47 protein-coding genes, 1 rRNA gene and 2 pseudogenes are annotated in these 55,072 nt (G+C 72.0%); 12 read left to right on the forward strand and 38 right to left on the reverse strand.

The annotated features are described in order from the left end of the window. Positions 1-368: 368 nt before the first annotated feature. Positions 369-1,454 (reverse strand): S1 family peptidase, encoded by a 1,086-nt coding sequence (locus tag ACH5AF_RS34015; protein WP_398907252.1) that lies wholly within the window; start codon positions 1,452-1,454, stop codon positions 369-371. Between the two features lie 336 nt (positions 1,455-1,790). On the opposite strand from ACH5AF_RS34015, the gene ACH5AF_RS34020 reads away from it, so the two are divergent. Next, positions 1,791-2,696, forward strand: a complete 906-nt coding sequence (locus ACH5AF_RS34020; protein ID WP_398907254.1) for an alpha/beta fold hydrolase — start codon at positions 1,791-1,793, stop codon at positions 2,694-2,696. A gap of 125 nt (positions 2,697-2,821) precedes the next feature. On the opposite strand, the gene ACH5AF_RS34025 is transcribed toward ACH5AF_RS34020, so the two are convergent. From ACH5AF_RS34025 to ACH5AF_RS34035, 3 genes are all read right to left on the reverse strand, one after another. Then, positions 2,822-3,730 (reverse strand): S1 family peptidase, encoded by a 909-nt coding sequence (locus tag ACH5AF_RS34025; RefSeq protein ID WP_398907255.1) that lies wholly within the window; start codon positions 3,728-3,730, stop codon positions 2,822-2,824. A gap of 263 nt (positions 3,731-3,993) precedes the next feature. Next, positions 3,994-4,371 (reverse strand): hypothetical protein, encoded by a 378-nt coding sequence (locus ACH5AF_RS34030; protein ID WP_398907257.1) that lies wholly within the window; start codon positions 4,369-4,371, stop codon positions 3,994-3,996. A 604-nt stretch (positions 4,372-4,975) separates the two neighbouring features. Further along, the gene (locus ACH5AF_RS34035; protein ID WP_398907259.1) at positions 4,976-6,193 is read right to left on the reverse strand and encodes a DUF5685 family protein; all 1,218 of its coding nucleotides are present in this window, start codon (positions 6,191-6,193) and stop codon (positions 4,976-4,978) included. A 286-nt stretch (positions 6,194-6,479) separates the two neighbouring features. Between ACH5AF_RS34035 and ACH5AF_RS34040 the strand changes: the two genes are divergently transcribed. Beyond that, entirely contained in the window at positions 6,480-6,914 is a 435-nt protein-coding gene (locus ACH5AF_RS34040; protein WP_398907261.1) for a cell division protein SepF, read from the forward strand. Positions 6,915-6,955: 41 nt separating this feature from the next. Here the strand turns inward: ACH5AF_RS34040 and ACH5AF_RS34045 are convergent, their stop codons facing one another. Both ACH5AF_RS34045 and ACH5AF_RS34050 read right to left on the reverse strand, forming a co-directional pair. Continuing rightward, complete coding sequence (locus ACH5AF_RS34045) at positions 6,956-8,146, reverse strand: acyl-CoA dehydrogenase family protein (RefSeq protein WP_398907263.1); 1,191 nt, start codon at positions 8,144-8,146, stop codon at positions 6,956-6,958. A 371-nt stretch (positions 8,147-8,517) separates the two neighbouring features. Then, positions 8,518-10,314 (reverse strand): MFS transporter, encoded by a 1,797-nt coding sequence (locus tag ACH5AF_RS34050; RefSeq protein WP_398907265.1) that lies wholly within the window; start codon positions 10,312-10,314, stop codon positions 8,518-8,520. Positions 10,315-10,749: 435 nt separating this feature from the next. Here ACH5AF_RS34050 and ACH5AF_RS34055 point away from each other — a divergent pair, with 435 nt between their 5' ends. Next, positions 10,750-11,754: a phosphatase PAP2 family protein gene (locus ACH5AF_RS34055; protein ID WP_398907267.1), complete on the forward strand. Its 1,005-nt coding sequence runs from the start codon at positions 10,750-10,752 to the stop codon at positions 11,752-11,754. Between the two features lie 87 nt (positions 11,755-11,841). On the opposite strand, the gene ACH5AF_RS34060 is transcribed toward ACH5AF_RS34055, so the two are convergent. The 3 genes from ACH5AF_RS34060 to ACH5AF_RS34070 form a co-directional block, all read right to left on the reverse strand. Beyond that, positions 11,842-12,057, reverse strand: coding sequence for an I78 family peptidase inhibitor (locus ACH5AF_RS34060; protein WP_398907268.1), 216 nt, complete (start codon positions 12,055-12,057; stop codon positions 11,842-11,844). A 294-nt stretch (positions 12,058-12,351) separates the two neighbouring features. After that, positions 12,352-13,329: a helix-turn-helix transcriptional regulator gene (locus ACH5AF_RS34065; RefSeq protein ID WP_398907270.1), complete on the reverse strand. Its 978-nt coding sequence runs from the start codon at positions 13,327-13,329 to the stop codon at positions 12,352-12,354. An 881-nt stretch (positions 13,330-14,210) separates the two neighbouring features. Next, on the reverse strand, positions 14,211-15,497 hold the full coding sequence (locus ACH5AF_RS34070) for a glycosyltransferase family 4 protein (protein WP_398907272.1): 1,287 nt from the start codon (positions 15,495-15,497) through the stop codon (positions 14,211-14,213). A gap of 426 nt (positions 15,498-15,923) precedes the next feature. Between ACH5AF_RS34070 and ACH5AF_RS34075 the strand changes: the two genes are divergently transcribed. Further along, on the forward strand, positions 15,924-16,703 hold the full coding sequence (locus ACH5AF_RS34075; protein WP_398907274.1) for a hypothetical protein: 780 nt from the start codon (positions 15,924-15,926) through the stop codon (positions 16,701-16,703). A 263-nt stretch (positions 16,704-16,966) separates the two neighbouring features. Continuing rightward, positions 16,967-17,275, forward strand: a complete 309-nt coding sequence (locus ACH5AF_RS34080; RefSeq protein WP_398907276.1) for a hypothetical protein — start codon at positions 16,967-16,969, stop codon at positions 17,273-17,275. 65 nt (positions 17,276-17,340) lie between these two features. Here ACH5AF_RS34080 and der read toward each other — a convergent pair whose 3' ends face one another. The 4 genes from der to ACH5AF_RS34100 all read right to left on the reverse strand — a co-directional run bounded on the left by der (position 17,341) and on the right by ACH5AF_RS34100 (position 21,523). Further along, positions 17,341-18,789: a ribosome biogenesis GTPase Der gene (gene der / locus ACH5AF_RS34085; protein WP_398907277.1), complete on the reverse strand. Its 1,449-nt coding sequence runs from the start codon at positions 18,787-18,789 to the stop codon at positions 17,341-17,343. A 61-nt stretch (positions 18,790-18,850) separates the two neighbouring features. Further along, complete coding sequence (locus tag ACH5AF_RS34090; protein ID WP_398907327.1) at positions 18,851-19,438, reverse strand: lysophospholipid acyltransferase family protein; 588 nt, start codon at positions 19,436-19,438, stop codon at positions 18,851-18,853. Positions 19,439-19,491: 53 nt separating this feature from the next. Next, the gene (gene cmk / locus ACH5AF_RS34095) at positions 19,492-20,175 is read right to left on the reverse strand and encodes a (d)CMP kinase (protein ID WP_398907279.1); all 684 of its coding nucleotides are present in this window, start codon (positions 20,173-20,175) and stop codon (positions 19,492-19,494) included. A gap of 262 nt (positions 20,176-20,437) precedes the next feature. Then, positions 20,438-21,523 carry a prephenate dehydrogenase gene (locus ACH5AF_RS34100; RefSeq protein WP_398907281.1) on the reverse strand — a complete coding sequence of 362 codons (1,086 nt, stop codon included), beginning with the start codon at positions 21,521-21,523 and terminating at the stop codon, positions 20,438-20,440. A gap of 144 nt (positions 21,524-21,667) precedes the next feature. Between ACH5AF_RS34100 and ACH5AF_RS34105 the strand changes: the two genes are divergently transcribed. The 3 genes from ACH5AF_RS34105 to ACH5AF_RS34115 all read left to right on the forward strand — a co-directional run bounded on the left by ACH5AF_RS34105 (position 21,668) and on the right by ACH5AF_RS34115 (position 23,297). Then, entirely contained in the window at positions 21,668-22,000 is a 333-nt protein-coding gene (locus tag ACH5AF_RS34105) for a DUF952 domain-containing protein (RefSeq protein WP_398907282.1), read from the forward strand. Positions 22,001-22,133: 133 nt separating this feature from the next. Further along, positions 22,134-22,586 carry a Rieske (2Fe-2S) protein gene (locus tag ACH5AF_RS34110; RefSeq protein WP_398907284.1) on the forward strand — a complete coding sequence of 151 codons (453 nt, stop codon included), beginning with the start codon at positions 22,134-22,136 and terminating at the stop codon, positions 22,584-22,586. Between the two features lie 30 nt (positions 22,587-22,616). Continuing rightward, positions 22,617-23,297, forward strand: coding sequence for a DNA polymerase beta superfamily protein (locus ACH5AF_RS34115; protein ID WP_398907286.1), 681 nt, complete (start codon positions 22,617-22,619; stop codon positions 23,295-23,297). 9 nt (positions 23,298-23,306) lie between these two features. On the opposite strand, the gene ACH5AF_RS34120 is transcribed toward ACH5AF_RS34115, so the two are convergent. The 14 genes from ACH5AF_RS34120 to ACH5AF_RS34185 form a co-directional block, all read right to left on the reverse strand. Further along, the gene (locus tag ACH5AF_RS34120; RefSeq protein WP_398907288.1) at positions 23,307-24,164 is read right to left on the reverse strand and encodes a DNA polymerase beta superfamily protein; all 858 of its coding nucleotides are present in this window, start codon (positions 24,162-24,164) and stop codon (positions 23,307-23,309) included. 3 nt (positions 24,165-24,167) lie between these two features. Beyond that, the gene (locus ACH5AF_RS34125; RefSeq protein ID WP_398907290.1) at positions 24,168-25,178 is read right to left on the reverse strand and encodes an ADP-ribosylglycohydrolase family protein; all 1,011 of its coding nucleotides are present in this window, start codon (positions 25,176-25,178) and stop codon (positions 24,168-24,170) included. After that, positions 25,175-25,894 (reverse strand): NUDIX hydrolase, encoded by a 720-nt coding sequence (locus ACH5AF_RS34130; protein ID WP_398907291.1) that lies wholly within the window; start codon positions 25,892-25,894, stop codon positions 25,175-25,177. The genes ACH5AF_RS34125 and ACH5AF_RS34130 overlap by 4 nt, the downstream gene beginning before the upstream one ends. After that, positions 25,894-26,964 carry an AAA family ATPase gene (locus ACH5AF_RS34135; RefSeq protein ID WP_398907293.1) on the reverse strand — a complete coding sequence of 357 codons (1,071 nt, stop codon included), beginning with the start codon at positions 26,962-26,964 and terminating at the stop codon, positions 25,894-25,896. The genes ACH5AF_RS34130 and ACH5AF_RS34135 overlap by 1 nt, the downstream gene beginning before the upstream one ends. Beyond that, positions 26,961-27,623, reverse strand: coding sequence for a nicotinamide riboside transporter PnuC (gene pnuC / locus ACH5AF_RS34140; RefSeq protein WP_398907295.1), 663 nt, complete (start codon positions 27,621-27,623; stop codon positions 26,961-26,963). The genes ACH5AF_RS34135 and pnuC overlap by 4 nt, the downstream gene beginning before the upstream one ends. Positions 27,624-27,734: 111 nt before the next feature. Then, positions 27,735-28,847, reverse strand: a complete 1,113-nt coding sequence (locus ACH5AF_RS34145; RefSeq protein WP_398907297.1) for a pseudouridine synthase — start codon at positions 28,845-28,847, stop codon at positions 27,735-27,737. Then, a complete protein-coding gene (gene scpB, locus ACH5AF_RS34150) occupies positions 28,847-29,416 on the reverse strand; it encodes an SMC-Scp complex subunit ScpB (RefSeq protein ID WP_398907329.1) in 570 nt (189 codons plus the stop codon). Before scpB ends, ACH5AF_RS34145 begins: the two co-directional genes overlap by 1 nt. Before the next feature lie 32 nt (positions 29,417-29,448). Further along, positions 29,449-30,687 carry a segregation/condensation protein A gene (locus tag ACH5AF_RS34155; protein ID WP_398907299.1) on the reverse strand — a complete coding sequence of 413 codons (1,239 nt, stop codon included), beginning with the start codon at positions 30,685-30,687 and terminating at the stop codon, positions 29,449-29,451. 326 nt (positions 30,688-31,013) lie between these two features. Then, the gene (locus ACH5AF_RS34160; RefSeq protein WP_398907331.1) at positions 31,014-31,550 is read right to left on the reverse strand and encodes a hypothetical protein; all 537 of its coding nucleotides are present in this window, start codon (positions 31,548-31,550) and stop codon (positions 31,014-31,016) included. After that, complete coding sequence (locus ACH5AF_RS34165) at positions 31,547-32,572, reverse strand: ParA family protein (protein WP_398907300.1); 1,026 nt, start codon at positions 32,570-32,572, stop codon at positions 31,547-31,549. Before ACH5AF_RS34165 ends, ACH5AF_RS34160 begins: the two co-directional genes overlap by 4 nt. 527 nt (positions 32,573-33,099) lie before the next feature. After that, positions 33,100-34,215 (reverse strand): alanine dehydrogenase, encoded by a 1,116-nt coding sequence (gene ald / locus ACH5AF_RS34170; RefSeq protein WP_398907302.1) that lies wholly within the window; start codon positions 34,213-34,215, stop codon positions 33,100-33,102. A gap of 143 nt (positions 34,216-34,358) precedes the next feature. Continuing rightward, the gene (locus ACH5AF_RS34175; protein WP_398907304.1) at positions 34,359-36,398 is read right to left on the reverse strand and encodes an AAA family ATPase; all 2,040 of its coding nucleotides are present in this window, start codon (positions 36,396-36,398) and stop codon (positions 34,359-34,361) included. A 260-nt stretch (positions 36,399-36,658) separates the two neighbouring features. After that, a complete protein-coding gene (locus ACH5AF_RS34180; protein ID WP_398907306.1) occupies positions 36,659-37,285 on the reverse strand; it encodes an NUDIX domain-containing protein in 627 nt (208 codons plus the stop codon). A gap of 86 nt (positions 37,286-37,371) precedes the next feature. Next, entirely contained in the window at positions 37,372-39,033 is a 1,662-nt protein-coding gene (locus tag ACH5AF_RS34185; protein ID WP_215186843.1) for a CTP synthase, read from the reverse strand. A 481-nt stretch (positions 39,034-39,514) separates the two neighbouring features. On the opposite strand from ACH5AF_RS34185, the gene ACH5AF_RS34190 reads away from it, so the two are divergent. Next, positions 39,515-41,317: a glycoside hydrolase family 15 protein gene (locus tag ACH5AF_RS34190; protein WP_398907332.1), complete on the forward strand. Its 1,803-nt coding sequence runs from the start codon at positions 39,515-39,517 to the stop codon at positions 41,315-41,317. 44 nt (positions 41,318-41,361) lie between these two features. After that, the gene (locus tag ACH5AF_RS34195) at positions 41,362-42,987 is read left to right on the forward strand and encodes a PucR family transcriptional regulator (RefSeq protein ID WP_398907308.1); all 1,626 of its coding nucleotides are present in this window, start codon (positions 41,362-41,364) and stop codon (positions 42,985-42,987) included. Between the two features lie 623 nt (positions 42,988-43,610). Here ACH5AF_RS34195 and ACH5AF_RS34200 read toward each other — a convergent pair. The 5 genes from ACH5AF_RS34200 to ACH5AF_RS34220 form a co-directional block, all read right to left on the reverse strand. Further along, positions 43,611-44,687, reverse strand: coding sequence for a glycosyltransferase family 4 protein (locus tag ACH5AF_RS34200; RefSeq protein WP_398907309.1), 1,077 nt, complete (start codon positions 44,685-44,687; stop codon positions 43,611-43,613). A gap of 200 nt (positions 44,688-44,887) precedes the next feature. After that, complete coding sequence (gene recN / locus ACH5AF_RS34205) at positions 44,888-46,624, reverse strand: DNA repair protein RecN (RefSeq protein ID WP_398907311.1); 1,737 nt, start codon at positions 46,622-46,624, stop codon at positions 44,888-44,890. A gap of 77 nt (positions 46,625-46,701) precedes the next feature. Beyond that, positions 46,702-47,634, reverse strand: a complete 933-nt coding sequence (locus ACH5AF_RS34210; protein WP_398907312.1) for an NAD kinase — start codon at positions 47,632-47,634, stop codon at positions 46,702-46,704. After that, the gene (locus ACH5AF_RS34215; protein WP_398907314.1) at positions 47,631-48,446 is read right to left on the reverse strand and encodes a TlyA family RNA methyltransferase; all 816 of its coding nucleotides are present in this window, start codon (positions 48,444-48,446) and stop codon (positions 47,631-47,633) included. Before ACH5AF_RS34215 ends, ACH5AF_RS34210 begins: the two co-directional genes overlap by 4 nt. Positions 48,447-48,453: 7 nt before the next feature. Further along, on the reverse strand, positions 48,454-48,741 hold the full coding sequence (locus ACH5AF_RS34220; RefSeq protein WP_398907316.1) for a hypothetical protein: 288 nt from the start codon (positions 48,739-48,741) through the stop codon (positions 48,454-48,456). A gap of 42 nt (positions 48,742-48,783) precedes the next feature. On the opposite strand from ACH5AF_RS34220, the gene ACH5AF_RS34225 reads away from it, so the two are divergent. Then, positions 48,784-49,131, forward strand: a complete 348-nt coding sequence (locus tag ACH5AF_RS34225) for an SCP2 sterol-binding domain-containing protein (protein WP_398907318.1) — start codon at positions 48,784-48,786, stop codon at positions 49,129-49,131. Between the two features lie 281 nt (positions 49,132-49,412). Here ACH5AF_RS34225 and ACH5AF_RS34230 read toward each other — a convergent pair. The 3 genes and pseudogenes from ACH5AF_RS34230 to ACH5AF_RS34240 all read right to left on the reverse strand — a co-directional run. Continuing rightward, positions 49,413-49,781: pseudogene (locus ACH5AF_RS34230) on the reverse strand (iron chelate uptake ABC transporter family permease subunit); the annotation flags it as partial. After that, positions 49,778-50,017: pseudogene (locus tag ACH5AF_RS34235) on the reverse strand (iron chelate uptake ABC transporter family permease subunit); the annotation flags it as partial. The pseudogenes ACH5AF_RS34230 and ACH5AF_RS34235, both read right to left, overlap by 4 nt. 158 nt (positions 50,018-50,175) lie before the next feature. Then, positions 50,176-51,204 carry an HAD-IIA family hydrolase gene (locus tag ACH5AF_RS34240; protein ID WP_398907320.1) on the reverse strand — a complete coding sequence of 343 codons (1,029 nt, stop codon included), beginning with the start codon at positions 51,202-51,204 and terminating at the stop codon, positions 50,176-50,178. A gap of 71 nt (positions 51,205-51,275) precedes the next feature. Between ACH5AF_RS34240 and ACH5AF_RS34245 the strand changes: the two genes are divergently transcribed. Then, complete coding sequence (locus ACH5AF_RS34245) at positions 51,276-52,559, forward strand: DUF1015 family protein (RefSeq protein WP_398907322.1); 1,284 nt, start codon at positions 51,276-51,278, stop codon at positions 52,557-52,559. Between the two features lie 81 nt (positions 52,560-52,640). On the opposite strand, the gene ACH5AF_RS34250 is transcribed toward ACH5AF_RS34245, so the two are convergent. The 3 genes from ACH5AF_RS34250 to rrf all read right to left on the reverse strand — a co-directional run. Continuing rightward, positions 52,641-53,450: a hypothetical protein gene (locus ACH5AF_RS34250; RefSeq protein ID WP_398907324.1), complete on the reverse strand. Its 810-nt coding sequence runs from the start codon at positions 53,448-53,450 to the stop codon at positions 52,641-52,643. Next, positions 53,372-54,763, reverse strand: coding sequence for a hypothetical protein (locus tag ACH5AF_RS34255; protein WP_398907325.1), 1,392 nt, complete (start codon positions 54,761-54,763; stop codon positions 53,372-53,374). Before ACH5AF_RS34255 ends, ACH5AF_RS34250 begins: the two co-directional genes overlap by 79 nt. Positions 54,764-54,981: 218 nt before the next feature. Next, positions 54,982-55,072 (reverse strand): 5S ribosomal RNA (gene rrf, locus ACH5AF_RS34260); the annotation flags it as partial.

Genomic DNA, 55,072 nt, shown 5'->3' on the forward strand with positions numbered 1-55,072 from the left:
CCCAAGGACGTCGAGCTCGCCGCATAACCCCAGCGAGCCCGAACCGCCCCAAACCCGACAGGGGCGCCTTGACGCAGGACATAGAGGCACCCCCCCGTGCCGCCCTCAGTCATGCGACCCGTCCCACCTGCGTGAACACCGGGTCCGCCGAGCGCTGAGCCATGGCACGGACACTTGGCTGTGCGGCGGCCGGGGGCGCCGCGGAGTCGAGCGCGCAAGCCACAACCAGCTCCGCCGGAGACTGCGGCGCGGGGCACGGGGCAAAGCCCCGAAACGGACCCGACCACCACCACCCAGCGCGCGCCCCGAAAAGAGCCGGCCCCCGCGCCCGCAAGGGCGTGGGGGCCGGGTCCTCGACGGAGGGGCGGTCAGCCGATCTCCGCACCGAACGTCGACAGCGCCTCCGTCACCGGCTGGAAGAACGTCTCGCCGCCCGACGAGCAGTCCCCGCTGCCGCCCGACGTCAGGCCGATCGCCGTGTCGCCCGAGAAGAGCGAGCCGCCGCTGTCGCCGGGCTCGGCACAGACCGTGGTCTGGATGAGGCCCTCGACGACGTCGCCGTTGCCGTAGTTCACGGTCGCATCGAGCGCGGTGACCTCACCGTCGTGGACCTGGGTCGTGGAGCCGCTGCGCTGCACCTGCATGCCGACGGTGGCGTCACCCGCCTTGGTGATGGCCTGCGCGCTGCCGTTGTAGAGGTTGACCTCGCTCGGGTGCGCGGTGTCTCCGTTGTACTTCACCAGCGCGAAGTCGTTGCCCGGGAACTGCGAGTCGACCATCGTGCCGATGGCCGCCCCGCCCGCCGAGTCCGACCACTCGCTGCCGGACTGGCCGCAGTGCCCGGCGGTGATGAAGTGCGGAGCACCGTCCTTGACGACGTTGAAGCCGAGGGAGCAGCGGCCGCCGCCCGAGTGGATCGCGTCGCCGCCGGCGACGAAGGGCTTGAACTCACCCCCGCTCCGCTTGAGTTCGGCCTTGGCGCCTAGACCCTTCACGACATCCTGCAGCTTGGCCAGTTCGGCGCCCTTGACCGTACGGTCCGCCGTGACCACCAGCTTGTTGGTGACCGGGTCGGTGGCCCAGGAGGTGCCCGGGATGCTCGCCCTGTCGGCCAGCGTCTGCCGGGCGCCGGTCAGTTCGGCCAGGGTGTTCTCGACGATCCGGGCCTTGCCGCCCGCCTCGCGCACGGTCTGCGCCGCGTCCTCGGAGACGACGTTGACCACGAGGGCCTTGGTGTCGGCGTCGTAGTAGGCGCCGGCACCGTCGGCGCCCAGGTCCGCCGTCAGCGAGAGGGCGAGCGTCCCCGCCGCCGGTGCGCTGAGGGACTTCACGGTGAACTGCTCAGTGCTGTCACTGGCGTTCGCACTCTGGAACGTGACGCCCGCGGCGACCAGGGCGACGACCGCGCCGCCCGCCACGGCGATTCTTCTCCTGGGTATGCGCCGGTGCTTCAAGACATGACCTCCTGTGGGGGCCGCGCCCGGACAAGTGGGGTGCCCGGACACGGAGGATGGATCGCCCACTATTCCGAGGCGTCGCACTCGCACACAAGGCCGACTCATGGACGGACACACGACAACTCGCCTGCGTTCACAGCCTCTTCACAGGAACACCGCCACCCTTCGGCTCGGTTCACCGGCCATGAAGATGCGCCTGCCGCCGGACGCCCACCCGCCACGTTCACGTGCCGGCTCGATCCACCGCATTCCGGACACAGCGCCACCCGCGGGACCGACATCGCCGCACCCCGGGCTCCCCGCCGTGGCGGCAGCGGCGGATACTGGGACGCCATGCCCGTCGGCCAGCGGGCATCCGCCGCGAAGGGGACAGTGTGCATCGATGTGAGGACGGACGACGGCCGCACTCTGGTGGCCGAGGAGTGGGGCGCGCCGGACGGCACACCGGTGCTGCTGCACCACGGCACTCCCGGCAGTCGCCTCGGCACCGCGCTGCACGATGTCACCGAGCGCCATCCCCAGGTGCGTCTCTTCGCCTACGACCGCCCGGGGTACGGGGATTCCGACCGCCGCGAGGGCCGCCGGGTGGCGGACGCGGCCCGCGACGCGGCGGCGGTCGCCGACGCACTCGGCATCGGCACGTTCGCGGTCGTCGGCCGCTCGGGGGGCGCGCCGCACGCGCTGGCCTGCGCGGCACTGCTGCCGGAGCGGGTGACGGCGGCGGCGGCACTGGTCAGCCCCGCCCCACGGGACGCGGACGGGCTGAGCTGGTTCGCGGGCATGACGCCGATGAACGTGGACCAGTACACGCTCGCCACCACCGACCCGGCGGCGCTGGAACGGCTGCTGACCGCCCTCGCCGACGAGATCCGCCCCGACCCCGTACGACTGCTCGACCAACTGCGCGGCGCGCTCTCGAAGGCCGACGAGCCGGTGCTCGCCGACGAGCGGGTCCGTGCCGTGCTGCTCGCCAACTACCGTGAGGGCCTGCGGGTCTCGGCGTACGGCTGGTTCGACGACACGGTCGCGCTGGCGACGCCGTGGGGATTCGACCCCGCAGTGATCGAGCGCCGGGTGCTGTTGTGGCATGGCGCGGAGGACGTCTTCTCGCCGGTCGGCCACTTCCACTGGCTCGCCGGACGCATCCCCCGCTGCACGGCCGTGCTGCAGCCGGGTGCCGGGCACTTCACGGCGCAGTACGCACTCGGCCGGGCCCTGGAGTGGCTGCGCGAGGGGTGACGAGCGCCGGGCCGGCGGAAAGGTCGGGCCGAACGTGCAGGTCTCCGTTCCTCCCCGCGGGTGGAAGCCCCCACCCGGTGGGTCCGGGCAGGGGCGCGCGTCCGGCGGGGGCAGGACCACCCGCGTCAGTAGACGCTGACTCCGTAGGCGCTGAGCGCTTCGGTGACCGGCTGGAAGAAGGTCGTGCCGCCCGTGGAGCAGTTGCCGCTGCCGCCGGAGGTCAGGCCGATGGCCCGGCTGCCGGAGTAGAGCGGACCGCCGCTGTCGCCCGGCTCGGCGCAGACGTTGGTGCGGATCATGCCGTAGACGATGTCGCCGCCGCCGTAGTTGACGGTGGCGTTGAGGCCCGTGACGCTGCCGCTGTGGGTGCCCGTGGTGGAACCGCGGCGGGTGACGGACATCCCGACGGTGGCGTTGGCCGCGCTGGTGATGTCGACGCTGCCGACGGTGCCCGGGTGGGACAGCGAGGTGTTGGAGTAGCGGACGATGCCGTAGTCGTTGCCGGGGAAACTGGACCCGGCCGTGGGGCCGATGGTGGTGGTCCGCGAGGAGTTCGTGTACCAGGTGCCCGCGCCGTCGGTGCAGTGGCCGGCGGTCAGCAGGTAGTAGGTGCCGCTGCTGGTGCGGACGTTGAACCCGAGGGAACAGCGCCAGCTGGAGGCGTAGATGGCATCGCCGCCCGAGATGAGTTTGGAGAAAGTGCCGGGGGTGCGCTCGATGCGCAGGGCGCCGGCGTTGCTCCCTGCCTCACGCTTGATCCTGGCGATCTCGGCCTGGGAAACGGTGCTGTCTGCGGTGACGACAAGGGTGTTCGTCGCTTTGTCGATGTGCCAGGCGGTGCCGGCCACATCGGCTTCGAGCACGGCGTCGCTCGCAGCGGAGAGCTGAGTCGCGCTGTAGGTCTGCGCCTGGTCGGCGCTCGCGGTGGCGGTGGGGAGAGCCAGTGCCGCGGCCGCGATCAGGCCGGTGGACACGGCGAGCAGGCGGGTGCGTCTGCCGGTGGGGGTGCGGGGGATGGTGCGCTTGATCCTCACTTGTCGTTCCTCCCGAGGGGAAAGGGGGCCCTTTTCGTGGGGGTGGGGCCCGGTGAGGCGCAGTCATGAAGCACGGCGGCCCGTTCGAAAGTCGGACAAGCCATGCCCCTGACAAGCGCTGATTCGGGAGTATTCGCGGCGTCTACCAACCGCACAAGGGCGACTTTCGGCCGCCGTGCACATGCACGACGGCCGGCCCCGGCGGCTGGGATGCGCCGGGGCCGGTCCTGCTCTGCTGTGCTCGGGTCGCCCCTTGAGACGGGTCAGGCGCCGACGAGGTTCCGTTCCGCCGGCCTCGACCGCGGCGGACAGGGTGCTGCCCGGCGGTGGGGAGGGGCAGATGAAGTGGTCGGCGAGGCACACGGGGGCAGCAGCGCCCGGGTGAAGTCGATGTCGACGGTGACATCCGGCGCGGGGGCGGCGGGCCGCAGGAAGCGGAAGCGGTGTGTCTCTCCCCGCTGGTCGCGTCGGCGAAGAGCGCCACAGCGAACTGTCCGCCTCGATCGCCGCCTTGAGGGCGCACGGGGTGCCGCCGACTTCGAAGACGATCTCGCCGCCGATGCCGAGCGCTCTCGTGTCCGTCCGCGTTCTCGACCCGGACGCGCGTGCTCCTCGTACGGCCGGAAGCGTCCGGGCAGCACCCACCGCGGGTCGTACGCGGTGGCCTCGATCCCCTGGAACGCCTTGCGCGCCGGTGCGTCAGGGGCGAAGTCACATGCGGCTCACAGTCCTTCGCGGCGCATGACGCGTTCGGCGGCCAGCGTGCCCGACCCGGGAGTCGGGGGTGGGCGTGTGGTCGGCGGTGAGCCGGACGCTGCCGGTGAACGGCTGTCCGTCGACGGTGAGACCGTCCTCGGGCCCGGCGGTCAGCACCACCTCGTCCCCGTCCTCCAGCCATGTCCCCGGGACGGCCGGAATTCACCCTCCCGGTGGTCGGCCAGCCTGGGTACACCTCCGCCGAAGGCAGGGGGAGGCTGCCCATGAGGGACAGCGGACCGTAAGGACCGCAGACCATGGCCGCACGGCGTGCGTGCCACGGGTGCCGGTTCCGCTCGTGCTGCTCCTCGTGACGGTTCCGCTCGTCCGTGCTCATGCGGTCAACCCTTCCACCAGGCTCACCGCGACCCGGGTACGAGCTGGATCGGCATACTGCTCGCCGACGGAGCTTCCGGCCGTCGGGGCAGGCCGGGACGCCCTGTCGATGTGGCCCGGGAGCGAGGTGGCGACGCCGGGCCGGACGCCCCGTCAGCAGCCGTCGCAGGGGCAGCAGCAGTCGCAACCGTCGCAGCCGTCGCAGTCCCGGCAGCAGCCCTCGCGCTTCTTGCGGGACCAGGGTCCCTCGTACTCCTTGGCGCAGCAGATCCGGCACGTGCAGAAGAGCCCGACGAAGACGGCACAGCCGGCCCAGAAGCCACGCCGCTTGGGCTCCGGTGACCGGCCGCCGAACTGCGGCGGCAGACCCCCGGGTCCCCCGGGCACGCCGGGTCCGCCCGGCGATCCGCCGCCGTAGGGATGGGCGGGGCCGTACGGCCCCGGGGCGCCGAAGGAGCCGCCGCCGGAGGCGTACGGATTGCCCTGCGACGGCCCCGGCTGCCGGTGCGAACAGGTGGCCGTGCCGAATGTGCGGTTCACCGAGGTGCGCAGTTCGTGCGCGAGCAGCACGTGCACCAGCCGGTCGTCCACGAAGCGGACGTCCTTCAGCGCCAGCCTGATCCCGTGCACCGCGTCGTCGGCGAGGCGGCGCGCCTCGGCGAGGGAGGTGCCGGTCACGGTGAGAGGGTTCCACGCGCCCGACGCCGCGTCAGTCTCCTTGTCCTCCACGGCATCCAGCAGATGCGCGAGCCGCCCGAAGAGCCGCCCGGCCTCGGCGAGCGGCGCCATGTTCTCGGGGCGGCCGGCGAGCACCGCGGTGTGCGCGAACGCGGCGGCGGTCGCGGTCTCGGTCGGCTCGGTGACGGTGAGCAGGGAGGTACCGGGCCCGGTCAGCGCCTCGATCCCGGTCTGCCGGTCGACGGCGTCGACGAGGAGCGCCGTGTCGAACCCGAGGGCGGCACCGGAGCGCGCGCCCGCCCTGTCCCAGCCCGCGGCGACGCGGCGAGCGGCCGCGGCGACCGGCCTGCGGGCCAACACGCCGTCCCTGTCGGCGACGTGGTCGCGCACCTTCGCCGAGGCGAGGACGAGCGAGACGGCCGCGGCCAGCTTCGCGCCCTCGCCCCGGGCAACGGGCGCGGTGCGCATGGCACGCAGCGGGCAGGGTCCCGCGGTGCGCCGCTGCGCAGGGGTGCGTTCGCCCTGAGCCTCCGTCAGAACCGAGACGATCAGGCCGTCGTAGTTCGTCACGATGCGGGCGAACTGCCCGTGGTCGGCGCGAAGCGCCAGGCACAGCCCGCACAGGTGCGCCATCCACTCGGTCCTCAGTGCGTCACCGAGCCGGTGCGAGCACGGCCTGACTATTCCGAACAAGTGGGTCCCCCGTGAGTCGTTCGACAGATCGGGGGCATCGTACCGACGGGTCGTTCACCCGTACGTCCCCAAGGTCACCCGTCTGGTCCGACTTTTGTATTTTGATCCCCTCATGCCGCCTGTGCAGCAAGAACCTTGACGAATCGCCACATCTTCTGCACCAGTACCGTCACGAATCCTCTGCGCGGCGGCTATCCACTTGGCGCGCGATCCGCATGATGGACGACCATAGGGGTGCGGAACGACAGACCGCAGTGAGACCACTGCAGCACGGAAGGAGGCGTCCATGGGTTCGGTACGCAAGGCGAGCGCCTGGCTGGGACTCGTCGAGGACAACGACGGGCGTTACTACGACGACGAGTACGCCGAGGGCGCGGAGACGGGTGACGCATGGGTCACCGACCCCCGGGTGCGTGTGGCCTCCGAATCCGCGCAGCAGGAGGGCCGCCGGATCGCCACGGTCTCCCCGGACGGGTTCCGGGACGCCCGGGGCATCGGTGAGCTGTTCCGCGACGGCGTTCCCGTCATCGTGAACCTCACGGCGATGGAGCCGACCGACGCCAAGCGCGTCGTCGACTTCGCCGCGGGCCTCGCCTTCGGCCTGCGCGGCTCCATCGAGCGTGTGGCGACGCGGGTCTTCCTGCTGACCCCCGCCGACACACAGATCGTCAGCGGCGACCCCGGGGGCCGTTCGCAGGACGGCTTTTTCAACCAGAGCTGAGCAGGGCCCTCGCCGGTCGGCTCCCTGGGCCGGCAGCCGGCCTACCGGAACGCGTCGAGGCCGGTGAGCGCCTTGCCCAGCACGAGCTGGTGCATCTCGACGGTGCCCTCGTAGGTGAGCACCGACTCGAGGTTGGTCGCGTGCCGCATGACGGGGTACTCCAGGGAGATCCCGTTCGCGCCGAGGATGGTGCGTGCGGTGCGGCAGATCTCGATCGCCTCGCGCACGTTGTTGAGCTTTCCGAAACTGACCTGCTCCGGCCGCAGCTTCCCGGCGTCCATCCGCCTGCCGAGGTGGTGGGCGAGCAGAATGCCCTTGTGCAGCTCGACGGCCATGTCGGCGAGTTTGGCCTGGGTGAGCTGGAAGCCGCCGATCGGCCGGCCGAACTGTTCGCGCGTCTTCGCGTACGCCACCGCCGCCTCGAAGCTGGAGCGCGCGGCGCCCATCGCACCCCACACGATCCCGTAGCGGGCGTGGCTCAGACAGCTGAGCGGTCCGCGCAGACCGGTGACATCGGGCAGCACCGCGTCGGCGGGCAGCCGTACGTCGTCCATGACCAGTTCGCTGGTCACGCTCGCGCGCAGCGACCACTTGTGCTTGATCTCGGGCGCGGAGAATCCGGGGCTGTCGGTGGGCACGACGAAGCCGCGGATGCCCTCGTCCGTCTGCGCCCACACGACCGCGACGCCGGCGACGGAGCCGTTGGTGATCCACATCTTGCGGCCGGAGAGCACCCAGTCCGAGCCGTCGCGCTTGGCGTAGGTGCGCATGGCGGCGGGGTCGGAGCCGTGGTCGGGCTCGGTGAGGCCGAAGCAGCCGATGATCTCGCCCGCGGCCATGCCCGGCAGCCAGCGCTCCTTCTGCTCCTGGGAGCCGAAGCGGTGGATCGCGTACATGGCCAGCGACCCCTGCACGGAGACGAGGGAGCGGATGCCGGAGTCGGCGGCCTCCAGCTCCAGGCAGGCCAGCCCGTACTGGACGGCGGTCGCCCCAGCGCAACCGTAGCCGTCGAGGGACATGCCGAGCGCGCCGAGGGAACCGAGTTCGCGGGCCAGCTCGCGGATACCGGGGAGCTCGCCGCGTTCGTACCAGTCGGCGATGTGCGGCATGACGCGGTCGGCGGCCCAGGCACGGACGGTGTCGCGGATGGCGAGGTCCTCGGCGTCGAGCAGGTCGTCGATGCCGAGCGGATCGGCCGGGTCGAAGGGCGGAAGCTTCGAGGATGCGGACATGAGGTGGCCTCCGGCGGCTCTCCGGCAGCTCGGCGCTGCGGAACACTGATGACGGGCTAGCCGAAAACTAGCAGTGCTAGTTACGGCTACGCCCGACGTTACGGCTCAGTGTGCCGCGCGTCCAGACCCGACGGCTGCCTGGCGCCGGCGACCGGCGACCGGTTGCGCGGAGCGCGCTCCCGCGCCCCGGTCGTCGCGCACTGCGGCCGCCGTGGGCGGGGCCGGGTGGTGTCCGGATGGGCTGTCCGCTCAGCCGCGCCCGGCGGTGTCGTCCTGCGGCGGGGGGCTGCGGGGCCCCCTGATCGGGGCTGCCTACTCAGCCATGGCCGGCGACGTCACTGCGGCGGGGGGTGGGCGGGCACCGGGCTACCTCAGAGGTGCCCGGCGACGTCGTCCTGCGGCGCGGACCGGGTGGTCAGCGGTCCTCCCGGCCCGCGACTTCCCGGGATGCCCGCCGTGGAGCGGAGCTCGCCGGTTCCAGCGCGGACAGCTACCGCGGCCGGCAATCGTTCGCCCGAGCTCTCGTGGCGCACCTCGTCGCGTCCGGCGCGGGACGGCTCGCGGGACGGCGGGATCGCCGCGTCGGGGCGCGGGCAAGCGTCGGGGCGAGCGGCCGTGTCGGGGCGGACGGCCGCGCATTCCATCGCCCTCGGCAGTCGCAGCGCGGCGACCGCCCCGAGGAGCAGCAGGCCCGCGCTGACCAGCAGCGCGACGTGCAGGCCGTGGACGAAGGAGTGGCGGGCGGTGGTGCGCAGCAGGTCGCCGACGGGGCCGCCGAGGCGATCGGCCTGCTGGTAGGCCTCGCCCAGCGAGTGCGCGGCGGCGGAGCTCGCGGACGCGGGCACGCCCGCCACGGCGGCGACGGCGGGCCCGTATGCCGCGTTCATCACGCTGCCGAGCAGCGCGATGCCCATGCCCGCGCCGAGCTGGTAGGAGGTCTCACCGATGGCGGCAGCTCCCCCTGCCTGCTCGGGCGGCGCCTCGCTGAGCATCGACTCGTACGCGGCGAACAGCGTGGTCTGCAGGCCGAAGCCGAGCAGGACGAAACCCACGGTGAGCAGCAGCGGCCGGTCGTGCTGGCCCATGAGGACCAGCAGCAGCACGGCCGCGGCGGTCAGGACGAAGCCCCAGCCGACCATCCGGCGCGGCCCTGTGCGGCGCAGGGTGTAGGAGCCGGTGGCGCCGGCGGCCATCGCGGCGAAGGTCAGCGGCAGCAGTCGCAGCCCGGTCTCCAGCGGGCTGAGCCCGAGGACCAGCTGGAGGTACTGGACGGCGATCAGTTCCAGGCCGACCAGCGCCAGCATCGCGAGGACGATGCAGCCGACGGACGTGGAGAACGCCGCCCGGGCGAACATGCGCATGTCGATGAGCGGATGCTCGCGCCGCTTCTGCCGCCGCACGAAGACCACGAGGAGCGCGGTGCCGACGAGCAGCGGTCCGACGGCCCTGATGTCCAGTAGTGCGGCGCCGGCGCCGAGCCGCTTGACTCCGAGGACCACCCCGAGGACACCGGCCGCGGCCATCAGCGCGCCGAGCACGTCCCACGGACCGTCGTGTCCGCCGCGTGACTCCGGCAGGAGCCAGCGGCCGACGGGCAGGATGAACGCCATCAGCGGGATGTTGATGAGGAAGACGGAGCCCCACCAGAAGTTCTCGACGAGGAAGCCGCCTAGCACCGGTCCGGTCGCGGCGCCGACAGCGGCGACCGCGGTCCAGATGCCGATGGCCGTGGCACGCTCGCGCCGGTCGGGGAAGACGGCGCGCAGGATGGAGAGCGTCGCGGGCATGATCATCGCGCCGCCGACGCCGAGCAGGGCACGGGCACAGACCAGCACTTCAGGAGTGGGCGCGAAGGCGGCGACGGCGGAGGCGAGCGCGAAGAGCGCGTAGCCGATGAGCAGCAGCCGTCTGCGTCCGACCCGGTCGCCCAGCGTGCCGAACATGATCAGCAGCGAGGCACAGACGAGGGGATAGGCGTCCACGATCCACAGCAGCTCGACACCGCTCGGCCGCAGGTCCTCCGTGACGGCAGGGACGGCGACATGCAGGACGGTCGCGTCCAGGGCGACGAACAGCAGGCTGACGCACAGGACCACCAGGACGACCCAGCGGTTGGCACCGCCGCCGGCGGCGCGCAGGCGTGCCCCGGCCGTGGTCGTCACGGACATGTACGAACCTCCCAGTGAAGCCTCGCGCTCGGTGGACCGGCCGGGGACGGTGCTGCTGGCAGGTCCCCGCAGGCGGCCCGGCATCGACGGGCGAGTGAGCGCCAGCGTACGCGAGTTCGCGCGGGGTGCGCGTGGCCGATCTCTCACCTGCGCTCACGGCCGGTGTGGCGTACGCCACTCCACCCACCGGAGAGGGCGGATCCCGAGCACTCCTGAACGGTACGGAAATTCCACGGGGTACCCCGGTGAACCATTTCCCGATGCCCTCCATGAATCGCCCCGGGAAGACCGTCCGATAAACAGGGAACAAGGCCAGCGGTTTTTCCTGACGGGCCATGAATAGAAGAGGATCTGAGACAAACTCCACATCACATAGGCATCACGAAAGGAGTGGATCGACCTGACGCGGCACTCACTCGCTGTAACGTCGATTGGGTGCGTACCGACATCTTTGCCCGGCTGGACCGGGAGCCGGAACCGCCGAAGATAGAGATCCCGCGGATGAGCCGCACACGTCTCGCGCTCTTCGGCGGGACGTCCGCGTTCTATGTGGCCATCGTCGTCGCCGTGCTGGCGTCGACCTGGCTCGTGGCCCTGGACTGGAAGCTCATGCTCTTCCGTCCGTACGAGCAATGGCCCGAACAGCACGCGTTTCTCGATTACTTCGTGGTACTCGGCCAGCGCGGCCCGACGGCCGTCATGGTCGCGGCGTGGCTGGGCTGGCGCTCCTGGCGTCAGCACACCCTCAGGCCCCTGCTGGCGCTCGGCGCGGCTCTGCTGCTGCTGAACGCCACCGTGGGTGCGGTCAAGATCGGACTCGGCCGGCTCGGCCCTCACTACGCGACGCAGATCGGCTCGGCCGAACTCTTCGCCGGCGGCGATATATTTCCTTCCGGACATACCGCCAACGCCGTGGTGACATGGGGCATTCTGGCGTATCTGGCCACCACGCCGAGGGCCCGCCGGTATCTGTCGGCCCTGTCCGCCGTGGTCTCCCTCGGTGTCGGACTGACCACCGTCTACCTCGGTACGCACTGGCTGAGCGACGTCCTGCTCGGCTGGGCCGCCGGACTGCTGATCCTGCTGGGACTGCCCTGGTGCGAGCCGGTCATCGCCCGCGCCGAGCGATTCATCCTGGCACTGCGCGACCAGTGGCGGGCGCGCCGGACACTGTCCCCCTCCCGCCCGGTCGCTGCCGGGGGGCCGAGGCCCGCGGTGTTCCCGCCCCGGGTGCACGCGCCCGCGGCGGACGATCCGTCACGGGAGCCGGTCGCCATGGTCGGTGGCGCCCGGCCCGGTCCGCCGGCCGGCACGAGGACGACGGCGTACCCGACGGCGACGCATCCCCAGCGCCCGCACGCGGTGCGCTCCGAGCGTTCGCCCGTCACCCCGTCGGGCAGCAGACGCCCGCCGCACTCGCGGCCCGTCACGGGCGGCTGAACAGGCGGCACGATCCACGGAAGGCCCCGGCACACAACGTGCCGGGGCCTTTCGCCGTACGTGGGTCCCTGCCGCCCGCGTGCCGCTTCAGCCCTTCCAGCAGCGGATGACGGTGCCGTCGCGCACCTCGAAGTTGAGGCGGCCCACCATGTACTCCATCGTGATGATCGAGCCGGGCGGCAGTGCCCTGACCGTCGTCCAGCCACGCTCACGGGCCTGCTGCTCGGCGGCCTGGGCGCCGAGGCCGACATAGGAATCCGGCGTGTCGTCGGGCTGCTCGGGAGGTGTCGGTATGGGTGCCATGCAGTCCACCGTAGATGGCAGCGGACGGTGACGGAAGCCGGGAACTCGATCACCCCAGCAGCCCCGTGTACCTCACCGGTCACGCTTCTGTCACAGGTTCCCGACACCGCTCCGGTGGAGTTCCGCGTGAGCCCGTTCACTCGAACGGGTGCTGCGCGGGTGTTCGCCGAATAATTCGGCGGGAGGCCTTGGCGATCATGCCCGATTTCCGCTGCCGAATTACCCTGAGGGGTCGGCTGGCCGAATTGACACGGACGATGAATTCACCACTTCCTTACCAAATCCCCTCATCCGTTACCCCGCGCGATCGGTCCCGGAGGCCAGAGCACGAGAGAGACGGTCGCGTACGTCCCTGATGCGGTCGGTCAGCTCGGGCGGCTCGACCACCTCGAAGTCCACGCCCATCAGCATCACGTGGATCACCAGCACGTCCAGACCGGCGGCCCCGGTGCGCAGCAGGCAGCGGGACGCGTCGATCGCCTCCAGCACCCCGTCCAAGGGCCCGATGGTCTGCGCCGCCTGCTCGGCAGAGGTATGGAGTCTGATCACCGCGCGGGCCGCGTACGCGGCGGTGGAGACACCTCGGGATACGTAGGCGGCCAGGTCGTCGGCCGGCGGCGTGCGCGGGGCGAAGCGCGGGCCGTGCGGGGGCTTCGGCGTGATCCGGTCCGCGCGGAACGTCCGCCAGTCGGCCCGGTCGAGGTCCCAGGCCACGAGGTACCAGCGGTGCTCGGTGCACACCAACCGGTGCGGCTCGACGGTGCGGCGGGTCGCGGTGCCGGCGTGGTCGAGGTACTCGAACCGCAGCCGCTCGCTGTCGCGACAGGCGTTCGCGAGCTCGGTCAGCACCGACGGGTCGAGCTGCGCCCGGGGCGTGCGCAGCATCGGCACGGTGAAGGCGTTGAGTGCGCTCACCCGGCGGCGCAGCCTGCCCGGCAGCACCTGCTCCAGTTTGGCGAGCGCGCGCACGGAGGTCTCACCGATGCCCTCGATGCCCTGGCCGGCCGCCGTGCGCAGTCCGACGGCGACGGCCACCGCCTCGTCGTCGTCGAGCAGCAGTGGCGGCAGTTCGGCGCCCGCGCCGAGCTGATAGCCGCCGCCCGTGCCGGGACTCGCGTTGACGGGATAGCCGAGCTCGCGCAGCCTGTCGACGTCACGGCGCACGGTGCGCGGGGTGACGCCGAGCCGTTCGGCGAGATCGGCGCCCGACCATTCGCGATGAGCCTGCAGCAGCGAGAGCAGGCGCAGGAGTCGTGCCGAGGTCTCCAACATGGCCCGAGTCTGCCAGCCGTTGCGGACAGTTTCTGTCCGCAGGCCGCAGGCCGCAGGCGCCGGGATGCGGGGTCGCGGGGTCGCGGCAGCGGATCGGTCCGTCGCCGTGACGCGTACGCCAGAGGTCGTTGTCGCCCGTGTACAGGGCCCGGCAGCCAGACCGCTGTCCGTGCGCTGCCTCGGGTAGACGCAGACCCCTTCTTGTCCCAGACGTCGTCGAGGATCCGGGAGATCCGGATGCCCTCGGCGTCCGCGGCGGGACGCGGCCGCAGCTCCCACAGTTGCTCCTTGCCGCCCGCGGAGTCGGCGATGGAGGCATGAGGGAGGGTGAAGCCGAAGACACGGCCCCCGCCCGTCACGGGCACCTCGTGCACCCGGCCGCCCGAGCTGAGGCGGGCCTCCGCCACGGCGACGTCCCCCAGCTCCGTGCCGTACAACAGCCCTCCACGGACATCGCGCCCCGCCCCGGCGTGAGAGCGATGTCACCCGCCTCGGCGTGTGGGGCGCGGAGCCGGCAGCGGACCGCGAGGCCGCGCGCCGCCGTGGGATACGAGACCCGTACGGCTATCCGGTCCGGATCGCGTCAGATCGACCAGGGCCCGCAGATCCCGCGCACCGGGCTCGACGGCCTCCCCGGATTGCGGTGAATACCTCCCAGCGGCCCTCTGCCAGCTCGGTCCCGGCTTCGAGTACCGCCTTCGCCGTGCCGTCACCGACGTCGGTCAGGGGCAGCCGCACCTCCTCGCCGGCGCTGCCGGCTCCGACGCGCCGCAGGACGAGCGCGACGCCGGCTCCCACAGCCTCGAAGACGACGGCTCCCTATGCGCCGGCGACGCGGTGCGCCCGCGGGGTCCGCCGCCCGCCTGCCGTGGTGGACGTGCTCAGGTGCCCTTCTTCCCTCGGCGGATCACGTCCGCGGCAACATAACGCAGCCCATAAGCCCCGTCATAGAGCGCGCTTCCGCCGCGGTGCAGCGCTTCGCGCAGCGAGCCGACCCTCTTGTGCCGCACATCACGGGCCACGAGGTCGGCGAACAGCGCCTCGTGCCGCTCGGCGATACGGGCCGGGTCGAACCGGGCGGAGGCGGCCAGCGCCGCCTGCCCGGTGCGCCGGCGCAACTCGTCGTCCTCGATCAGCCCGAGCAGCGCCGCCGCGATCGCGTCCACGTCGCCGACCGGCACGAGCCGGCCGTCGACGCCGTCCTCGATGATCTCGCGCGGCCCATGGGGGCAGTCGGTCGAGACGACGGGGAGGCCGCAGCGCATGGCCTCCACTATGGTCATGCCGAAGGACTCCATGGTGGAGGTGACAGCAGCCACGGAGCCCTTGACCCACTCGGCCTCCAATGGGTTGGCCGTGCCCATGAGGAAGACGTGGTTCTGCAGGCCGCGCTTGTCGATCAGGGCGCGCAGGGCCTCCTTCTCGTTGCCGGTCGCGTCCCCGCTGCCGTAGATCCGCAGTCTCCAGTCGGCCCGGACGGCGACCACCTGGGCGAAGGCCTCGATGAGCACGTCGTAGCGCTTGACGCGGGTGAGCCGGCCGGCCGCCACGACCCATTTGGCGGTCGAGTCCGCGGGCGCCACCTTCGGCGGCGGCACGCTGTTGGGCACCGCCTCGATACGGACGCCGGGCAGGTCGAGCTGCTCGCGGTAGGCGCGTGCGTCGGCCTCGGTGACCGTGGTGACCGCATCCAGGACCGCGTAGCGGTGGGCGATCTCCCGGCGCAACCGGTAGCCGTGGCCGTCCAGCGTCAGGTGCTCCTGGCCGATCCGCACGATGTCGCGCGGGGCCTGGCGGGCGATGTGCACATTGAGGCCGGGTCTCGTGCCGACGACGACGTCGGCGTCCAGCGACTGCAGATGGGCCTCGATCCGGAGGTCGGTGAGGCGGCTGTACTGCTTGTGCCTCCCGTCGCCGCGCGGGAAGACCTTCGCGGGCCGCGCGGCGAGCGGGTCGTCGCCGTCGTAGCCGGGGCTCTTCTTGCGCCGGTCGACGAGGTGCTTCAACGTCACACCCTCCGGAGCGCCCATGGTGGGCTCGTCGCGGTGGCGGAAGACGGAGACGATCTCTACCTCGTGCCGTTCGGCGAGCGTCCGGGCGAGGTTGAACGTCGTCCGGATCGTTCCCCCGATGCCATAGGCATTGTGGAGCAGAAATGAAATACGCATGCCTCGTCGCGTCCCCCTGACGTGCTTCGCTCCCCCGGTCCTGAGGGCGCCCCGTAAGAACTGTACTGGCCGGTCAGGGGCGGTACGGGAGCTGGGGCACGGTGAAGCAGTTCCGCGGTGGTGCACGAACTGCGCCGGGGGGCGGTCGTGTTCGGCGCGGAGCCCGGCGAGTTCCCCCGCGCCGGCACCGGCTCGCGTCCCAGACACACCCGATGAAAACGACCGGTGAACACAGCCGACGACACGACCGACGACGCACCGGACCCACCGGTCCGCACCGATTCCGTTGCCCCGCCACGCCGCCGCAGGACCACCGCGCCACCGATTCGGTGCCCCTTCACGCGTGACCCCTGCCGCATATCACCCGTTGACCCGTTATGAGCCGGGACCCGCCCGGCGCACCTGATCAAGTCCGAGGAGCCACCCGTGCCGCGCATGCTCGACGTCAGCGAGGACGTACGCGCCGAGATCGGCGACGAAGAAGCCGACCGGCTGCTCGCCGGCCACAACGCACCGGGCAGCTACGACTGCACCTCCTGTCGTACCCCGGGCGACTCCGACCAGGAACGCACCAGCACGGTGCTGTTCGTCGGCGAGGAGACCGCCGTTCTCGCCTTCGCCCACGCAACCTGCATCCCCTCGCAGGTCGTCCAGGTCGCCGAGGACCAGCTCCAGGGCGCCGTCCGGTCCATCACCGGTGAGGAGCCGCGGATCGAGGGCGCGGCGCCCGAGCAGGCCGTGCTGGGCGTCACCAGCGGCCTGATCCTGATCAACGGGGCGCTGCACCCCGCGCTCGTCGTCGAACCGACCGCGCCCATCGCCCGGCCCGGCACCTCGGGGTTCGGCGGAGACGAGTTCCTCCCGCTCCTCGTCGAGCAGGGCTTCCGGCCGGTCTCCGACGTGAACCAGGTTCCGGCGCAGCTGCCCGGATGGTCGGTGCTGGTGGCCATGGGCCGGCTGCACGCCGTGCTCCAGCCCGGTACGGGCGGCGGCGGCCAGGTCGCCTGGTGGCAGGCCCATCAGCCGCTCCAGGTCACCGAGGGCTGGCGTACGGCGGCCAACAAGACGCACACCGTGCTCGTCTTCGCCGCGCCGGTCGGCTCCATCGGTCAGCAGCCGCGCGAGGACCTGCTGCGCGACGCCCTGGAGAAGGCTGCCGCGAACGGCCGTCTGGTGGCCGCGGCGATGCCGCTGGCGGGCACCTGACCGTTCCCCTGTCGGCCTCGGGACGGCATACCGCCCGGTCCGGGCCCTGCCGTGCCGGGAGCCGCGCCGGCACGCGGACGTACGCCTGGAGCGCCCCACCGCCCCTGGCGCGCGCCCGTGTGCCCGCGCGGAACCGCAAGGGCTTTCGTCCCCTGGAAGAATGCAGCTCGTCCCAGCCCGCATCCGCAGCACTTCCCCGTCGTTGCAGGTACGTGCACTCATACGACCCCTCCCGCCAGCCGTACCAGAGCCACATTCCCGCGATGCGCCCGGCGCGTGACGGGTCGGCAGGCCATTCGGCCACGCCGATCTACGACGCGCTGTACTCCGAGTACCTGAGGGCGTTCAAGACGCTGCCGGGTGACCGCAGCGGCGAGGAGGACCTCGGATTCCGGCCTTTCGGGGCGACGGGACTGCACAGCAGCCGGGGCGGCCACGGGGGCTACGGCAGCCACACCGGTCATCCGACCACGGGCGTGCACCAGGGCAATTGGCAGCCCTACCACCAGGTCGGCCGACACAGCGCTCCGCAGCCCGCCGCACTGCCGCCGGGACCGCGCCGGGGAGTGTGACCCCGCTCGCGACATGGAGAAGGGTGCCGACGCTCGAAGCGTCGGCACCCTTCCTCATGTCGGCGTCACTTCTTGCGGCCGCGCTTCTCCCGCACCCGCACCGAGATGTGGATCGGCGTGCCCTCGAAGCCGAACTCCTCGCGCAGCCGGCGCTCGACGAAGCGCCGGTAGCCGTGCTCCAGGAAGCCGGAGGCGAAGAGGACGAAGCGGGGCGGCTTGGTGCCCGCCTGCGTACCGAACAGGATGCGGGGCTGCTTGCCGCCGCGGATCGGGTGCGGGTGGGCGGCGACGAGCTCGCCGAGGAAGGCGTTCAGCCGGCCGGTGGGGACACGGGTCTCCCAGCCGGCGAGCGCGGTCTCGATCGCCGGGACCAGCTTCTCCATGTGGCGGCCGGTGACGGCGGAGACGTTGACCCGTGGCGCCCAGGCGACCTGGCCGAGCTCGGTCTCGATCTCCCGCTCCAGGTAGTAGCGGCGCTCCTCGTCGAGGGTGTCCCACTTGTTGTACGCGATGACCATCGCCCGGCCCGCCTCGACGGCCATGGTGATGATGCGCTGGTCCTGGACGCTGATCGACTCGCTCGCGTCGATCAGGACGACGGCGACCTCCGCCTTCTCGACTGCGGCGGCGGTGCGCAGGGAGGCGTAGTAGTCCGCGCCCTCCTGGAGGTGGACGCGGCGGCGGATACCGGCCGTGTCGACGAACTTCCAGGTGACGCCGCCGAGTTCGATCAACTCGTCGACCGGGTCGCGGGTGGTGCCCGCCATTTCGTTGACGACCACGCGCTCCTCGCGCGCGACCTTGTTCAGCAGCGAGGACTTGCCCACGTTCGGGCGGCCGATGAGGGCGATGCGGCGGGGGCCGCCGACCGCGTTGCCGAAGGTCTGCGCCGGGGCGTCCGGCAGGGCTTCCAGGACGGCGTCGAGCATGTCACCCGTACCGCGGCCGTGCAGCGCGGAGACGGGGTGCGGCTCGCCGAGACCGAGCGACCACAGGGCGGTGGCGTCGGCCTCGGCGCTCGGTCCGTCGACCTTGTTGGCGCAGAGCACGACGGGCTTGCCCGCCCGGCGCAGCAGCTTGACGACGGCCTCGTCGGTGTCGGTCGCGCCGACCGTGGCGTCGACGACGAAGACGACCGCGTCGGCGGCCTCGATGGCGTATTCGGCCTGGGCGGCGACGGACGCGTCGATGCCCAGGACGTCCTGCTCCCAGCCGCCGGTGTCGACGACCTTGAAGCGCCGGCCCGCCCACTCGGCCTCGTAGGTGACGCGGTCGCGGGTGACGCCGGGCTTGTCCTCGACGACCGCTTCGCGGCGGCCGATGATGCGGTTCACCAGGGTCGACTTGCCGACATTGGGGCGGCCGACGACGGCGAGGACGGGCAGCGGACCGTGGCCCGCCTCCTCGATCGCGCCTTCGACGTCCTCGACGTCGAAGCCCTCTTCCGCGGCGAGCTCCATGAACTCCGCGTACTCGGCGTCGCCGAGCGCTCCGTGGTCGTGCTGGTCGTTCATGAAGTCCGTTCCTCGTTCGTCACTGGGCCGCGTGCTGTGTGGCCCATTACTCAAGTCTGGCTCAGCGCCCGGTCAGGCGCTTTGCGTTTTCCAGGTGGGCGGTCAGCCGCTCCTGGATGCGTACGGTGGCGTCGTCCAGCGCCTTGCGCGTACGCCGTCCGCTGCTGTCCCCCGCCTGGAAGGGATCGCCGAAGACGACGTCGACCCTGCTGCGCAGCGGCGGCAGTGCCCTTACCAACCGTCCGCGGCGCTCCGTGCTTCCCAGGACGGCGACAGGCACGATGGGCGCGCCGCTGCGCACGGCGAAGTACGCGAGCCCGGCGCGCAGCGAGGCGAAATCACCCTCGCCCCTGGTGCCCTCGGGGAAGATGCCGAGGACGCCGCCGTTCTCAAGGACTCCGAGGGCGCCCGCGATGGCGGTCCGGTCGGCGGTCGTACGGTCCACCTTGAGCTGCCCGATCCCGGTCAGGAACGGATCCAGCGGACCGACGAACGCCTCCTTCTTGATCAGGAAGTGCACGGGCCTCGGGGCGGTGCCCATGAGCATCGGCCCGTCGATGTTGTGCGAGTGGTTCACCGCGAGGATGACCGGGCCGGCGGCGGGGACCCGCCAGGCGCCCAGGACGCGCGGCTTCCACAGCCCGTACATCAGGCCGATGCCGATGCCCCGCCCGACGGCCGCGCCCTTCTGCGAGGGGACGGTCACTTGGCGGCCCGCTTCTCCTCAACGAGGGTCACGACGCATTCGATGACCTGCTGGAGGGTGAGGTCGGTGGTGTCGACCTCGACCGCGTCGTCCGCCTTGGCGAGCGGCGAGGTCTTGCGGCTGGAGTCGGCGGCGTCGCGCTTGATCAGCGCCTCGCGGGTGGCCGCGACGTCGGAGCCCTTGATCTCCCCGCTGCGGCGGGAGGCCCGCGCCTCGGGCGAGGCGGTCAGGAAGATCTTCAGGTCCGCCTCGGGGAGGACGGTGGTGCCGATGTCGCGTCCTTCGACGACGATGCCCTTCTCGGCGCTCGTGGCGATGGACCGCTGCAGCTCGGTGATCCGGGTGCGCACCTCGGGCACGGCGCTCACGGCGCTGACCTTGGCGGTGACCTCCTGCGTACGGATGGGGCCGGAGGCGTCGAGACCGTCGACGGTGATGGCGGGTGCGGCCGGGTCGGTGCCGGACTCGATGACGGGCTTGCCGGCGGCGCTCGCGATGGCGGCGGGGTCGGCGACGTCGATGCCGTTGTTGATCATCCACCAGGTGATGGCGCGGTACTGGGCGCCGGTGTCGAGATAGCTGAGCCCCAGGGTGGAGGCGACGGCCTTGGAGGTGCTCGACTTGCCCGTGCCGGAGGGGCCATCGATGGCGACGATCACGGATTCCACGGTGTCGGACACCTTTCAGCTCGCGGGAGAGGGCGGCGGGACTGCCTGGGGGCCCTGCCACAAGGTTACCGAGTGCCGAGCGGCCTCTTTACCCACCCGTGGAGGCGGAGGGCGGGGGCGCGGGACATCGGCGGGCCGGACCGAGGGGAGCCCGTGCGCCGAGCAGGGCATCGGGGGGCGGACCGACCGGAGTCCGTGCGCCGAGCCCCGTCCGGACCGCAGGCACCGGGGCCCCGCACACCGGTGCAGGGGCCCATACCGGCGGCGAGGGCGGCTACTGGCGCAGCGCCCAGCCACGCTCGCGCAGGGACGCGCTGAGGATCTGGGCCGCCGCCGGTTCCACCATGAGCTGGACCACGCCCGCCTGCTGCCCCGTCGCGTGTTCGATGCGGACGTCCTCGATGTTGACGCCCACCCGGCCGGCGTCCGCGAAGATGCGGGCGAGTTCGCCGGGCTGGTCGCTGATCAGGACCGCGACGACCTCGTACGCGGCCGGCGCCGCGCCGTGCTTGCCGGGGACGCGGGCGCGGCCGGCATTGCCGCGGCGCAGTACGTCCTCGATGCCCTGCACACCGGTCCGGCGTTTGGACTCGTCCGAGGCCTGCAGCGCCCGCAGCGACTGGACCGTCTCCTCCAGGTCCGCGGCGACACCGGCCAGCACGTCGGCCACCGGGCCGGGGTTCGCCGACAGGATGTCCACCCACATCCGCGGGTCGGACGCCGCGATCCGGGTCACGTCACGGATGCCCTGGCCGCACAGCCGCACCGCGGTGTCGTCGGCCTCCTCCAGGCGGGCCGCGACCATCGAGGAGATGAGCTGCGGGGTGTGCGAGACGAGGGCGACGGCGCGGTCGTGGGCGTCGGCGTCCATCACCACGGGGACGGCCCGGCACAGCGCTACCAGTTCGAGCGCGAGGTTGAGCACCTCGGTGTGGGTGTCGCGGGTGGGCGTCAGCACCCACGGCCGGCCCTCGAAGAGATCGGCGGTGGCCGCCAGCGGTCCGGAGCGCTCCTTGCCGGACATCGGGTGTGAGCCGATGTACGACGACAGGTCCACGCCCAGCGCCTCCAACTCGCGGCGGGGTCCGCCCTTGACGCTGGCGACGTCGAGGTAGCCGCGGGCGAGGTCCGCGTGCATCGCCTCCGCGAGCGCCGTGGCGACGTGCGCGGGAGGCACCGCCACGACGGCGAGGTCCACACGCCCCTCGGGCGACTCGTCCGTGCCCGCGCCGAGCGCCGCGGCCGTACGGGCCTGCGCCGCGTCGTGGTCGACGAGATGCACGTGCACACCGCGCCCCGCGAGGGCGAGCGCGGCGGACGTACCGATCAGTCCTGTTCCGATGACGAGCGCGGTTCTCACTGGGCCATGTCCTTGCGGTGTCCTTGCCTGGGTGACGCGGATCGGGCTGCGACTTCTTCGTTCAGCCTAGTCAGCCCACGCGTGCCGGGCGGCGACGCCCGGTCCGCGAGACGGCTCGGCGGCGGCCTGCGCTACAACTGGCGCATGCTCTTTCATGTCGTGCCGGTGAACGAGTGGACCGCCGACATCGCCGGCCCGTACGCCCCGGCCTCCCTCACGTCCGAGGGCTTCGTACACTGCTCCGCCGACGAGTCCGCCGCGCTCGCCGTCGCGGACGGCCCGTACCGCGACGTGGCGGACCTGCTGGTGCTGGTCATCGACGAGTCGTCTCTCACCGCCGAGGTCCGCTGGGAGGGCTCCCGGGACATGCTCTTCCCGCATGTGTACGGCCCGGTCGAGCGGGCGGCCGTGACCGGGGTGCTCGCCGTACGGCGGGACGAGGACGGCCACGCCCGGGAGCTGACGCCCTGGGTCTGACCGCGCCGTGCCCTCGGGTGGACCGGGGGACGGACATGCCCGCGAGGTTGCTTCACCGGAGGTGCCGGGAGCGCAAGGATGCTGGTGCCCCGGTGGTCGGGGCGAGGAACGTCCCGAACCGAGGGAGAGTGGCATGGACACGCGCCGAAGGTCGGTCCTGGCGGCGGGAGCGGTGGGAGCGGCGGGAGCCGTCGCGCTGGTGACGGGCTGCGGGGACGGGGGCGACGCATCCACAACCCAGACCGCCACGGAAGGGGCCACGACACCGACGGACAGTGCGTCGGCTTCGGCGCCGTCCGGCGAGGAACTGGCCAGGACCGCGGACATCCCGGTCGGCGGCGGAACCGTCTTCAAGGAGCAGGAGGTCGTGGTGACCCAGCCGACGGCGGGGCAGTTCAAGGCCTTCTCCGCGATCTGCACGCATCAGCGGTGCACGGTCGGCTCGGTCAGCGACGGTCTCATCAACTGCCCCTGCCACGGCAGCAAGTTCCGCATCGAGGACGCCTCGGTCGCGGCGGGCCCGGCGACGCGGCCGCTGCCGGTGAAGCAGATCACCGTCGAGGGGGACTCCATCCTGCTCATGTGACCGCCGGCGTGGTGTCGTAGCCTCGCGCGCATGACTCCAGAGGCTCTCGTCCGCGATCACACGATCTACTCCTGTGTCATGGGGTCGCGGGCGTTCGGACTGGCGACGGAGTCCAGCGACACGGACCGCCGCGGGGTCTTCCTGGCCCCGACCGCGCTGTACTGGCGGTTCGCCAAGCCGCCGACGCACGTGGAGGGTCCGGCGGAGGAGCAGTTCTCGTGGGAGCTGGAAAGGTTCCTCGAACTGGCCCTGCGCGCCAACCCGAACATCCTGGAATGCCTGCACTCCCCGCTCGTCGAGCACGCCGACGACACGGGCCGCGAACTGCGCTCCCTGCGCGGAGCGTTCCTGTCCCGCCGGGCGCACGAGACGTTCGTGCGGTACGCGGACGGGCAGCGCAGGAAGCTGGAGGCGGACGTACGGCAGTACGGCACGCCCCGCTGGAAGCACGCCATGCACCTCCTCCGCCTGCTCACCAGCTGCCGCGACCTGCTGCGCACCGGCGAGCTGGTGATCGACGTCGGCGCCGACCGCGACCGGCTCCTGGAGGTCAGGCGTGGCGAGGTGCCGTGGGAGCGGGTCGAGTCGTGGATGACCCGCCTGACCGAGGAGGCCGACGCGGCGGCCCCCACCACCCCGCTCCCCCCGGAACCGGACCGCGCCCGGGTGGAGGACTTCCTGGTGCGGGTGCGGAAGGCATCGGCGGGGTGAGGCGGCGCGTCAGTACGTCTCCTCGGCCCGTTGGGCGGCCAAGGCGCCCGTGAGCGGAGTGCCCTCGGTGCCGCGGCGCACCCGCCGAAGGACCTCCATGGTGATGTCGGGGTCGTTCTCCATGCGCGTCCTGGTCACGAGCCGGCTCAGGGCTGCGAACGCGGACGGCTCGTCCGGGAGCTCCGTCCTGTCCTGCGATGCGTCCAGCGCCGCGTGGAGCGCCTCGACGTCCGTCCGGACCCGTGCCTCGTCGAGGCCGACGGGCGAGCCGTGCTCGGCCTCGGACTTCGCGGCGATCAGCTCCTGCACGTACCCCGGCGCGCGCACGTGGCCGAGCAGTGTGGGCAGATGGGCCTCGACCTCGCCGCTGCGCATCACGTGAATGCCGGTCAGCAGTGCGCGGAACGTGTACAGCAGCGGCTTGAGTTCGCCGGTCTTCTCGAACAGCCGCCATTGCGTCCGCGCGAAGCCGCGGTAGTGATGCGCGTGGTGACGTGTCAGTACGCCGGGTGCCAGCGACACGAGTTCCGCGTGCGCCTCGGTCGTGGCGACGACGAGCGGCGACAGCAGCTGCTCCAGCACATAGCCGTTGCGCCGCAGCATCAGCCGGACGAACTTGCGCAGGTCGTGCGTGACCAGGTCCATCTCGAAGCCGTCGCGCTCCCACATGCGCGTGGTCGTCTCGTCCGGCTCGTGCAGTCCGACGAGATCGGCGATGGGCAGCAGATGCGCACCTCGCAGATCCACGTCCGAGTCCCGGGACGGGAATCCGTACAGGTGCGCCCCGGAGACCGTGGCGAAGACGAGGTGGCCGGGCTGCGGCGGTACGGCCGTGGCGAGGTCGGTCAGGTCGAGCTGTTCGGTCATGGATCAAGCGTCCCAGAGCGCCCCGAGAGCCAGCAGCTCCTCCCCGTACTCGATCCGCTCCGCCCACTCGTCCGGCCACGCGTCCGCTCCCAGGTGCGCGCCCGCGAAGGCGCCCGTCAGGCAGGCGAGCGAGTCCGAGTCGCCCCTGGTGCAGGCGGCGCGGCGCAGGGCCGTCAGGGGATCTCCGGGGAACATCAGGAAGCACAGCAGCGATGTCGCCAGCGCCTCTTCCGCGATCCAGCCGTCGCCGGTCGCCAGGCACGGGTCCAGCTCCGGCTCGGGTGAGCGCAGGGCGGCCGCCAGCCGTTCGAGTATCTGCAGGCACTCGTCCCAGCCGCGGGCGATGAAGGCCTCGGGCGTCGGGTCGTGGCTGTACGTCCACAGGTTGCCGAGCCAGCGCTCGTGGTAGCGGCCGCGGTTCTCGTACGCGTACGAACGCAGCCGGCCGACCAGGCCGGTCGGCTCCGCTCCCTGGGCCAGCAAATGGACCGCGTGCGCCGTGAGGTCGCTCGCCGCGAGCGCCGTCGGGTGCCCGTGGGTGAGCGCGGACTGCAGCTGGGCGGTGCCCGCCCGCTGGTCCGCGCTCAGGCCGGGTGCGAGTCCGACCGGGGCGACGCGCATATTGGCGCCGCAGCCCTTGGAGTCGATCTGGCTCGCCTCCTGCCACGGGCGGTCGCCGTCGAGCTTCCGGCAGGCGACCAGGCAGGTGCGACCGGGAGCCCGATTGTTGTCCGGCGAGTGGTACCAGTCGACGAACTCCGCGCGCAGCGGGCGCAGCAGCTGGGAACCGACGAGCTGCCCGCGCTCCATGGCAGTGCGCAGGGCCCGGCCGAGTGCGAGCGTCATCTGGGTGTCGTCGGTGACGAAGGCGGGCTCGGGCAGTTTCATCTCCCGCCACGGTCCGCACTTGGACAGGATCGAGGGCACGTCGTTGAACTCGGTGGGGAAGCCCAGGGCGTCCCCGAGCGCCAGGCCGACGAGTGAACCCGTGGCGGCCTGCTTCGCGGTGGTCATGGCTGCCGTCCTTCCGGTCGCATGAGTGGTGGGTGCAGCGCCGACGCGCTGCCCGCCCGGTAGAGGGCGGCCGGCTTGCCCCGGCCGCCGGTGCGGCGCGGTCCGCCCTCGACTGCCTCGACGAAGCCGGGGGTGGCGAGGACCTTGCGCCGGAAGTTGGGCCGGTCGAGCTCGACGCCCCAGACCGTCTCGTACACCTGCTGCAGTTCGCCGAGCGTGAACCGCGGGGGGCAGAAGGCCGTGGCCAGGCAGGTGTACTCGAGCTTGGCGCCGATCCGGTCGTGGGCGTCGGCGAGGATGCGGTCGTGGTCGAAGGCGAGCGGTGTGGCCCGGCCGACGGGTGTCCAGCGGGCGCGGGCGGCGTCGCCGCCGCCGCGTGGTTCGGGCAGGCCCGGTACGAGTGCGGTGAACGCGACGGAGACGACGCGCATCCGCGGGTCGCGGTCCGGTTCGCTGTAGGTGCGCAGCTGTTCCAGGTGCAGTCCGGCCGCCGTGTGCCGGGACAGGCCGGTCTCCTCGGCCAGTTCGCGGCGGGCGGCCGACTCGGCGGACTCGTCGGGCAGGAGGAATCCCCCGGGCAGCGCCCAGGCGCCGCGGTAGGGCTCCTGCCCCCGTTCGACGAGCAGGACGTGCAACTCGCCCTCGCGGACGGTGAAGACGGCGAGGTCGACGGTGACGGCGAAGGGCGGGAACGCGCCCGGGTCGTAGACCTGCATCAGCGCAGCTCCGGCAGAGGGTCGGCGAGCTTCCAGCCCTCGCCGATCAGCGTGTCCACGGCGGCGACGGCCCGTGCGAGCCGTTGCTCGTGCGGGCCGGTGAGCTCGACCGTACGGCGGCCGGTGCTGGCCAGTTCCTCGCGGAAGCGGCCGGTCATCCACGGGCGCAGGTGCTCCCCGTCGCGCAGGCCGTCGTCCTCGAAGGCGACGCCCTCGTGGTCGGTGAGCAGCCACAGGTGCTGGGTGCGGGGCTCCGGGGCGACGGGGTAGGGCTCGCCCAGGTACCGCTCGTGCCAGATCGTCGTCGCGAAGGCGTCGGTGTCGCAGAAGAGGACCGGGGAGCCGGAGCGCGCGGCCTCCTCCTCCAGCTCCGCCTGGCGGCGGGCGATCAGCGGGAACTCCTCGGAGGCGAACACGACGTCCGGCCAGTCGGCGCCGGGCCGTACGGCACGCAGGGCGGCGAGTTTGCGCTCACTGAACTCCCGGCCGTACTCGGGTACGTCCCGGGTCCGCGCCCACACGCCGCCGCGCGCCCGGTAGTGCTCGGCGAGCGCCTCGGCCATGGTCATGGTGCCGGTCGACTCCGCGCCGACGACGACCACGCGGCGGGCGAGCGCGGCGCGCACGGGTGCCTCGAGGAAGTCCCAGCAGCCGACCGGGTCCTTGCGTACGGCCGTGCCGGAGACGGGGTGGCGGAGGCGGTCGGGGTCGACGCACACGGACGCGGCGCCGAAGCGGCGGCCGAGTTCGTCGCCGTACGCCTCCGAGGTGAAGACGGCGTCCACGGGCTCGGGGACGGCGGTGCGGAAGACGGCCATGTGGGCGTCCCAGACGGCGGGGTCGGTGACGTCCACCGGGATGTCGTCCACGGCCCCGACGACGCGCACGTCCGGGTGCGCCTCGCGCATCCAGGCGACGCGGTCAGCGAGCGGGACGCTCTCCACGGAGGCGGCGCACACGAGCACGGTGAGCCGGTCGCAGCGGCCGGCCGCGGTGCGGACGAGATGGTGGTGACCGGCGTGCGGCGGATAGAACTTGCCGAGCACGAGTCCGTGCCGGAAACGGCTCATGCGGCGGCCTCCGCGGCCCGCTGTTGCCCCATGACCGCGTCACGCGACCAGTTGCGCAGGCCGATGACGCAGAGCGTCATGAAGCCGACGTACAGCAGGGAGGTCAGGTACAGCTCCTTGTAGGCGTACAGCGGGATGTAGACGACGTCGGCCGCGATCCACAGCCACCACGACTCCAGGCGCTTGCGGCACTGGCCGTAGGTCGCCATCAGGGACAGGGCGGTGGTCAGCGCGTCCCAGAAGGGGACGGTCGAGTCGGTGGCGCGGTCGAGCAGGAGTGTCAGCGCGAGGGTCCCCACCACCCCCGCCGCGAGCAGCCACATCCACTCGGTGCGGGTGGTGCGTCGCACGGGCAGCGTGCCGGAACCTGGTCCACCCCCGTGGGTCCAGGTCCACCAGCCGTACACGGCGAGGGTGATGAAGACGACCTGCAGGCCGGCGTCGGCGTACAGGCCCGCCTGGGAGAACAGCAGGATGAACAGGACGTTGTTGGCGATGCCGATCGGCCAGTTCGCGATGTGCTGCCGGGCGACGAGCCAGACGCAGAGCGCGCCACTGCCGAAGCCAAGGACCTCCAAGGAGTCAGCCCAGCTCACCGGCGTGCCGAGCACGGTGAACAGCGGTTGCTGCAACGGTTCGACGAAGTCCGCGAGACTCACGCCCGCCCCCTTTATAGTCAACTTGACTATAAACGGCTCCGGGTGCGCGCCACAAGACGGCAAGAGCCCGCGACCGAGAACGGTCGCGGGCTCTTGCGGCGGTTTGGGCTGTTACAGACCGACTTCCTTCATCAGCATGCCGACCTCGGTGTTGGTCAGGCGGCGCAGCCAGCCCGACTTCTGGTCGCCGAGGGCGATCGGGCCGAAGGCGGTCCGCACGAGCTTCTCCACCGGGAAGCCCGCCTCGGCCAGCATGCGGCGCACGATGTGCTTGCGGCCCTCGTGGAGGACCACCTCGACCAGGTAGTTCTTGCCGGTCTGCTCGACGACCCGGAAGTGGTCCGCCCGGGCGTAGCCGTCCTCGAGCTGGATGCCCTCCTTGAGGCGCTTGCCGACCTCCCGCGGCAACGGGCCCTGGATGGCGGCGAGATATGTCTTCTTCACGCCGTACTTGGGGTGGGTGAGACGGTGGGCCAGCTCGCCGTGGTTGGTGAGCAGGATGATGCCCTCGGTCTCGGTGTCCAGGCGGCCGACGTGGAAGAGCCTGGTCTCGCGGTTGGTCACGTAGTCGCCGAGGCACTGGCGGCCGTCCGGGTCCTCCATGGTGGAGACGACTCCGGCGGGCTTGTTCAGTGCGAAGAAGAGGTACGACTGGGTCGCGACGGTCAGACCGTCGACCTTGATCTCGTCCTTCTCCGGGTCGACGCGCGTGCCCTGCTCGATGACGATCTTGCCGTTGACCTCGACCCGGCCGGCGTCGATCAGCTCCTCGCAGGCGCGCCGCGAGCCCATACCGGCGCGGGCGAGCACCTTCTGCAGCCGCTCGCCCTCCTGGTCCCCGAACGTCTTGGGGGTCTTGATCTGCGGCTTGTTCGCGTACCGCTCGCGGTTGCGCTCCTCGATCCGGGCGTCCAGTTCACGCGGACGCGCCGAGGCCGTACGGCCGCCGCCCCGCTGCGGGGACTGGCGGGGACCGCCCTTGGCACCACCGCGGGCCGCGGCGCCACGGCCGCGCTTGGGGCCCTCGGAGGTGCCGCCCACGTCGTAGGTGCGCTCCTCGGGACGGGGGCGGCGCGGATTGCTCGCGCCCTTGCCACGGTCGTCGCGGCTGTTACCGGCACCCCGGTAGTTGCCGCGGCCGCCGCTGCTGCCGCGGCCGCCGCTGTTGCCACCACGGCTCCCGCCGTTGTTTCCGCTGCTGTTCCTGCCGCTGCTGCTTCGCATCAAATTTCCGTCTTGTCGTCTGCGTCTTCGGAATCCGGTGCATCCGGATCGAACGACGGAACGCCTTCCTGCGTCTCGGCCTCGATCGCGTCCGCCTCGGGAAGGAAGGGCGCGAGCTCCGGAAGCTCGTCCAGGCCGCGCAGGCCCATTCGCTCCAGGAAGTAGTTCGTCGTCCTGTACAGGATCGCACCTGTTTCGGGTTCCGTGCCCGCCTCCTCGACCAGACCGCGCTGAAGGAGGGTGCGCATGACGCCGTCGCAGTTCACTCCGCGCACCGCCGAGACACGTGAACGGCTGACCGGCTGGCGGTAGGCGACCACCGCGAGGGTCTCCAGGGCGGCCTGGGTGAGCCGGGCGTGCTGGCCGTCCAGGACGAAGCGCTCGACGGCCGCGGCGTGCTCGGGGCGGCTGTAGAAGCGCCAGCCGCCCGCGACGAGCCGCAGCTCGAATCCGCGGCCCTGCACGGTGTACTCGTCCGCCAGCTCCCGCAGTGCGTCCGCCACGGCCCTGCGGGGCTGCTCCAGCACCTTGGCGAGGTGCTCCTCGGTGGCGGGCTCGTCGACGACCATGAGGACGGCCTCCAGCGCGGGCTTGAGCTCGCTCACTCCTTCTCCTCCACAACGTGGTCGAACTCGTCCGTGACGGTCACCGTCGCGGTCCCGTCCCCGGCTGCCCAGGTGACGGTGAGCTCCCCGAGCGCCTCCTCCTGGTCCAGGACGAGGGCCTTCTCGCGGTACAGCTCCAGCAGGGCGAGGAAGCGCGCGACGACGGTGAGGGTGTCGTCGACGCCCTCGGTCAGCTCGCGGAAGGTGGCCGTGCCGCGCTCCCTCAGGAGGGCGACGACCACCTCTGCCTGCTCGCGGACGCTGACGAGGGGCGCATGGATGTGATCGACGTACACCTGCGGCTTGGGCCTGGGCTGCATGGCCTTGACGGCCAGCTTCGCGAAGCCTTCGGCGCCGATGCTGATGACGACGTCGGGCAGCAGCTCGGCGTGGTGCTGTTCGAGCCCGACGGTCCGCGGGAAGCGCCGGGCCTCGTCGTCGAGCCTCCGGTCGAAGATCTCGGCGATCTGCTTGTACGCGCGGTACTGGAGCAGCCGGGCGAAGAGCAGGTCGCGCGCCTCGAGCAGCGCGAGGTCGGCCTCGTCCTCCACCTCGGCGGCGGGCAGCAGCCGGGCGGCCTTGAGATCGAGCAGCGTCGCGGCGACGACGAGGAACTCGGTGGTCTGATCGAGATCCCAGTCGGCGCCCATGGCCCGGATGTGCGCCATGAACTCGTCGGTGACCTTGGAGAGGGCGACCTCGGTGACGTCGAGCTTGTGCTTGGCGATGAGCTGGAGGAGGAGGTCGAAGGGCCCCTCGAAGTTCGCCAGCCGCACGGTGAAGCGGGCGTCACCGCCGGGGGTGTCGCCTTCCGGGCCCTGCGTGCCCGCCCCAGGCCCGGCCCCCTGAGCGGCTGCTCCTGGGGCCACGGTCTCGCCCGCGCCGCGCAACACGTCCCCGGGACCCGGTGCCTCACCTGCGGGGCCGGCGGCCTGCCCGACGGGCTCGTCCCTGTCGCCCGGGGCGCCCTCGGGGGCGTCCGCCGTCTCGGGCGAACGGCCCAAGCCACTTCCAGCCTCCGAGAACCCGCCCCGGTCGGGCAGCGCGTGTTCCTCAGTTGTCCGGCCATCGGGCGCCGGCTCCGCAGCCCCGCCGCCGCCACTCGGCGCGTCCTCGGGGCCACGTCCCCGGTCCGTGTCAGGGAGCGCGCGTACCTCAGGGACCGGGGACCACTCCCCGGTGCCGACGAGGGAAGGCGCGGACGCCGGGCCCCGCCCCGTGCCCTCGCGCACCACGCACCCCTCAGAGCTACGGGTCCCTCCCGCGTCGCGGAGGCCCTGGGGGACCGGGCCGTCATCCGTCACGGGGCCGGAGCCACCGACAGCCTCCGGCCGCCCGCCACCGTCGCGCGGTGCCCGCACCTCGGGGTCCGGGGACTCGTCCCCGGTTTCGGGAAAGGGCGGGGGAGGGGAAATCTCGGCCTCGGGAGTGGGACGCGGCGCGCCCCCCGCGCCCGGCCCCCGGCCCAGCGCGCGGCGGTGGGGCGGGCGGGACGTTTCGTCGGTCGGGGGCATCGTGGTCCAGGGAACGGCGCAGGTGTGCAGGCCCGCAGGCTACCGCGTCAGCGGCCGCGCAGGCGCCGCACCAGGATGCTCGCGTCGCCCCGCTGTTCCAGGTCCGCGAGCACCACCGCCACCGCCTCGCGGACGATGCGCCCGCGGTCGACGGCGAGGCCGTGCTCGCCGCGCAGCACCAGCCGCGCGTGCTCCAGGTCCATCAGTTCCTCGGCGGAGACGTAGACCGTGATCTTCTCGTCGTGCCGTTCACGGCCGCTGGGCCGGCGGTTGGCACCGCGCCCGCGTCTGCGCGTGGCGCCCGCGGCCTGCGCCTCGCCCGCCGGTGCCCGGCGGGCCTTCGCGTCCGGCGCCGCATCCGCTGTCTCCGTGCTCCGGCTGCGTTCCTCACGCGGGGCCTCCGTCTCGGCAGGCGTCGAGTGCTCCTGCGAACGGGACGACGGTGTGCCGTCCGCCGCCGGGTCGCTCTCCCCCGCCGGCGCCGGCACCCGCGGCTCACCGTTCGTCTGCCTGCGCGGGGTCGACGCCTGCAGCGCCGTGCCCCCGGTCGTACGGAACAGCTCGTCGGCCCCGGGCAGACTCACTCGGCGTGACACCGGGCGAGCACCTCCCTGGCGAGCTGGCGGTAGGCGGCGGCGCCGACGGAATTGGACGCGTACGTGGTGATGGGCTCACCGGCGACCGTCGTCTCCGGGAAGCGCACGGTCCGGCCGATCACCGTGTGGTAGACGTGGTCGTCGAAGGCCTCGACGACACGCGCCAGCACCTCGCGGCTGTGCACGGTCCGGGAGTCGTACATCGTGGCGAGGATGCCGTCGAGCTCCAGCTCGGGGTTGAGCCGCTCCTGGACCTTCTCGATGGTCTCCGTCAGCAGCGCGACACCGCGCAGCGCGAAGAACTCGCACTCGAGGGGCACGATCACCTTGTGAGCCGCGGTCAGCGCGTTGACGGTGAGCAGGCCCAGCGAGGGCTGACAGTCGATCACGATGTAGTCGTAGTCGGACATCAGCGGCTTCAGCGCACGCTGCAACGTCGACTCGCGCGCGACCTCGCTCACCAACTGCACTTCCGCCGCCGAGAGATCGATGTTGCTCGGCAGCAGGTCCATGTTGGGCACGGCGGTCTTGAGCAGTACCTCGTCCGCGGACATGCCGCGCTCCATGAGGAGGTTGTAGACCGTCAGGTCCAGCTCCATGGGGTTGACTCCGAGGCCCACGGACAGTGCGCCCTGGGGGTCGAAGTCGACGAGCAGCACACGCCGTCCGTACTCCGCGAGTGCGGCGCCCAGGTTGATGGTCGACGTGGTCTTGCCGACGCCGCCCTTCTGGTTGCACATCGCGATGATCTTCGCGGGGCCGTGGTCGGTCAGCGGACCCGGGATCGGGAAGTACGGCAGGGGGCGCCCGGTGGGGCCGATCCGCTCGCGGCGCTGGCGGGCGGCGTCGGGCGCGAGGGTGGCCGCATACTCGGGATCGGGCTCGTACTCGGCGTCGGGGTCGTAGAAGTGCCCTTCGGGGACTTCCTCGTAGGCGGCGAAGTGGGTGGACTCTCGGCCACTCTCGTTGCCGGCCATGGCGTTCACGTGTTGGCCGTCCATCATCTTCATCGTGTGGGGTGTCGTCCTGTGCGTCGTGCGCTGGTGCGTCGCGAAGGGGCGTACAGCGACGGAGCCGACAGCCTCGAAACCGGTCGACGGGTGCCTGCCCGCCGCTTGGGGTCCCCCCACGCCCCCTGGGCTCAGGGGGCCCGTGCCTGGTTGACCACCCCCAGGAGTAAATGTCGACTCATTCACAAGTCGTCTTACCTCCTTGGACGTGACCAGGAAACTTATCGATAGGTCAGCGTGGCACCATGCCGACGGTTGGCGACTCTATGGCGTGTCACCGGTCCGCAGCAACACAATCCGCCGGACCCGGCCCGATGTGTCGGCAATCGAGCACCCGTCTGTCAAGGGCGCAGAGCCTCTTTCGCTTGCTCCCGGGCGCAGGTTTGAGGTATGGGCGAAACGGTTAAAGAGTTACGTTCGAGGCGAGTTGAGCGAGCCTCGCAAACCGGGGCGGACAAACGTCCGGCCGGACCTTGCGGGGCAAGGTCCGGCCGGGCGCATGGACGTTGACGACGTCGGTTGACTCGTCAGCCGAGCAGCGCGCTCAGTTCGATGCTCTCGAGGCCGTGCGCTTCCGCGACCTCCTTGTAAACCACCTTGCCGTCATGGGTGTTGAGACCCTTGGCCAGCGCGGCGTCACGACGGAGCGCCTCGACCCAGCCGTTGTTGGCCAGCGACACGATGTACGGAAGCGTGGCGTTGGTCAGCGCGTAGGTGGAGGTGTGGGGCACCGCGCCGGGCATGTTGGCGACGCAGTAGAAGACCGAGTTGTGGATGGTGAACGTCGGCTCGGCGTGCGTGGTCGGCCGCGAGTCCTCGAAGCAGCCACCCTGGTCGATTGCAATGTCGACAAGGACACTTCCGGGCTTCATCTTGGCGACGAGCTCGTTGGTGACCAGCTTGGGGGCCTTGGCACCCGGGATGAGAACGGCGCCGATGACGAGGTCGGCCTCGACGACCGCCTTCTCCAGCTCGAAGGAGTTGGAGACGATCGTCTGCACCTTGGTACCGAAGATCTTGTCGGCCTCGCGCAGCTTGTTGATGTCCCTGTCGAGCAGGGTCACGTGGAAGCCCATGCCGACGGCGATCTGCGTGGCGCTCCAGCCGGAGACGCCGCCGCCGATCACGACGGCCTTGCCGGCCTGGGTGCCGGGGACGCCGCCGGGGAGCACGCCGCGACCGCCGGCCGAGCGCATCAGGTGATAGGCGCCGACCTGCGGAGCCAGGCGGCCCGCGACCTCGGACATCGGGGCGAGGAGCGGCAGCGCGCGGGTCGCGGTCTCCACCGTCTCGTAGGCGATGGCGGTGGTGCCGGACTCCAGAAGGGCGTCCGTGCACTCGCGGGAGGCGGCGAGGTGCAGGTAGGTGAAGAGGGTCTGGTCCTTGCGGAGGCGGTGGTACTCCTCGGCAATGGGCTCCTTGACCTTCAGCAGCAGGTCGGCGGTGGCCCAGACCTCGTCGGCGGTGGCCAGGATCTGCGCACCGGCGGCGACGTACTCGTCGTCCGTGATCGAGGAGCCGGCACCGGCGTTCTGCTCGACGAACACCTGGTGGCCGTTGCGCACCAGCTCGTGCACGCCGGCGGGGGTGATGGCCACCCGGAACTCGTTGTTCTTGACCTCGCGGGGGATACCGACCTTCACGTCGATCACGGTCCTTGGCTCAGGGAATGTTTCGGTCAATGCCATAGATACCCAGGCACACAGGGCGCACCGGGACACACCACGAGATGACGTGGTGGAGCCAGTCTAATGAAGGATTTCTCGCTGTCTAGCCTTACAAAGCATCAATCCCCTTCGGAGGGACTACGGATTTCGTAGGTGGAGGCCTCCGTTCCGAGCAGTCTTTCCGCGGCGAGCCGGTGCAGCCGGGCCGCCGCCGGATCGCCGAGGCGGTCGAGGGTGTCGGCCAGCCTGAGCTCCAACGCGGCCTGCAGGCGTACGTCCCCGGCCCGCCGCGCCCAGTCCACGGCCTCGCGGCAGGTGTGCAGCGACTCCTCCGGCCGCCCTGCGTACTCCTGCACACGGGCCACCTCGCTGAGCGCCCGCGCCTGGCCTGAAACGTCGCCGAGCCTGCGATATCCGGCGGCCGCCGCGCGCCAGCTGCGCAGCGCCTCGCCGTAGCGGCCCGCGTAGGTGTGCGCCGTCCCGAGGCGGCCGTACAGCCGGGCCTCGTCGGCCCGCTCGTCGCGCGCCTGGCGCTGCGCGAGCGCGCGCCCGTACCAGTCGGCGGCCCGCTGCCAGTCCCCCAGCTCCTGGTGGGCGCCGCCGACGGATTCCATCGCGCGACCGGTCGCATAGGCGTCGTTCGCCGTCCGGCCGGCGTCCAGTGCGGCCCGGTAGCGGGCGAGGGCGTCGTGCGTGCGGCCGCTCCTGGCGTCCAGGTCGCCGAGGTTCAGCAGCGCCGCCGCCCGTTCCCGGTGCAGGCCTCGGCGCTCGGCGACATCCAGCACCAGCTGGTGGAGCCCGTACAGATCAGGCGCTGCCGCCTCCGTGCCCTGGTGGGCGGCGAGGGCTCTGACCAGCGCCGCGACCAGCCGGCGCGCGAGGGTATCCAGGTCGCCGTCGTCGACCGCGAGCCGCGCGGAGGCCAGCAGCACGGGCCGGTTCGACCGCAGCCACTCGTCCGCGGCGGCCACGGAGGGGAAACGCAGCGCGCGGGGAAGGCCCGCGAGTTTCTTGCGGGCCGGGGACCCCTCGGGCTCGGTGATCGCGCGGCACGCCTGCAGGCGGCGCACGGTCCGCTCCAGCATCCTGGCCCTGGCGAGCTGCACCTCGGCCGGCCGCTCGCTCGTCTCCACCAGCGCGCGCAGCAGGGGCGCGAGGCAGCCGGGCACCTCGAACCCGTCCCCGGCGGGGCGCAGCAGTCCGAGCCGGGCGAAGCCCTCCAGCGTGGTCCGGGCGGCGGACACCGAGCAGCCGGCGAGGGCCGACGCGGTGTGGGCGTCGGCGAGGCCTGCCGGGGCCAGGGCGAGCAGTCGCAGTATCCGGGCGACGGGCTGCGACAGGGATTCGTACACCAGCCGGAACGCCCGGGCCAGCGGCCGTACACCGCGCGGCTGGTCACCGTCGTCCGGCAGGGCGCGCAGTCGCTTGGCGGCATCGGCGACCGAGGATCCGGGTCTGGCCGCGAGCCAGCCGCCGACGAGGGTCAGCGCGGCGGGCTGGCCGCCGCACTCCTCCGCGACGGTCTCGGCGGCCTGCGGGTCGACGGTGATGCGTACCTCGCCGGTGAAGGCGGTGAGCAGCTCGATCGCGGACTTGGCGTCCATGCCGCCGAGGGTGCAGGGGCGCACGCCGGTGATGCCGGTGAGCGGGCCGTCGGAAACGGCGACCACCAGGCAGTCGGGGTTGTCGGGCAGCAGCAGGTCGACGTGCTCGGCGTCGTGAGCATCGTCGATGAGGAGCAGCACCCGGCGTACGGCGAGGGCCCCGCGGACCATCTCGGTCAGTTCGTCGTCACCGGCGCCGGGGGGTGAGGCGATGCCGAGGTCGCCGAGGAGACGCCGGACGGCTTCGTCGAGCGGTACCGGACGCCCGCCGGGCTCGGCCAGCCGGACCCGCAGGATGCCGTCCGGGTAGCGGTCCGCAAGCTGCCCGGCCAGTTCTTCGGCGAGGGCAGTGCGCCCGGAACCGGGCCGTCCGGCGATGAGGAGGACGCGGGCGCGGGCGGCCTTGCGGCCGGAGAGGGTGTCGAGTCCGGCGCGTTCGATATCGGCGTGCAGTGACTTGAGTTCGCGCTGCCGGCCGTGGAAGCGGTCACCGGAGCCGGGGCGGACGGCATCCGACCGGTCGGGGCCGCCCAAGTCCAGCGCCTGATCCGTCACGGGCCACGCTCCAGTCCGTCCGCGCACGAGCCGAGCCCGCCGGGGTCTCCGCACGGGCGGTTCGAGCGTAGTTCACGCTCTGCGACGATCGGCCCGGAGCGGCCCGGCGCGACACCGCGATCGCTCGATCGGATCAACGGATCGTCATACAGCCGATGATGAGTGAACGTCAGCCGGCACGCGCACCGCGCCGCTCGCACGTGCGCGGGTCCGCGGACTCGCTCTCGTGCCTGCCGGCCGGGCCCGGCGCCGTATCTGCGTCACGCCTCGAACGGACGGGCGGGCCACGGTGCCTCCGGCCCGCGCAGTGCGTCGAAACCCTCGCCCGCGCGTGCCGCCACCGTCGACAGGACGCCGACGACCAGGCAGGTGTTGTGCAGCTCCCCGGCGAGAACCCCGCGGACCAGGTCCTGAAGGGGCACCCGGGCCAGCTCCATGTCGGCCTCTTCCTCGGCGACCTCGAAGCGCTCGCCGTCCGCCTCCGACAGGTCACGCGCGAGGAAGATCCGTACGGCCTCGTCGCAGCCGCCGGGGGTGGTGTAGATGTCGGTCAGCACCCGCCAGTCCTCGGCCTTGACGTGCGCCTCCTCGTACAGCTCCCGCTGTGCCGCGTGCAGTGGGTTCTCGCCGGGGACGTCCAGCAGCCCGGCCGGGATCTCCCACAGCTTGTGGCGTACGGGGTGGCGGTACTGGCGCAGCACCAGCACCCGGTCCTCGTCGTCGAGGGCGAGGACGGCGACCGACCCCGGGTGCACCTGGTAGTCACGCTTGACGACCGACCCGTCGGGCATGACCACGTCGTCGGTGCGGACACTCGTCTTGTTGCCGCGGAACGGTGTCCCGGTCGCGGTGACCCGCCATTCCTCGGGCGTGTCCTTGATGGTCATCGAAGCGTCCTTCCACCACGCGCAAACGGAAACCGGGGCACGCAGCCGTCGTGGCCCGTACCCCGGTCAACGGTATCGCCTGCGGGTTACCTGCCCTGTTCGCCCGCCTGCTGCCGCTCCACGGCCGCCTTCACCAGACCGGCGAACAACGGGTGCGGACGGGTCGGGCGCGAGCGCAGCTCCGGGTGCGCCTGGGTGGCGACCAGGTAGGGGTGCACCTCGCGCGGGTACTCGACGTACTCGACGAGCTTGTTGTCGGGAGAGGTGCCCGAGAAGAGGATGCCCGCCTTCTTCTCCAGCTCCGCACGGTAGGCGTTGTTCACCTCGTAGCGGTGGCGGTGGCGCTCCTCGACGTACGGCTGGTCCGCGTAGACCTCGCGCACGATCGAGCCCTCCGCGAGCTTCGCCGGGTACAGGCCGAGCCGCATGGTGCCGCCCAGGTCGCCCGCGCCCTCCACGTACGCCAGCTGCTCCTCCATGGTGGAGATCACCGGATGTGCGGTCGCGGCGTCGAACTCGGTCGAGTTGGCGTCCGGGATCTCGGCCAGGTTGCGGGCGGCCTCGATCACGATGCACTGCAGGCCCAGGCACAGGCCGAGCAGCGGGACCTTGTTCTCCCGCGCCCAGCGGATGGCGCCGACCTTGCCGTCCACGCCGCGCTCCCCGAAGCCGCCGGGGATCACGATCGCGTCCACGTCGCCGAGCTGCTTCTGCGCGCCCGCCTGCGTCTTGCAGTCGTCGGAAGTGACCCACTTGACCTTGACGCGCGCCTTGTTCGCGAAGCCGCCGGCGCGCATCGCCTCGGTCACGGACAGGTATGCGTCGGGCAGGTCGATGTACTTGCCGACCAGCGCGACGGTGACCTCGTGGTCGGGGTTGTGGACGCGGTCCAGCAGGTCGTCCCACGTCGTCCAGTCGACGTCGCGGAACGGCAGGTCGAGCTTGCGCACCACATACGCGTCCAGGCCCTCGGTGTGCAGCACCTTCGGGATGTCGTAGATCGACTTGGCGTCGATGGCGGCGACGACCGCGGCCTCGTCGACGTCGCACATCAGCGAGATCTTGCGCTTGATCGCGGTCGGCACGTCGCGGTCGGCGCGCAGCACGATCGCGTCGGGCTGGATGCCGATGTTGCGCAGCGCGGCGACCGAGTGCTGCGTCGGCTTGGTCTTCAGCTCACCGGACGGGCCGATGTAGGGCAGGAGCGAGATGTGCACGACGAAGACGTTGTCCCGGCCGACCTCGTGGCGGACCTGGCGGACGGTCTCCAGGAACGGCAGCGACTCGATGTCTCCGACGGTGCCGCCGACCTCGGTGATCACCACGTCGACGTCGTCGGTGGCCATGCGGCGGATGCGGGACTTGATCTCGTTGGTGATGTGCGGGATGACCTGGACGGTGTCGCCGAGGTACTCGCCGCGCCGCTCCTTGGCGATGACCTGCGAGTAGACCTGGCCGGTGGTGACGTTGGCCGAGCCGTCGAGGTCGACGTCGAGGAAGCGCTCGTAGTGGCCGATGTCCAGATCGGTCTCGGCGCCGTCGTTGGTGACGAACACCTCACCGTGCTGGAACGGGTTCATGGTGCCCGGGTCGACGTTCAGGTACGGGTCGAGCTTCTGCATGGTGACCCGCAGGCCCCGCGCCTTGAGCAGCGCGCCCAAGCTGGAGGCCGTGAGGCCCTTGCCGAGGGAGGAGGCGACACCCCCGGTGACGAAGATGTGCTTGGTCGTCATGGTTTTGGGCGGCATCGCCAAGAGGGGGCTCCCGTGGTCGCGTGGTGGGTGCGTACCGGCGTCCCACCCGGATTCGGGGGTGCCGTCGCTGCGGTTTCGGGGCCTTCTCGTATCCGGGACGGCCACCGGTCCACGGGGTACCAGGGTATCAGCGCCGGGGCACGGCCGCTTCCGGCCGCACGCGGCGACGCGCCCGGTCCCGGCAGGGGCCGTTCACCACACCTCACCTGCCGCTCGCTCGTTCGGCGCAGTCGCGTTGTCCGGACACCTGCGCGCATCACTTGCGTGCGTCGTATCCTGCTCGGACACTCGCTGCCGAGCCGGGCCGGTCGACCCGTACCACCGAGCCCCGTCACCCGGAAAAATCCGGCGCCCCCCACACCATGCGGGTCGCGACGGTGCCACTGTGGTGTTTGGGGTACCGCGGCTCGTCAACGACCCTTGACCGCAGTAAGCGCCCCGCGGGGCGGACGTGGCCGTTCGACTGGAGATGCACGTGGCCGGGCGCATCGAGGATTACGCACTCATCGGAGACATGCAGACCGCAGCACTGGTCTGCCGGGACGGCACGGTCGACTGGCTGTGCCTGCCCCGCTTCGACTCGCATGCCAGCTTCGCCGGGCTCCTCGGCAACGAGGAGCACGGTTTCTGGCGGCTGGGACCGGCGTACAGCGTGAACGACGCACCGCCGAGTGCCGACCGGCGCCGGTACCGCGGCGACTCGCTGATCCTCGAATCGGAGTTCGACACGCCGCGCGGCACGGTCCGAGTGACCGATTTCATGCCGCCCCGTGACGGGGCGCCCCAGCTGATCCGGATCGTGGAGGGTGTCAGCGGCCGGGTGCCGATGCGCTCCGCGCTGCGCATGCGGTTCAGCTACGGGCGTGTGGTGCCGTGGGTGCACAAGATCGACAACCGTACGGTCGCCGTCGCCGGTCCCGACTCGGTGTGGCTGGACACCGAGGTCGACACGTACGGCAAGGACCTGACCACCTACTCGGACTTCACGGTCGCGCCAGGTGACCGGATCGCGTTCACGATCAGCTGGCAGCCCTCGCACAAGGAGCAGCCCGCACTCCCGGACCCGGAGGGCTCGCTGGAGGCGACCACCGACTTCTGGCGGGAATGGGTTGATCACTGCACGTACCACGGGCCGTACCGCGAGGCCGTCGTCCGCTCGCTGATCACGCTGAAGGCCCTGACGTACGCACCGACCGGCGGCATCGTCGCCGCGCCGACGACCTCACTTCCCGAGGACATCGGCGGCGTGCGGAACTGGGACTACCGCTACACCTGGCTGCGCGACGCGGCCATCACCCTGTCGTCGCTGCTGCGCACCGGATACCGCGAGGAGGCCCGCGCCTGGCGCGAGTGGCTGCTGCGCGCGGTCGCGGGCGACCCGGAGAACCTTCAGATCATGTACGGGATCGCCGGTGAACGGGAGCTGGGCGAGGCCGAATTGGACTGGCTGCCGGGCTACGAGGGCTCCAGCCCGGTCCGGGTCGGCAACGGTGCCGCGCACCAACTTCAGCTCGACGTCTACGGCGAGGTCACCGAGGCCCTGCACCTCGCGCACATGACGGGCCTGGCACGCAACGACTACGCCTCGCTGCTCCAGCTGAAGCTGATCCAGTACCTGGAGAAGCACTGGGACCAGCCCGACGAGGGCATCTGGGAGGTCCGCGGCCCGCGCCGGCACTTCGTGCACTCCAAGGTGATGGCCTGGGTCGCCGTCGACCGCACGATCAAGCTCATCGAGTCCGGCGACGCCGACGGTCCGCTGGACCGCTGGCGCGAACTGCGCGAGGAGATCCACCGGGACGTCTGCGAGAAGGGCTACGACAAGGAACGCAACACCTTCACCCAGTCCTACGGCTCACAGGAGCTGGACGCCTCGTTGCTGCTGATCCCGCAGATGGGCTTCCTGCCGCCGGACGACAAGCGCGTCATCGGCACGATCGAGGCGATCCAGCGCGAGCTGTCGACCTCGGACGGCTTCATCCTGCGCTACCCGACGGAGGGCGCGCACAAGGGCGTCGACGGCCTGCCCGGTGACGAGGGCGCGTTCCTGGCGTGCTCGTTCTGGATGGCCGACGACCTGGCGATGATCGGCCGGGTCGACGAGGCGCGCAAGCTGTTCGAGAAGCTGCTCGCCCTGCGCAACGACCTCGGGCTGCTCGCGGAGGAGTGGGACCCGCGGCTACAGCGGCAGGTGGGCAACTTCCCGCAGGCGTTCAGCCACGTTCCGCTGATCGACACCGCACTGCGGCTGACTGCATCGGGCGCGTACGGAGGCTGATCCGTGTTGTCCGTGGATGTGCGGCCCCTGTAGCGTCCGAGGCCATGGAAACGCAGGGCGGCGGCATCACCGTGCGGCGGGCGCTGGAACTGCCCGGGCTGCGCAGCGGGCTGCCGGAGGTGCTGGCCGGGGCGGACCGGCTCGACCGCACGGTCCGCTGGGTGCACGCCGGTGAGGTCCCCAACATCGCCTCCCTCCTCAAGGGCGGCGAACTGCTGCTGACGACCGGCCTGGGGCTGGGCACCAGACCGGCCGAGCAACGGGCCTTCGTGCACCGGCTCGCGGAGCGCGGGATCGCGGCGCTGGTCGTCGAACTGGGGTCGAGGTTCACGCGGCTGCCCGCCGCGATCGTGGAGACCGCCCGCGCATGCGGAATGCCTCTGGTGCAGCTGCACCGCGAGGTGCCGTTCGTGACGGTCACGGAGGAGATCCACACCGAGATCGTCAACGGCCACTACGCCCTGCTGCGCCAGGCCGAAGAAGTGCACCGGCGGTGCACCGAGGCGCTGCTGGGCGGCGGCGGAGTCCCCCAGGTGCTCGGCATCCTCGCTTCCTTCACGGGCGACCCGGTCTTCCTGGAGACGCCCGACGGGCAGCTGCTGTACGCGGCTGACCGACCCGGTGACGAGGCGGCCGTCGCCGACCCGCTCCAGATGTGGGAAGGGCTGCGTGGCGGGCGCCACGACGGGCCGCCGACCAACGCCGTCCTGGTGGACGTGCCCGGCGGCGTCCGGGGCACGGGCGCGGTGCGTGCCCGGCTGGTCCTGCTGGCGGTGTCGTCCCCGCTGCTGCCCGTGCACCGCATCGCCGCGGAGCGCGCGGCGGCATCGCTCGCCGTCGTCCTCATGCAGGCCCGCCAGGAGGAGGAGCTCGCGGCCCGTGGCCGCGGCGACTTCCTGACCGATCTCGCCGAGGGCCGCATCGCCCCCGACGACGCCCCGGCGCAGGCCCGGGTGCTCGGTTTCAAGCCGGGCTCGGGACCGCTGCTGCCGGTGGTGATGCGGCTCGCCGCCGAGCTGACGCCGACGGGCAACTGGGCCGTGCTCGCCCGGGCCGTGTCCGACGCTCTCGCATCACTTGGTGTGCCGGTCCTCCTCGGCGTACGCCCCGTGGAGGGCCGCGTCCCGCTTCTCGTCGGCCTCCGGACGGAAGACGAGCGGACGGCGGTCGCGGGCCGCGTCGCCGACGCGCTGCGCACAGGAGTCGAACGGGCGGGTCTCGAGCGGGCGGGTGCGCATCCGCCGGTCGTCGTGGTGGGCGTGGCGGGCGGCTGGGCCACGGCGGGCGCGGGGCTGCGGCACGCGGCCGAGACGGCGACGGCGGCGCGCGGTCTGAGCGACCGCCCCTGGTACGACGCCCGCCGCCTGGACATCGACCTGCTGCTGTGGCGCCTGCGCGAGCACCCCGACCTGGCGGCGTTCGTGGACCGCGCGATCGGCCCCTTGCGGGCGCACGACGCCTCGTTGCGCCCGCCGCTGCTCCCGACGCTGGAGTCGTATCTCGCCCACGCGGGCCGCAAGGCGGAGACGGCCCGGGAACTGCATCTCAACCGGCAGACGCTGTACAACAGGCTGGCGCGGATCGGCGAACTGCTGGGCACGGATCTGGACGACCCGGAAACGGTGCTCTCCCTGAGCCTCGCGCTACGAGCACGGCGGCACGTGCCCTGAGGGCCGGGGCGCTGCCGCCTGTGGGCCTCTTCGTCAGGGCGCCGCCCCGAACCCACCGCACCCCACACCCGTCGGGGCGCCGCCCCGAACCCCGCGCCTCAAACGCCGGCGGGGCTGAGTTTCCAGGGCCCAGCCCGATCCCCGGCGCCCCAACCGGCCGGGCTGAGATTCCTCGACACGGCCCAATCCCGCGCACCGCCAACCCGGCCACGCTGGAATCCGGGGCGCCGCCCCACTCCCCCGCGCCTCAAACGCCGGCGGCGCTGAGTTTCCAGGGCCCAGCCCGACCCCCCGCGCCTCAAACGCCGGCCGGGGTGACTTTCCAGGGCCCAGCCCGATCCCCGGCGCCCCAACCGGCCGGCCTGAGTTTCCTCGACACGGCCCAATCCCGCGCACCCCCAACCCGGCCAGGCACACGCTTGCCAAGCCACGTACCGACGCCGCACAAGCGGGACGATGCTGGGGGGCCGGGTTGCCGCGCGGCGGCAATTTACAACCCGTCCGGCGTTCGCGGACGCTCTCCCCCTACGTCTGACGGCGTGGGAGGTACCCCACCTCCGGCCGTGCGGGGCCCGGGGCGGAGCCCCGGTTCGGGAAGGCGCGGGGTGGGGACGGCACAGCGGTCAACCCCCGCCCGCCACCTCGTCGTACACGCTCAGTGCCTGCGCGATCGTGTCGTCCTCCGATGGCCAGGTGTCCGCCTGCGCCCGGCCCGCGCGCGCCAGGTCCTCCCGGCGCGACGGGTCCGCCAGGAGTGCCGTCACCGCCGACGCCAGCGCTCCCGCATCTCCGTACGGAACGAGGACCGCCGCTTCGCCCACCAGCTCCGGCATGCCGCCGACGGCCGTCGCGACCAGCGGGACACCCATCCGCAGTGCTTCCTGCGCCAGTACCGAGCGCGCCTCCCAGCGGCTGGGCAGAACCGCGAGGTCCGCGGCGGCGAGGAGTTCGGCCGCGTCGTCGCGGTGGCCGAGGAGCCGTACGGGCAGGTCCTCGTCGTCGATACGCCGCTGGAGCGCGGCCCGCTGAGGCCCCTCGCCCGCGATCATGAGCAGCGGCGCCGGGTCCAGGGCACGCCACTGGAGCGCGGCGTCGAGAAGCACCCCGTAACCGCGGTGCTCGTCAAGGCTGCCGACGGCGATGAGCAACGGCCGCTCGACCACGCCCAGATCGGCGCGCTTCTTGCCCGGCAGGCCGAACGGCGCGCAGCCGCGCGGGGTCGCGAGCGGCGCGAGCCGGGCGTCGCGGGCACCGCGCTCACGGGCCCGGTCCACGAGGTCCGAGCAGGTGGCGAACACAACTGCCGCCGTCCGTACGGCCCTTCGTTCGACGAGCCGCAGCACATGACCCCGCGCGCCCTCGCCGTGCACGCGTGTGTGCCAGGTGACGACGAGCGGCACGTCCTGTCCGCTCAGCGCGAGCGAGGCGCGCACGGCGGCGTGCAACCCGTGCGCATGCACCACGTCCGCGCCGGCGCACGCCGCGCGGAGCATCCCCACGGACAGGGGGTCGCTCCGGCGCGGCACGGGCACGAAGTGCGCACCGCAGGCCAAGTAGTCGTATTCCCGGTCGAGTTCGGCAGGGGCGCACACCGTCACCCGCACGCCCCGCGCCACCAGCCCCGCGGCCAGCGACCTGACGTGCGCGCTGCTGCCCGCACTGCCGCCGCCCAGCACCTGGACCGTACGCAGCTGTGTCACCCGCCAAGGATGCCAGTCCGTACGGACGTTCCGGGACCGTCCGCATGTCGTGCCTGTATCGGAACGGAGTCCTCGGCGGCCGGATCACCCACATAGGTGAATCAACCGGCCTGCGGCGCCCACTTCCCGGGTGTGCGCACGCACGGCGCCGACCGGCCCGGCAAGCCGCGCCCCGCCCCGCCCCGCCCGGGCACTCCAGGTCAGACGTCCGCGCGGGCCGTCGCCAGTAGTTCCTCCGCGTGCGCCCTCGCCGTCTCCGAGTCCTCCTGGCCGGCCAGCATCCGGGACAGCTCGCGCACCCGGTCCTCGCCCTCCAGGACCGTGACGCCGGACCGGGTCACCGACCCGTCGTCCGTCTTCTCGACGAGCAGCTGCCGGTCCGCGAAAGCGGCCACCTGCGGCAGGTGTGTGACCACGACCACCTGGGCCGACTTGGCCAGCTTCGCCAGCCGCCGCCCGATCTCCACCGCCGCCTTGCCACCGACGCCCGCGTCGACCTCGTCGAAGAGGTACGTCGGCACCGGGTCGGTGCCCGCGAAGACGACCTCGACGGCGAGCATCACCCGCGAGAGCTCACCGCCGGACGCGCCCTTGGCGATGGGGCGCGGGGGTGCGCCCGGGTGCGGGGCCAGCAGCAGCTCGACCTCGTCCGCGCCGTGCGGCCCGTACGCCACCGGACGGCCGCCGACCTCCACACCGTCCGGGTCGTCCGTCTGCCGGACCGCGAACGAGACCCGCGCGTGCGGCATCGCGAGCGAGGCGAGCTCCTCGGTGACGGCCTCGGCGAAGCGCGCGGCGGCCTCGGTGCGGGCGTCCGTCAATGCCTGGGCGAACTCGGATAGTTCACCGCGCAGCGCATCACGCTCCGTGATCAGCTCACCGATCCTGTCGTCGTCGCCGTCGAGATCGGTGAGCCGGGTCGCGCCCTGTTCCGCCCACGCCAGCACGGCCGCGATGTCCGCGCCGTACTTGCGCGTCAGCTGCGTCAGCGCGGCCCGGCGCTCCTCGACGGCCGCCAGCCGCAGCGGGTCGGCGTCGAGGTTGTCCGCATATCCGGCGAGTTCGCCCGCCACGTCGCCGAGCAGGATGGAGATCTCCCCCATCCGGTCCGCGAGCGCGGCCAGGGCCGGGTCGTGGGCCCGTACGGCGTCCAGGGCCCGCCCCGCACCGGCGACCAGGGTGGTCGCGTCCACGGCTTCGGGGTCCTCGGGGTTGCCCGCGAGGGCGGCGTGCGCGACGGACGCGGCGGAGGCGAGGGCCTCGGCGTGCCCGAGCCGCTCCGCCTCGGCCGCGAGCTCGGCGTCCTCGCCGGGCCGCGGCTCGACGGCCGCGATCTCGTCGAGGCCGAAACGCAGCAGATCCGCTTCCTGGGCGCGTTCGCGGGCGCGCGTCGTCAGCTCGTCCAGCTCCGCCGCGACGGCGCGCAGCCGACGGTAGGCGGCCGCGTACTTCGCGTGCGGGCCGGTGACGGCGTCGCCCGCGTAGCGGTCGAGCGCCTCCCGCTGGCGGGCGGGGCGCAGCAGGCCCTGCTGATCGGTCTGACCGTGGACCGCGACGAGTTCGTCGGCGAGCTCGGACAGCATGCCGACCGGCACGGAACGCCCGCCCAGATGGGCACGCGAGCGCCCCTCCGCGGAAACGGTCCGGCTGATCAGCAGCGTGCCCTCGTCGAGCTCGGCCCCGGCCTCCTCCGCGCGCAGCGCGGCGGGCGCGGCGGCGGACACTCTGATCCGCCCCTCCACCACCGCCGATTTCGCGCCGATCCGCACCAGGGCCGGGTCGGCACGCCCGCCGAGCAGCAGCCCGAGGCTGGTGACGACCATCGTCTTGCCCGCGCCTGTCTCGCCGGTCACCGCGGTGAACCCGGGCGACAGCTCGACGACCGCGTCGTCGATGACCCCGAGCGACCGTATCCGCATCTCCTCCAACACGGACATGACCTTACGAGGTCCGGGGGCCGCCGCGCGACGGGCCCCGGCCACCCATTCACTCTCCCGGGCAGCGCGGAGCGCGCTCAGTGCGGCGCACCCCGCCAACCGGACACCGGCAGGGCGAACTTGGCCACCAGCCGGTCCGTGAAGGACGCGTGGTGCAGCCGGGCCAGGCGTACCGGAACGGCTCCGCGGCGGACCACGACGCGAGCGCCCGAGGGCAGTTCCACGGTCCGGCGGCCGTCGCACCACAGCACTCCGTGCGGGGTGTGCGGCTGGACCTCGACGGCGAGGGTCGACGTCGGCGAGGTCACCAGCGGCTTCGCGAACAGGGCGTGGGCGCTGATCGGCACCATCAGCAGCGCCTCGACCTCGGGCCACACCACCGGTCCGCCGGCCGAGAAAGCATACGCGGTGGAGCCCGTCGGGGTCGCGCAGACGATGCCGTCGCAGCCGAAGCCGGTCACGGGACGCCCGTCGATCTCCAGGACGACCTCGAGCATGCGCTCGGGCGAGACCTTCTGGACGGCGGCCTCGTTCAGTGCCCAGTCCCGGTGCACGATGTCGCCGTTGCTGTGCACCACGACGTCGAGGGTCATGCGCTCCTCGACCTCGTAGGAGCGGGTGACGACCCGGTCGACCACTCTATCGAGGTCGTCGCGTTCCGCCTCGGCGAGGAAGCCCACCCGTCCCAGGTTGACGCCGAGCATCGGCACGCCCGAGGCGCGGGCGAACTCGGCCCCGCGCAGCAGCGTCCCGTCGCCGCCGAGCACGATCAGCAGCTCACAGCCGTCGAGCACCTCGGGCGTCGCGTCGGGCACGGTCTCGACGGATGCGGGCAGCGGCAGATCCGCCGCCTCGGCCTCCAGTACGCGTACGTCGATGCCGTTGCGCAGCAGTCCCTGGACGACGAGCTCGGCGCTGCGGATCGCCGCCGGCCGGCCGGTGTGGGCAAGCAGGAAAACGGTGCGTACGCGGGTTCTGGCCGCTGTCGTGGTCACTTCTGTCGTGGTCAACGAGGTCCCTCCGCCACTGCACGGTCGACGTCCGCCGGATCGAGTTCGGGCGCCCCGGCCCGGAGCCACAGAAAGTATTCGACGTTCCCGGAGGGGCCCGGAAGCGGGCTCGCGGTGACCCCCTGTACTCCGAGGCCGAGCCCGCCCGCCCGCTCGGCCACGGCCTTCACCGCTTCGGCGCGCAGCTCGGGGCTGCGCACCACTCCGCCGCTGCCGAGGCGCTCCTTGCCCACCTCGAACTGCGGCTTGACCATCAGGACCAGGTCCGCGTCGGGCGCGGTGCAGCGCACCATGGCCGGCAGCACGAGCCCGAGCGGAATGAAGGACAGATCGCCCACCACCAGGTCCACCGGCACTCCGTCGATCGTCTCCAACGTCATTTCTCGCACGTTGGTACGGTCCTTGACGGTCACGCGTTCATCGCTCTGCAGGGACCAGGCGAGCTGCCCGTAGCCGACGTCCACGGCGACGACGTGCGCGGCGCCCGCGCGCAGCAGCACGTCGGTGAAGCCGCCGGTCGACGCGCCCGCGTCCAGCGCCCGGCGCCCTTCGACCTTCAGACCGAGGGGTACGAAGGCGGCCAGCGCGCCCGCCAGCTTGTGCCCGCCACGGGACACGTAGTCCGGGTCGCTTTCGTCCGAGGCGACGACGATCGCCGCACTCGTCTCGACCTGGGTGGCGGACTTGGTCGCGGTGTTGCCGCCGACGCTGACCCGCCCGGCGGCGATCAGCTGGGCGGCGTGCTCGCGCGAACGCGCGAGCTTGCGGCGTACCAGCTCGGCGTCGAGACGGCGGCGGGCGACTCCTGCCACGGTGGGTTCAGCTCCTGTGGTCGTGCGACAGATGGTGCGGGGGCTGCGGTCCCGGCCGGGTGTCGAGCGCGGTCAGCGCGTCCCGCAGGCCCCGGTGTACATCCTCGTACACCTCCAGGTGTCCGTCGGCGGCGAGGTGGTCGGCATCGGCCAGTCTCTCCAGCAGGGCGTCCACCTCGGCGTGGCCGGTGGGTGTGCGCTGCACGCCGAGCGGCGCGGGCGCCGCGGGGTCGGGCGCCTGCTCCGACTCCGTCTGCTGTACGGGCTGGTCGTTGCCCGGCATCGAGTCGCTCATGCCCAGACGCTACCGCGAAGCCCTGCGGTACCGTCGATCACGATGGCCACGACGCAGGAGTGCCTCGGCGCACTCGAAAAACTCTCGGACAACCTGGCGAACGCGGACGGCGACGTACGCGGTGCGGCTGCGCTGGACCGATCCCTCAGCTGCCACGTCACGGACCTGGACACCACGTTCGCCGGCCGTCTCCAGGACGGCCGGATCGTGGTGACGCAGACCCTGGCGGGCCCGCCTCGGGAGAAGGCGGACATCCGCCTGGCGATGACGGGCGACGATCTGGTGGCGATGGTCGACGGGGACCTGCATTTCGCGAAGGCGTGGGCGTCGGGCCGGGTCAGACTGGAGGCGGGCTTCCGCGATCTGCTGCGCCTGCGCTCACTGCTGTGACGCCGCGGGTGCTGCGGCCCGCTCCATGCGCCGGGTTCCCCGGGCGCAGTCCGCGGTCGGCAGCGCCAGGCAATTCACCGGCCAGCACCGCGGCACCTACGGCCGACAGCGCCCGGCAATTCAGCGGCCAGAACACCACGGCACCCAAAGCGCCTGAGGTACGGCGTCAGGACACCGTCGCCGCGCGCCTGCGCGCGAACGGCACGACCAGCGTGTCCCCGACTCCGGGTCCTCGGTGACCTGACTCCTCACCTGGAAGACCTCCGCCAACAGCTCCGCCGCACGATGACGGCGAGTGCGCCGACGGTCGCCCCCTGTCCGAACCCGATCACATCGGGGCTGCCGAGCGGGTTGTGGGACAGGGACTGGAAGATCGCGCCGCTGAGCGCGAGCGACGCCCCGACGAGGACGGCGACGAGCACGCGCGGCAGCCGCAGCTCCTGGACGATGAACTCCTGTGCGGCGGTGCCCCTTCCGCGGAGCGTGTCGACGACGTCGCCGAACGACATCGGGAAGTCACCGCTGCCGATGAGCACGACGGCCGCGGTCGCGGCGGCCGCGGCGAGCACCACGACGACGACCGCTGCCCGCGGATCGACCCGGACGGAGAACCCTCCGGGTGTGGGTATCGCTTTCACCGGCGTGTTCACAGCTGGGTCATCCTCTTGCGGCGTACGAGCTGGATGAAGACGGGGCCGCCGATCAGCGCGGTGACGATCCCGACCTGCAGTTCGGAGGGCCGCGTGACGACCCGGCCGACGACGTCCGCGCCGAGCAGCAGCACGGGCGCGAGTACCGCGGCGTACGGCAGGATCCAGCGCATGTCGGGGCCCGTGACGGCCCGTACGACGTGCGGAATCATCAGCCCGACGAAGACGACGGGCCCTCGGCTCCGCGCTGTGACTCGGACAACTCTCGACCAACACAAGGTTAGGTTAGCCTACCCTCACATCGCGGCCCCGGGTCGGCTCAAGGCGTCCCACGGGGGTGGGCCGACTCCGCCGGCCGGAACCGGCACGGCATGCGCTCGGCACCGGCTCGGGGCTACCACTCCAGCCGGGCCAGCACCTTCCCCGCGTCGAGCGTGCACGAGCCGTCCCCGGCGTACGTCCACGCGGCACCGCACAACGCCCGCAGCCCGTCCAGCGGCGTCCCCTCCCCGTCCAGCACCAGCTCGTCGCCGCGGACCGCCGCGCTCCAGCCGCCGCAGCGCAACTCCCCGTCCGCCTCGGTCACTTCGGGCTGCGACGTCAGCATGCCGCGCAGATCGGCGTCGATGTACGTCGGCCGGTGCGACGGCACGGCCGCCAGCAACTGGGCGGCATCCGTCACCCCGGTCAGGACGAGGAGCGAGTCCACGCCCCCGTTGAACGCGCCCTCGATGTCCGTGTCCAGACGGTCCCCGACCACCAGCGGCCGCTCGGCTCCGGTCCGCAGGATCGTCTCCCGGTGCATCGGCGGCAGCGGCTTGCCCGCGATCCGGGGCTCGGCACCGGTCGCGATCCGCACGACCTCGACCGCCGCACCGTTCCCGGGCGCGATTCCGCGGGCACCGGGAATCGTCAGGTCGGTGTTGGACGCGAACCACGGCACGCCCCGAGCGATGGCGTAGCAGGCCTCGGCGAAGCGGCCCCACGCCAGATCCGGCCCCCCGTACCCCTGCACCACGGCCACCGGCCCGTCGTCCGCCGACTCCACCGGTTCGAGCCCGCGCTCGCGCAGCGCCACCCGCAGCCCTTCACCGCCGACGACCAGCACCCGCGAACCGGCCGGAACCTGCTCGGAGATCAGCCGCGCCACCGCCTGCGCGGAGGTGATCACATCGTCGGCGGCGGTGGGGATGCCGAGCTCGGTCAGATGCGCGGCCACGGCGTCCGGGGTCCGCAGCGCGTTGTTCGTCACATACGCGAGATGCATTCCGCCGGCGCGGGCCGTGGCCAGCGACTCGACGGCGTACGCGATCGCCTCCCCGCCCGCGTACACCACCCCGTCCAGGTCGAGCAGGGCCGTGTCGTACGCCTCGCTCAGCGCGATCGCGCTGCCACCCGGCCGGTTCGTGCCCTGCTGACTCATCCGTTTCCGCTCCTTGCTCGGGTCCACTCCCCCGATCATCGCTCATGGCCACCGACACATACGATGCCCAGATGAACAACGAAGGTCCTGCGGCCCATGACGGTCTGCACCTGATCCCGTTCCGCGGACTGCGCTACGTCCCCGAGCGGGTGGGCAGCCTCGCCGCCGTGACCTCACCGCCTTACGACGTGGTCGTCAGGCCCGACGGTCTGCACCACCTGGAATCGGCGGATCCGCACAACATCGTGCGTCTGATCCTGCCCCAGGCCGCCCTGCCCGAGGACCGCCACCGCCAGGCCGCCGAGACCCTGTCGCGCTGGCTCGCCGAAGGCGTCCTGGCCGCGGACCCCGAGCCCGCCCTGTACGTGTACGAGCAGCGCAAGGGCGATCTGCTGCAGCGCGGCGTCATCGGGGCGCTGGCCCTGTCCGAACCCTCCGACGGCGTCGTCCTCCCGCACGAGGACGTGATGCCGGAGGTCGTCGCCGACCGCACCGCCCTGATGCGCAGCACCGCGGCCAACCTCGAACCGCTGCTCCTCGCCTACCGCAGCGGCGGCGAGCTGTCCGGGACGAGCGCCGTCATCGAACGCACCATCCCGTGCCCGCCGGTGCTCGCCACCATCACCGAGGACGGCTTCAGCCACCGACTGTGGTCGGTCACGGACCCAGCCGAACTGGACGATATCCAGCGGGACCTGAAGAACCATCAGGCACTGATCGCGGACGGCCACCACCGCTGGGCGACCTATCTGCGGCTGCGCGCGGAGCACACGACGTCACCGGGCCCCTGGGACTACGGCCTGGTCCTGCTCGTGGACACGGCCCGCTATCCGCTACAGGTGCGGGCGATCCACCGGCTGCTGCGGCGGCTGCCGGTAGTCGACGCCCTGGCCGCGATCGGCGGCTCGTTCCGTGTCCGCAGCCTGGACGTCCCGGTGCAACAGGCCCTCGACGCTCTCGCCGAGGCGGCCGCGGAGGGAAACGCATTCCTGCTCGCCGGCGACGGCCGCTTCCATCTCGTGGACCGCCCGGACCCCGAGCTGCTCGCCGACACCGTGCCCGGCGGACGTCCGGTGGCCTGGCGCACGCTGGACGCGACGGTGCTCCACGCCACGATGCTGGACCGCCTCTGGCGGATCCCCGACACCCCGGAGCGCATCACCTACATCCACGACAGCCTGGCAGCGGTCACCCAGGCCGAACGGGACGGCGGCACCGCGGTGTTGATGCACCCGGTACGCGAGGAGGTCGTCCGCGACCTGGCGCGCGAAGGCGTCACGATGCCGCGCAAGTCGACCTCGTTCGGCCCGAAGCCGGCGACCGGCCTGGTGCTGCGGAGCCTCAATCTGGACTGAGATGCACCTGCACCTTCACGTGAGGGCGGTACCCCGGCCGGGGTACCGCCCTCACGCATCCACTGCTACTGCTGCTACCGCCTACTCGGCGGACCTGTCCTGCTCCTCGTCCCGCGCGGCGGCGTCCCCCGCGGCGCCAGTGTCACCCGGCTCCGCGGCCTGGCCGGAGGCCTGGGAACCGCCCTTGTGCTCGTCGAGGTGCTCGTCCGCCTCGGCCTCGTCCTCATGGGCCTCGTCCTCATGGGCCTCGTCGAGGTCGACGATCGCGTCGACGAACTCGACCCCGTCGATTTCGGCCAGCCGGTCGGAGGCGTCGGTCGCGCCGTCCTTGTCGGCCTCCAGCGCCTTGGCGAACCACTCACGCGCCTCGCCCTCGCGTCCGGCGGCGAGAAGTGCGTCGGCGTACGCGTACCGCAGCCGCGCGGTCCAGGGCTGTACGGAGTTCGAGGCCAGCTCGGGACTCTGCAGGGTCACGATGGCGGCCTCCAGCTGCCCCATGTCCCTGCGCGCCCCGGCGGCGACGAGCCGCATCTCGACCTGGCCGGCCTTGTCCAGCTTCTGCACCTCGGGCTCACCTGCCATCGCCAGCGCCCGCTCGGGACGGCCGAGTCCGCGCTCGCAGTCGGCCATGACGGGCCACAACTCCACGCTGCCGGTCATCCGCCGCGCCGCCCGGAACTCGGCCAGCGCCTCGGAGTACTTCTGCGTCGTGTACGCCGCGAAGCCGGCGGCCTCGCGCACGGCGGCCACACGGGAGGCGAGGCGCAGCGCCACGCGGGAGTAGGCGTAGGCCTGCTCGGGGTCCTCGTCGATCAGGTTCGCGACCATGACGAGGTTCCTGGCGACGTCCTCGGCGAGACCCTTCGGAAGGCTCTGCAGCTCCTGACGCACGTCCTTGTCGATCTCGTCACCCGTGACGTCATCGGGGATCGGCAGGCGCTTGATGGGCTCACGGTCGGGACGGTCCCGGTCGTCGCGCCGGCCGTATCCTCCCCGGTCGTCGCGGCCTCGGTAGCCCCCGCGGTCGTCACGACGGTCGTCACGGCGGTCGTCACGACGGTCGTCACGGCGGTCGTCACGACGGGGACCGCGGAAGCCGCCCCGGTCGCCGCTGTCCCGCCGGTCGTCACGGCGGAAGCCGCCACCGGGACGGTCGTCACGGCGCCCGTAGCCACCGCCGGCGGGGCGGCCGCCACGGTCGTCACGCGGCCGATCGTCACGACGGAACCCACCACGGTCACCACTGTCACGACGGTCGTCCCTGCGGTCATCGCGACGGTCGTCACGACGGAAACCACCAGCCGGTCGGTCGTCGCGGCGGAAGCCGCCACCCTGGCGGTCGTCGCGCGGCCGATCGTCACGACGGAACCCACCACCGGCGGGACGGCCACCACGGTCGTCACGCGCCCGATCGTCACGACGGAACCCACCACCGGCGGGACGGCCACCACGGTCGTCACGCGCCCGGTCATCACGACGGAACCCACCACGGTCACCACTGTCACGGCGATCGTCCCTGCGGTCGTCACGCCTGTCGTCGCGACGGTCATCACGACGGTCATCGCGACGGAAGCCGCCGCCCCGCTCGTCGTCACGGCGGAAGCCGCCGCCCTGGCGGTCGTCACGACGGCCGTAGCCGCCGCCACCGCCGGGCCGTCCACCACGGTCGTCGCGGGATCCGCGATACCCACCGCGGTCGTCGTCACGCCGGAAGCTCCCACCCGGACGGTCGTCGCGGCGGTCGTCGCGGCGGAAGCCGCCACCCTGGCGGTCGTCACGCGGCCGATCGTCACGACGGAACCCACCACCGGCGGGACGGCCACCACGGTCGTCACGCGCCCGGTCATCCCGACGGAACCCACCGCGATCACCACTGTCACGGCGATCATCGCGACGGTCATCACGACGGTCGTCGCGAGGGTCGTCACGGCGGAAGCCGCCACCCTGGCGGTCGTCACGCGGCCGATCGTCACGACGGAACCCACCACCGGCGGGACGGCCACCACGGTCGTCACGCGGGCCGCGGTATCCACCGCGTTCGTCGTCGCGACGCGGTCCCCTGTCGCGGTCACGGTCGCGGTCGTCGCGGCGGAAGCCGCCGCCACCGCCGGCGGGGCGACCGCCGCGGTCGTCGCGGGAGCCGCGGTATCCGCCGCCCTCACCACGGTCGTTGTCACGACGAGGCCCACGGTCCCGGTCGTCACGACCGCCGCGGAATCCTCCCCTGTCACCACCGTCCCTGCGACGCGGCTCGCGCTCCGGACGGTCGTCGGGAGAGTTGGTGGACATCGGTGTGACTCCTGTCTTCGGGTACCACAGTCATTCTCGCGCAGTCGGCCATCGACCGCGCTTCGGCATATCAGCAAAACAAAAAGGACCCTTGGCCCAGCGTGAACGCTGGTCCAAGGGTCCTTCGAAGATTGTTCGGCGGCGTCCTACTCTCCCACAGGGTCCCCCCTGCAGTACCATCGGCGCTGAAAGGCTTAGCTTCCGGGTTCGGAATGTAACCGGGC

The organism is Streptomyces sp. NPDC018833 (assembly GCF_044390825.1).
Taxonomy (GTDB): Bacteria; Actinomycetota; Actinomycetes; order Streptomycetales; family Streptomycetaceae; genus Streptomyces.

Bases quoted from the DNA above. Each gene is read 5' to 3' on its own strand.
- ACH5AF_RS34245 (WP_398907322.1), top strand. From the start codon at position 51,276: ATGAACAACGAAGGTCCTGCGGCCCATGACGGTCTGCACCTGATCCCG.
- ACH5AF_RS34115 (WP_398907286.1), top strand. From the start codon at position 22,617: ATGACTCCAGAGGCTCTCGTCCGCGATCACACGATCTACTCCTGTGTC.
- ACH5AF_RS34120 (WP_398907288.1), bottom strand. From the start codon at position 24,164: ATGACCGAACAGCTCGACCTGACCGACCTCGCCACGGCCGTACCGCCG.
- ACH5AF_RS34135 (WP_398907293.1), bottom strand. From the start codon at position 26,964: ATGAGCCGTTTCCGGCACGGACTCGTGCTCGGCAAGTTCTATCCGCCG.
- ACH5AF_RS34050 (WP_398907265.1), bottom strand. From the start codon at position 10,314: ATGTCCGTGACGACCACGGCCGGGGCACGCCTGCGCGCCGCCGGCGGC.
- ACH5AF_RS34180 (WP_398907306.1), bottom strand. From the start codon at position 37,285: ATGACCATCAAGGACACGCCCGAGGAATGGCGGGTCACCGCGACCGGG.
- ACH5AF_RS34165 (WP_398907300.1), bottom strand. From the start codon at position 32,572: ATGAAGATGATGGACGGCCAACACGTGAACGCCATGGCCGGCAACGAG.
- ACH5AF_RS34145 (WP_398907297.1), bottom strand. From the start codon at position 28,847: ATGCGAAGCAGCAGCGGCAGGAACAGCAGCGGAAACAACGGCGGGAGC.
- ACH5AF_RS34110 (WP_398907284.1), top strand. From the start codon at position 22,134: ATGGACACGCGCCGAAGGTCGGTCCTGGCGGCGGGAGCGGTGGGAGCG.
- recN (WP_398907311.1), bottom strand. From the start codon at position 46,624: ATGTCCGTGTTGGAGGAGATGCGGATACGGTCGCTCGGGGTCATCGAC.
- ACH5AF_RS34070 (WP_398907272.1), bottom strand. From the start codon at position 15,497: ATGCGTATTTCATTTCTGCTCCACAATGCCTATGGCATCGGGGGAACG.
- ACH5AF_RS34125 (WP_398907290.1), bottom strand. From the start codon at position 25,178: ATGACCACCGCGAAGCAGGCCGCCACGGGTTCACTCGTCGGCCTGGCG.
- ACH5AF_RS34130 (WP_398907291.1), bottom strand. From the start codon at position 25,894: ATGCAGGTCTACGACCCGGGCGCGTTCCCGCCCTTCGCCGTCACCGTC.
- scpB (WP_398907329.1), bottom strand. From the start codon at position 29,416: ATGGTCGTCGACGAGCCCGCCACCGAGGAGCACCTCGCCAAGGTGCTG.
- ACH5AF_RS34065 (WP_398907270.1), bottom strand. From the start codon at position 13,329: ATGTTGGAGACCTCGGCACGACTCCTGCGCCTGCTCTCGCTGCTGCAG.
- ACH5AF_RS34240 (WP_398907320.1), bottom strand. From the start codon at position 51,204: ATGAGTCAGCAGGGCACGAACCGGCCGGGTGGCAGCGCGATCGCGCTG.
- ACH5AF_RS34090 (WP_398907327.1), bottom strand. From the start codon at position 19,438: ATGTACGGGCTGTGGAAGCCGCGCGTCCTGGGCGCCTGGCGGGTCCCC.
- ACH5AF_RS34185 (WP_215186843.1), bottom strand. From the start codon at position 39,033: ATGCCGCCCAAAACCATGACGACCAAGCACATCTTCGTCACCGGGGGT.
- ACH5AF_RS34060 (WP_398907268.1), bottom strand. From the start codon at position 12,057: ATGGCACCCATACCGACACCTCCCGAGCAGCCCGACGACACGCCGGAT.
- ACH5AF_RS34195 (WP_398907308.1), top strand. From the start codon at position 41,362: ATGGAAACGCAGGGCGGCGGCATCACCGTGCGGCGGGCGCTGGAACTG.
- ACH5AF_RS34225 (WP_398907318.1), top strand. From the start codon at position 48,784: ATGGCCACGACGCAGGAGTGCCTCGGCGCACTCGAAAAACTCTCGGAC.
- ACH5AF_RS34220 (WP_398907316.1), bottom strand. From the start codon at position 48,741: ATGAGCGACTCGATGCCGGGCAACGACCAGCCCGTACAGCAGACGGAG.
- ACH5AF_RS34045 (WP_398907263.1), bottom strand. From the start codon at position 8,146: ATGTCCGCATCCTCGAAGCTTCCGCCCTTCGACCCGGCCGATCCGCTC.
- ACH5AF_RS34020 (WP_398907254.1), top strand. From the start codon at position 1,791: ATGCCCGTCGGCCAGCGGGCATCCGCCGCGAAGGGGACAGTGTGCATC.
- ACH5AF_RS34040 (WP_398907261.1), top strand. From the start codon at position 6,480: ATGGGTTCGGTACGCAAGGCGAGCGCCTGGCTGGGACTCGTCGAGGAC.
- ACH5AF_RS34105 (WP_398907282.1), top strand. From the start codon at position 21,668: ATGCTCTTTCATGTCGTGCCGGTGAACGAGTGGACCGCCGACATCGCC.
- ACH5AF_RS34080 (WP_398907276.1), top strand. From the start codon at position 16,967: ATGCGCCCGGCGCGTGACGGGTCGGCAGGCCATTCGGCCACGCCGATC.
- der (WP_398907277.1), bottom strand. From the start codon at position 18,789: ATGAACGACCAGCACGACCACGGAGCGCTCGGCGACGCCGAGTACGCG.